This window comes from Shewanella frigidimarina NCIMB 400 (assembly GCF_000014705.1).
Classification (GTDB): Bacteria; Pseudomonadota; Gammaproteobacteria; order Enterobacterales; family Shewanellaceae; genus Shewanella; species Shewanella frigidimarina.
On sequence record NC_008345.1, the window covers coordinates 691,770 to 749,440 of the forward strand.

Consider the following 57,671-nt stretch of genomic DNA (forward strand, 5'->3'; position numbering starts at 1 on the left):
AATAACCACCTGCCGAGCCGAGTAACACTGGCTAACTTATGGCGTAGTTACCTGTTAATTCAGGCTTGGACTCAGTAGTACCAATGACGAAATATTGTCATTGGTACTACTGGGATATTGCTGGTTTATTACCGGAGTTTTATTGTCAATCTGATGGATATTATTGTGGTTATTTAACGCTTCAGCGTTAATCACAATAATGAGTTAAGAGTTAAGAGTAGAGTTAAGGGCTGAGTTAAGAACCAAATTCAGGACTAAATACAGACTACGTATTAACCTTGTGTCTGGTAAGTAAAATGTTCTTAGTTAATAGAAAGGTAGTCTAGGCTACCTTTCTATGATTACTTCTCCAGTGAGATAATTATCTATTATCCGTAGCAGAGGTTATTTATTATCTGAACGTATCACTAACTCAACGCGGCGGTTTTGTTTCTGGCCCGCTTCATCAAGATTATTGGCAATAGGCGAGTACTCACCAACCCCTTTGGCTTCAACTTGTTGTGCAGAAATAGAGAACTGTTTAATCAAACGGGTTTTAATTGCAGTCGCGCGTTTTTCTGACAAGGTTTGGTTATAAGCTTGCGAGCCCTGGTCGTCTGAGTGTCCTACAACATAAAACAGCTGTTTAGGGTGTGTTTGTAGGTATTGAGCTACCACTTCAACAATCGGATAAGCTTCTGGCAGTAATTCATCGCTATCATATTTAAACAACAAACCGTCTAGTGCCACATGGCCCGTTTTGGCTATCTCGTCAGTTAAGCCCTGCAAATCAATTCCCACACGGTTATTGTTTAATGTGGTTTCTTCAATGATCCTGATTTCAGCGGATAATCGCCCTGAAAACCCAATAACGTAAACCATAGCGTAAACATTACCTTCAGCTCTTTCTAACTTACAGAGTCTATAAAATTGGTTTTCTTCGCGACCAATTGCTGAATGTAATGCTATCTTAGTTTCTAATGTATCTTCGTTTCCGCACTCCTTCCCTAAACAGGTATAAACTTCCGTAAAACCAAGTTTGGTTAATGCGTTATGGTAGTTTGCATCAATCTCAAATTCTGAGTAAGTACGTGGCAATATGTATGTAATATCGGTAACTTTCCCTTCCAGTTCCAACGTTTTATAGTTATCTCCAGCAAGTACCATGGTTTGGTTAAAGCCATGAGTCATATATTCCTGTATGTAAGCTCCAGCGACTCTGCTAAGCATTGGGTGGTCAGCCGAGTTTTTAGTATCTTTATCGCTATTGTCTTTAACCGTTATTTCACTCACAGCTTGTGATAAATAACTTTGATTAGTGGCCACCAAATCTAATGGCTCAGCGATGACTTCTATAATATCCAATTCTAAATTGGTAGCATTCTGCCAGCTAATCGCATATATCGACACATAAACTTGTTTTTTAGGCAGGGTAATATGTGCTGTTATTAATGATGGCAAGCTACTGGAAATATTTGTCAAAGGCGAGATAAATGAAGATAGCTTACGTTCATCACCACAACTTGCTTGTTCACATTCAAAAATGATCTCGGCATTGAGCGCGTTAAGCTGTTTTTTATAGTTATTGATTAAATGAGCCGGCGTATAAGACGGCGATAGCTCATAGTTGGTTCTAGTCAGTTTACCTCTTACTTCTTTTGACTGAATGTTTTTGTCATCAATTGCCGTGATCAATTGCACCGGCGTGAAGTGTCTAAGTTCACTTTTTGTGTCTTTTACCTCTTTGGGCTCAGAAAATAATTCTTGTGATGTTGCCGAATAGGCATTCATCGCTGGCATCGCCGCAATGATAATGGCTAATGACATTAGCGCGGGTTTTAACATATCAACTCCCTGTTGAAATAAAGTATCCAGTAATATTGAGAAAAAACATTAAGTCCCCATAAGATATTCAAACATCACTAGGGTGTAAATGAATTGCTATTAGAATTACAGAGTGATTATTACTTTTGATGTTTTTTGTCCTCGCGATACACCTAAAGGTATGTGGTTGTTGGTAGGCAATAGATCTGTATGAATATTTGGGTGGCAGCGGGAAATACATTATGAATGATAACGACGTGATCAAATACTTGTTTAGGTAATAACAATTGTTAATTAGTGATGAATAGGGTTAAGAAAATTGAATTAGATAATAAATTTTGTTTTTTAATCAGTACATAAAAATAGTGCGTGATTTTAACGCACAAAATGACATGGGTTTATATGCCGCGAATTTAGGTCCTCCTATCTTTAAGTATTTCACTGTTATTTTACTGCCTCGCACGAACAGATCGACATGCTAGGCAGGAATGGGCTTAACGTTGTATCTCATCGCGATAAACTTACATTCCCAGCAATCAGATGAATAACAGGCCTCTAAGATGACATCATAATGGGATTGTTACAGCATAGACTCGGTCTGTTGAGTGCGATTTTAACGCTTATTGAAGACTAGCTTTACATGGCAATTCATTCCAAGGATTTGAAATACATTTTTATCAAATCAATCGCAATAGTGATAATTTTCATGGTGAACGCTCCTTAAGTAACGGTATGGTTCAACATCAGTTTGGTGCATTGACACCGTATTCGAGATTGTCCATCTCATCATTAGTTATTTTCCAGTCAAGCCGCTATAAAGAGGTATTACTGATTTTATAAATTATTAAAACTATTCATTAATTTTCAAAAGCTCCTAAATCAAATGAGTTACAGTCAAAAAATAATAATATATACATTAGATTAATTAATGTGATAAATAATATTTATCGCTGTATTTTATGTTGAGATACGGGCAGAATCAGCTTCCTTTTGGTTAGCTAGAATTATCTTATGTTAGAAGTAAAAGTAATCAGTATTTTGTGGTTCATCGGTGTATTAGCTGAAGCGATGACAGGCGCCCTGGCCGCAGGCAAAAAACAGATGGACCTTTTTGGTGTGGTGATTATTGGTTGTGTGACCGCGATTGGTGGTGGCACTCTGCGTGACATGCTTTTGGGTAACTATCCCCTAATATGGGTTGAAAATGCACATTATTTGTTAGCTGTTGCGGCGGCATCACTCCTAACAGTGATGATTGCACCGTTAATGCGTTACTTATCACGATTATTTCTGGCTATTGACGCTCTTGGTCTGGCGGTATTTTCTGTTGTTGGAGCGCAGAAAACCTTAATGCTGGGTTATAGCATTGAGATAGCCATTGCCATGGGGGTCGTGACTGGTGTTTTTGGCGGCGTTATTCGTGATGTTTTATGCAATCAAGTGCCACTGATTTTTAAGAAAGAGCTATATGCGTTAGTTGCTTTGCTAACGTCAGCTTTATATGTGGTGATGAAGCTAAATGGTGTTGTTGAATGGATAAACCTTTCTGTTGCGCTGACCTTTGGTTTTAGCTTTAGAATGCTCGCAATTCGCTACCATTGGTCAATGCCCAAGTTTGACTACCAATGTCAGTCAGACAATATCCATTAACAGCCACTAAATTAGCGATTCATATAAAATTAACATCGCCACTCATCGCAGTTGGATATCAAACTTATAAAATAATGTGTTTTAGAATTTTTATAGTCACAAAAGGCTATCGTAATTCAAGTGAAAAGGCAGTAAGTTATTTCATTATTAAATTGGGTGGCATTATTGTTTTGGCTAAGAAAATTGAGTTAGATGATAAATCGTTATTTTTTAATCTGCATATTAAAGGGATGCGTGACTTTAACGCGCAAAGTGACGTGGGTTTATATGTCGCTAATATAGGTTACCCTCTGTCTTTAGGTGTTTCATTGTTACTGCTTATTTTGATGGTCGGTTTAGCTGTGCTACCTCTTAGTGTTCCTAATACTGAGCTTGCTCGTGCATTAGTATTAATCAATGTGGGGTTATTACCTGTCTACTTAATAGGGCGGTATTGGCTGGTTAGGCGACGTTACGGTATTACCGGGACATTACGTTGCTTTGTTAGCCAGCAGCGTATTGCCATTCCTGCGAATGCAATAATTAATAAGCCTGTGGGGCAGTTGGAGTTACAACGTGGTGACATTGAGCGCATCACGGTAAAATATAAATCACAAATGCATCGTTTACATGTGCGCAATCATATTACCGCGTGTGATATTAAGCTAAAAAGCGGTGAAGTCATTATCCTTAATGCGATGTATTTCCCGCTTAAACACATTGTTTACATGCTGTGTTTTTTCGACTATCCATTAACAACGCTGCACGGCAATTGGTCATGGGCTTTTTTGCCTAATATTATAGCCGTAATATTCCCTGTTTTAGTCAATGTGGTTGTCACAGGCATGCTAGTGAAACACTATTTTTTGTAGTGTATATTCAATTGATTGCATACATGATTGATTGTGAGTTTTTAAGCGTTAGTAAAGCAAAAACGTAAATTAAAAGGATGTTTTCATGTACAAATTAATCGCTATTATTTTATTACTATTTATATCGACGCCTTCAATGGGGTCTTCTGATGAAGAAAATCTAACTCAGTGGTTGGCAGCTGCTAAAAAAATTGATCGATCAGAGCCGAATGCACTGTGTAAAGCGTCAGTCGATGTCGTTAGACATCAAGATGTGAACTTATTCAGAAAGGTGTTTGCTGCAATACCAGCAACGGATGAGCAAGTAAAAGTATATCTATCTGAGCTACATGATAAATATTTTAAAACATCATATTTAGGTATCGATAATTATCAAATAGATGAAAATGAGGCGTTAGCGTTTGAAGATGCTAAAAATTCTAGCAGCAGTTTAGTTAGTGACAACGCTAAGCAGCGTGGGCATGACTTAGAGTTGTGGGTTCCATACCGTTTCGACACGATATCACCAAAGACTAATGAAGCGATTCAAGGCTATGGGACTTGCAAGCTGGCCTATTTAGAAAACCAGTGGAAGGTTGTTACGTTATTGTAGGCCATTATATGGTACCTGCTTATCCTTTTTGTTCATTACCGGCATGTTAATGACGTAATAGAATGATATGGCTAAAAATAGTCGATAACGAGGCTCTTTATATAGTTGGTAGACACTGACAACTATCTTAAAAGTGTAAGTCGATTAAGGAGCAGGATGTTTAACAAGTTAACAGGGACGCTGCTGAATACCGCTTCATCATTTTCAATAGTGTCAGCCGTTGAAAAAATAAAGTGGATTTTTATATGCTTTAATTTGGTTTATGTGGTGTTGGAAGTAAGTGTTTTTTCTTTTTTGGCTGAAGCTGTCGGGCGTTTAATGCTCAGTATGTTGTTGATGTTGATAGCGTTTAGTTATCAATGTCGATGGTGTTTTGATGCCTCACGCAATGTGTTAATACAGTTTCATGGTTTCAAGTTAGGGGGGGGATCCATTTATTCCCTTCAACAACAAGATGTTGATTACTCGATAATAAAAAATATTGAGTTAAAAGAAGTGCATAATACTTATAAAGTGATTTTGCATGTTAAAGATAGTCAACAAGCTCAATTTCCTGAACCGATATCGATATCGTTAAAAGTGAAGCAACATAAGTTGCCCGCATTGGTGCAACAATGTCGAAAAGAGTTAATGTCGCAGGGGATTAATGTTGTCGGTCAATTTGATAGCGTTAGCCGTAAAGATTGGCCAACCTTTAGTTCAGTTCCGCTCGACCAAGATACCGTAAAAGCCTTTATCGGGATTAAGTTATTTAACGACCCGATAAAATTACAATACCCCGTCACACTGTTTATGCTGCCTTTACCTCGGCAATACTTTCATCAAGTCTGGGCTTCAAGTTATATCAGTTTTATGGCTGCCTTGTTTATCCTTTATTCTAGCCAAAATATCGTAGCGGCCACCGTGGTTGCACTATTTGGGGTAGCTGTGTCTGCTGTAAGGCGAAAGCTCATTTGCGATAAGCATTATACACAGGGGATAACGAATCCTAATGAGATTGTTATCAGCGAGAATTCACTTGTTATTCCAAGAGTGTATTTTGAGGATAAGCAAGTTAGACAGATAGAAAAGTCTGCGATTAAATCAATTAATATTGAGTGGAATTGGTATAAAGCTGGCGATGGTGACAGTGCCCTGAGGCAATACAGGCGACCTTTTGTATTTAGAGTAAACATTGATGTGAGTAACGGTGAAAGCATTACGTTAGCCGGGCAAACATTTGATAGTAATAAATTTGTTATTGCACTGTCTCAACTCGGCTACAGTGCAACGTTGACGCAAATCCCAAAAATAGCAGCGGTATGGCGTTTTTACATACTCATACCGATGGCTATAGCGCTACTAGGTATGACAGGCTTTGGCTTGTACTCGCTGTATATTCGTTATTTGGTTTAAGAATTAACATGGCCATATATGGCTTGATTGTTTTCAAGTGCTCAACTAACAGGATGTTATCGATGAATATTTTTAAAAAAGCCAGCTTGCTGGTGGCCATGACTACTGCCATTACCACAATGAGTTTTGCAGTATTGGCTAGCAACCAAGCTGCTATTGATGCATTTGAAGCTAAAACGAAACCCATAGCACAAGATGCAAAAGTGCTATCCGATAAGCAGCTAGTCTTGATGCAAGAGTTTAATCAGCTCATGGATTCTGGCAATGCGTCGGCTGTATTCCAAAGTGGCAAGGTGCAAGAATTACAAGCACTCGGTGAGCAGACGTTGGTGCAAGCTAGGTTGTTTGTAAAAAAATATGAGCAGTTTTTGTCACAATTACCTGAAACATCTACCTGTTATATGCCTGAAAACGTCACAGAATATAACAATCTCATTGATGAGGTATCAGCTAATAACCAGTCGTTATCTGAATTGAGCGCTACAGTATCGCCCGGCGATGAAGCTGGTGTCACTATGGCGTTATTAAATGTACAAATGCACGCGGGGCGGGTTAGCTCTTTTGTGCAAATGTTTCAGCTGGTGAAGATGTGCTATATAACCGAAGCCATGGGTTACACCAAGCAAGATGTTGAGCGCATGGAAGCTGAAGAGGGTGGTGATGAGCTGTAACGCCAGTATCTAATATGTCACTTTACATATTGGCAGTGTTTACTTTGTTGATTGTTAATAAGTAACAGGTTATTGAGTTGGATGGGGAGTATGCTATAGCAGTCATTCTAGCTGGCATATCTAGTGCATTAGGGATTCATCATTTTTATGGCAGCAGAACGGTCCTTTGTCTATGGTGCGTTTGATTTAGTCTTAGCGATTGTTGGTCGTTTTATTGATAAATAAAACGATATGATTAAAGCAGGCTAATATTTGTGGCTTGATGATAAAAAACCATTAGCTTTTGCTAATGGTTTTTTATATTGCGAGTAAGCTATAAGCCTCTTATGGCGTTGTTTTTAGTGATAATAGATGATTGTATAATATTTGGGTAAAGCGTTCTGAATTGTCATAAGTCATCATTAGTTGATTGTTTGCGTCTTTCGTGTCGAAAGCTTTATTTAAATTGACTTCAATTAACTGTTGATCTGCAACTAAATAATATGTCGGAAGAATGTGCTCAGCAACTTTGTCATTTATAGCGTCCTCAGTTGTAATAATTAATGGCTGATTACTTGGGCTAATGCTGCGTTCTACTGTAAATGTCGTTTCTGGTTGCAGGTTAATATCAAGCAGAGTGATCTTACTTTGTTGCTCATCGACGATGATAAACTCTGGATATAAACTATCAAATTGTGCTCTAGCGATATCATCAACTGTGATCATATCAGCCGTCTCGTAATCAGGAAGGTCGTAGATTTCATAATTATTGACTTCACGACACATGACATCAGCTTCTTGAGATACGTTTATAGAATATAATGTTTGTGGCCAATTTAGCGTGTTGAATTTAAGACTATCAGGAATAATGTTAAGTATTGAGCTCCAGCTATCACTTGGTGTGAGTATTTTTTCTACATTAATAGTGACATTAACATCTGTTGATTCATACACTGTTTTGTAACTATTACCTTCTATAAACGGTTCAGTCGTCGGCAATGGTGCAATGGTATACCAACCGTTATGGGTTGTGTTCCAGCATTCAATTTCTATTTCTTGCTCATCTATATCTTTAGGGAATTCGGTAACATACCCAATTCCCTCAATAGAGGCTGATCCTATAACTGTCTTTCCTGTCTCATCATTGTCTAGTGAGAATGTGCTGAACTGTGACAGCAACGCTAGCGATAAGGTATTAGCAAAGCCGCTATCATTAATGATATTACCTAACACAACATCCCAATCGTTTTGTGACAAAATACGAGAATCGATTGGTAATTCTGTAAATCCTAATGCGATAGCTGAATCACTAAAGAGTATATTTGCGGCTAAAGTAAATATGTCGTCTGAGAAGAACTCTTCGATAGAAAGGCCGCTATCAATTAATATTTGCCAAAGTTGAGCATAAGTAGCTGCAAGAATTTTTTCTGCTGCGATTAAGTTTGGGATTTGAGTCGCGATGACTTGCTGTAAATAAGCAATGGCATAGTCTATGCGCATAAAGTTAGCTGAGGCTGATGTTTCCGCTGAAATAGAATACAAGGTGTCTGCATCTAATTGATACAAAATAGCCAATAGAGTGTCTAACTCAGCCGATAGCTGACTAATATCACTGTTAGACAGACTTTGACTCTTCATCTCAATCACCCGAGAGAGTTTAATATGGGTCAGGTTATTAATCGCGCCATTGTACTGTGGGCTAGCGATTAACGTGCCTTTTCCTGCGTCACTAACGATAGATCTTGGCGCAGAGCGGGTGGTTGGATTTTTAACCTTAAGTGCTAAAGAGCGGGCTTGGATTGCTTGTGTTGCTGTCGCCGCCTGCCAGTTAGCCACTAAATAATAGTCTGGGGTTTCGACTTCGCTCTTCCAATCAATTTGGTAGTTACCGTCAATATCTGTAATAGTAAAAGGTTCATCGCTATCACAGGCTAAGTTTTGGTTTAAATCGGCGCAAACAGTCGCACCAGATAATGCACCTTGATATACCGCTAAACCGGTTACCCGGTGAGTATATTCTGATGCTACTGGAGGCGTTGTAATCGGGGGCGGTGTGCCAGAATCAGGTTGCGTGATTTCGGTATTAGAATCGTCGTCAGATGAACCGCAACCGACTAAGAGTGCGCCAGAGATTAATATGGCTAATATGCTTTTATGGTGCATTAATGTGTCCTTACATTATGAGGTGAAATGTCTTCACCTGTTATAAAAAATTCTAACGAGTGAATATTAAGTCAGCCTAAAAATGTATCGTTTAATGGATACATTACTAAGTTCACTTTTAAGTGTTAACTGGAGTATTTATAAAAAGTTAACCGGCAGCAAAAGCAAATAATTGGCCGCGATTTTTAATTTTGGTTTTTTTATAAATATTTTGTACGTGCATTTTGACGGTATTAACAGAAATGTTGAGCTCTTTGGCCATTTCTTCGTTGGTTAATCCATGCAGTATGAGTGACAAGACTTGTTGTTCTTTTTTTGTGGTGACGGCAAGTATTTTGGCGCGATTACCTGATGATGGAATACGCTTTCTTTGGAGGATGTATTTAGAAACGGCTTTAGGGTTAAAGCTAATGTCGCCATCTTGCACTTGTTTAATGCTTTGTATTTGATGAGCGATAGAGTCATCGACACTGATGGCACCATGAAATCCAGATGAAATAAGAATAACCTCTAGTTCTACATTCAGTGCAGGACAAAATGCAATGTGCAGGTCGCTTTTAAATAACTCTGCAGATAAGTAACCAATTTCTTGTAATGGATTTTCAAGATAATGAACCATAATGGCGCTGCCATTTTCGGAATTTGATGCGGCTGATAATTCTGATAACGCGCAGCTCGCATTGGTTGGAATTAAGTTAAATTCAATCAAATTAGCGAGGTTTTGAAATTGCCCATGAAGATGAACAGGGAAATCTACGATTAAAAGGTTATTGCTGAACATGTCACATTCCTTGTTTAAAAAACCAGCGTCCGATTGCTGTTGTTTTATACTTTTACGATGTTTTTTTGTACTATTTATTGAAAGATTACAACAACTTTAGCATGCATTAGATCAATAAAAATGCATTATGTGTAATCTTTTAGCGTGAGTGATTATACAATATTTAATGTAAACCGATGTTTTATTTACATTTGTATAATATTGGCTGTTTGAATAATACTCAGTGCAGTATCCTACAACATAAAAAGACTATTGCATACGGTAAAATGATTATTTTTAATACTCACTCTTATCCTAAGCGGTATATCACTTATGCTGTTTTTTGGATCAACGTTTAGGTTTTCTTGAATGACTTGGCTTACCTTTATTCGCTGCCGGCTTTTTAGGTTTAGCACCTCGACCTTGCATAAAGTGTTCTGGGCCTTCAATTTTATCTCGTAAGCTTTGGGTTGGCTTTTTCTTAGCTTTTTTGGGCGCGTTTTTAACCTCTGAAGATGAATGTTCAATTAACTTCATTAGCGTGCTGAGTTCTTGTTCATCCAAATCACGCCACTCTCCTACAGGCAGTCCTTTAAGCGACACATTCATAATTGATTGACGTTCCAGCTTGGTCACTTCAAAGTTGAAATGTTCACACATTCGACGAATTTGACGATTAAGCCCTTGAACTAGAATTATTTTAAATACGAACGTTGAAACTTGTTCCACTTTACATTTTTTAGTGATGACACCTAACATCGGCACGCCGGCGCGCATACCTTGTAAAAATGCTTCAGTGATCGGCTTGTTAACCGTAACCACATATTCTTTGTCGTGATTGTTGCCTGCGCGGAGGATTTTATTGACTAAGTCACCATTGCTGGTAAGAAAGATTAACCCTTGTGAATCTTTGTCTAAACGACCAATTGGAAATACTCGTTCGCTGTGATTAACAAAATCAACAATATTATCGCGTTCGGTATTTTCGGTGGTACTAACAATACCTACCGGTTTATTAAGGGCAATAAAAACCAGATCGGCTTCGTCTCGGGGGGCTATATCATGACCATTCACTTTGACTTTATCGCCAAATTCGACGCTATCACCAATTTTGGCGCGTTTACCATTGATAAAAACATTACCTTGCTCAATATAGCGATCTGCTTCACGACGTGAGCAAATACCACTCTCACTGATGTACTTATTTAGACGGGTTGCAGATTCACTCATGGTGGTTCCTTTATCAACATAAACGCGCTGCGAAGGCAGGCTGGATCGGCGCAGATAATATCATAAAATTGTAGGACCGAGAGCGGTTTGATAAACGTTTATTATCAGTCCTTGAGGTTACCTATGCATATAGGTGGGTATCACAAATCAAAACCCATTTGAGTTGTGGTGTGCTGTTGTTGAGGTAATAGATTAATGTCGGTCAATGCAGATGTACTTTGTGCCAACTGCTGTTGCAGTAAACGATACAAATCGACCGCTAATTGCGGTGCATTGTGATTGTCTGGAGTGTGGATAAATAAATAGGGTTGTTTATTTTGCGCGATCCATAAAGGCAGTTGTTTTAGCCAGTTTTGGAAAAAATGTATATTGGCTTCCGCTTGCGGATGACCAATAAAGCGCACCACAGGATTGTGTGCGGTTGCAATGGCGTGTACTGGCACTTTTGGCTTTTTCTGGTGGGCATCTATCACTGCTGCGGTTGTTGGCGCTGCTGCAAAAACAGGCCTCGTGTCCATAATGATACGATTGCAGTTATTGTCGATTAATAAGCGGTTTAATGCTTGTTCTGCTTCACCTTTAGCAAAAAAGGCACTGTTACGAACTTCTACACCATAGGTTAGGCCTTGTGGCACTTGAGTTAAAAACTGTGCTAATTGTGGCAAAGATTGTGGCCCAAAACTGGCGGGAAGTTGAATTTTCCACACTCCGGTTCGGTTAATAAGGGGCTCCATTATGCTAAAGAATTGTTGTAGCGCTGGGCCTGCATGTTGGAGCTGTAATTCATGGGTGATGTGTTTGGGCAGTTTAAAGGTAAATTTAAACTCGTCATGCGTTGCAGCGTACCAATTTTGTACATTCTGTAACGACGGCGTGGCATAGAAAGTAGTGTTGCCCTCGACGGTATTAAATATTTCGGCATAACGTGCCAGTCGATGTGCCTGGCTATTGCCATAAACGGTTTGTTGCCATTGGTTTTGTGACCACATGGCTAAACCTAATCTTAATGGCGGATCAATAGTCGCTGTTGAAGTGCTGTTGTCCAAAACAATCCTTAAACTTGGGTAAGTGTTTCATATAAAAATATCGATATTGTGGCAATAAGGTCTTTAATAGGCTAAAAAACAACATTTAGTTATTTTGTCTATATCTAATGGCTTTACCCATCTGATAAAATTATCACAATTAGTTACGCGATGTATTGAACATCTCAACCAAAAGTTAAATGGTGCGTTATTGTGATTTTATGCGTTAGATGGAGAGTTTGTGTCTAGTCCACATACAGACAGTCAGTTTGATAATTATCGACCTAATGCATCTTCCGCCAAACCGGCTCCGGTTCGTCGCAGTAAAGCGGGTTGGTTATTGATCGTATTATTGTTAGCAACAGCTTATCTGATCGAGTTTGAGGTGCGGACATCGTATTATCAATCTTATTTTTTACATCAATATGCCACTAAATTAACCTATAAAGTACGTGATTATCGCAGCGATGCGGTGATTTATCCTAAGTATGGTCCCTTTGATGACCGCCATGGTTATAGCCAATTACCGCAGAAAATAGCGCGTCTTATTGAGCGTAATTATCAAATCACTCAGCAGGTGGCATTTTCACCAATGTTGATGGATTATACCAATATTGGTTTTTTCCCGCCGTATCATGAAAAAGCCCAATCTGGTTTAGCAATTAAAGATTGCCGCGACATGACGGTATTCGATTTCTCCTATCCTAAACGTGTGTATCAAGACCAAGATAAAATCCCAGATCAAATCATCAATACCTTATTATTTATCGAAAATCGTGAAATGTTGAGTCCAGAAGCTAACTACAACCCCGTTGTTGACTGGCCACGATTTGTGCTGGCTGCCGCCAGTCAGGTAGCGGGTATTTTTGGGGCTGATATGTCTAAAGCGGGTGGCAGTACTTTGGCCACCCAAATTGAAAAATTCAGGCATTCTAACCACGGCTTAACCTTGAGTATTAAAGATAAGTTATTACAAATTGGTTCGGCCATTGTACGAGTGTATCAGCAAGGTGAAAGCACCGTTGGCGCTCGCCAACGCATCGTACAAGATTATCTCAACACAGTGCCATTATCATCGGCTCCGGGTTTTGGTGAAGTCCACGGTATTGGTGATGGTTTATGGGCCTGGTTTAAAACAGATTTTAATCAAGCTAACCAATTGCTTTTGAGTCGTCATACTCAACAAAATGCTGCTGAGCGTGGCAAGGTGTTTCGTCAAATCGTAGCTTTAATGATTGCTCAGCGTCGGCCATCGTATTACTTACGCCAAGGTCATGATGATTTAGAATCGTTAGTAGACAGCTATTTACGTTTACTGGGCGGTGATGGGTTAATTGAAACGCAATTGATGGTGTCGGCACTTGAGCAAACATTACAATTTAACGCCAGTAAGTTAGCGACGACTAACCTCGCTAACAATAAAGGGGTTAATGCGGTACGTATTCGCACTGCGGGTATGTTGGGACTAAGTTTGTTTGATCTTGATCGCTATGATTTATCGATTAACAGTACCTTCCATGGTGACTTGCAACAACAAGTTAGCGATTACTTACGTAGTTTAGCTCAGCCCAGTTCGGCTGAACGTATCGGACTACTGGGTGAGCGTTTACTGTCGGTGCAGCAGTTAGATAAAGTGTTGTACAGCTTTACCTTGTATGAAAGTACCGACAGTGCCAATAGGGTGCGGATTCAAACCGACAGTATTGATCAGCCGTTTGATATTAATGAAGGCAGTAAGCTGGAGTTAGGTTCAACGGCTAAGTTACGTGTATTAGCGACATATTTAGACATTATTGCCGAATTACAACAGCGTTTTTCTGCAATGACGGTGGCTGATTTACGCCAAGTGGATGTGGAACGTAAAGACCATATTACGCGCTGGGTGGTCGATTATTTGATTACCACCCGTGACCGTAATTTAACCCGAATGTTGGATGCTGCACTGCAGCGCGAATATTCGGCTTCACCAGAAGAACGTTTCTTCACCGGTGGTGGTTTGCATGTATTTAACAATTTTAATAAAAAAGAAAACAGTCGCGTACCAACATTATATCAAGCATTGCAAGAGTCGATAAACTTGCCTTTTGTGCGCTTAATGCAAGACATTGTTAATTACAGTAGTAGTTATAACAGTGAAGGCAGTGTGTCGCAGCTATTGCGTAACGACAAAGATCCGCGCCGTGAAGAATACCTAAAAGCATTTGCTAAGCGTGAGGGCAGTTCGTTTGTAAAACGTTTTTATCGCAAGTATCGTCAGCTTGCACCAGAGCAGCGTCTTGAGGTGTTATTTGATGGTATTCAACAACAAGAACACAAGTTAACGGCCGTTTATCGTTATTTAAAACCTTACGATGGCGCCCGTGAGTTAACAGCTTTTTTAACTCAGCGATTACCAGCAAAAACCTTTACCGATAAACAAATTAATGTGCTGTACAACAAATATGGCGAAGAAAAATTTAATTTAGCTGATCAAGGCTATATTGCACGGGTGCATCCGTTAGAGTTGTGGGTATTACGCTATTTAAATGACTATCCGGAAACTGGCCTTACTCAAGTATTAGAAGACGCACAACCGCAGTTACAAGAAGTGTATCGCTGGCTGTTTAGAACGCGTCATCAAAATGCTCGTGATGTGCGTATTCAGGTGATGTTAGAAGTGGAAGCATTTTTAAGTATTCATCAACGTTGGGTGAGAATGGGTTATCCGTTTGAATACATGGTGCCTTCATTAGGCTCTGCTTTAGGCAGCTCGGGCGACAGACCTGCAGCATTGGCTGAGTTAATGGGTATTATTCAAAATGATGGCTATCGTTTCCCTACCGTGAGAATTGATGAGCTGCAGTTTGCCAAAGACACACCTTATGAGGTGACATTGGCCAATAATAAACAAACTGTTATGCGAGTAATGCACCAAGAAGTTGCACGAGCGTTGAAAAAAGCACTGGCAAATGTGGTCGAAAATGGCACAGCAAGAAGGCTCAAAGGCAGTTTAGTGGATAGCAATGGCCAAATGATTGTTATGGGAGGAAAAACCGGTACCGGCGATAACCGTATTGCGACTGAAATTCGTAATGGCCGTAAAGTGTCTTCAACTGCTATAAACCGTACTGCCACATTTGTGTTTTACTTAGGCGATCGTCATTTTGGTACCCTAACTGCATTTGTACCAGGGGAGAAAGCCGACGACTTTAGCTTTACTTCAGCACTGCCATTACAAGTACTTAAAGGCATGATGCCGATTTTATCACCGATGATAAATCAGCAAGAACAGTGTCAAACCGGTTTATAGATGATGAAGCCAGTCAGCTTGCTGCAATAAACAAAAAGCCCATGCTGTAAAGCATGGGCTTTTTGTTCGAGTTAACATGTTGTTAAACGCTAAAAAGACTGAGCATGACAATAATGTGGCATACTACAGCAGCACTGGTTAGTATTGTGCGTAATGTGAGGTAGCTGGTGGTGGTTGATAATTGTTTGGCTTTAAACTCAATATACAATAAATACAGATAACCACTGGCGAGTAGGATTAGCGCGGATAATGCAAAGGGCGTTAACAGTGCAATCCAACAGGCGAGTGCGATGATATTACTAATGATGAGTAACTTAGCAATATTATCGTCTAAGGTTAATATAACCGCTTTGCCCCACAGAGTACCGGCAATAAAACTTAAAATCACTGCGCTATAGCTAACAAACCCTAACATAGTATGTTCGGGTGCTAATAGGCTATGATTGAAGGCTAATACACTGAGAATAATAAAAGGTAAAAGGCCAGCAAAGCCCAACCATTGCCATGTTTTAATGCTTTTCATCCTGTAGTCCTTTAATGCATGTTGATACGGTTACTCATCGTCAAGCGTGTCGATGAATGAGAGTATATAACCTCAATTATGGATAATAAACGGTCATCAAACAGGCATTTCCGCTATCAGTGTTTAATCGACTTACAATAGGCTAGCTATTGATACGTCCAATATGCCTTGTTAGCAAAACACATGGCAAGTTTGATATTGCAGACTTGAATTAAACCCATTTTTAACGATTTATCCCATCTCTTATTAGAGCTGAGGTTATCTATAATATAAATGATCTTGGTGACACAACATAGAAAAGGCGAACCCGAAATGAATATTTCTCTTCATCCCATTACTGAAGCAGATTTAGATATATTGTTTGAATTTGAAAACGACCCTATTGCTAATAAAATGGCAGACTTTGTGCCGCGTAAACGTAAAGCTTTTAACCTGCATTGGCAGCAAAAAGTATTAGCAAATGAAAAGGCGATAGCACAAGGGATTTGGATAGATGATGTTTTAGTGGGTAATGTATTATCGTGGATTAATACCGACGCAGCCGCAAAGTCAGATCCGCAAATGCGTTTAGTTGGCTATTGGATTGGACGTGAACATTGGGGCAAAGGCATTGCCACCAAAGCTGTGGAAATGTTTTTAAAGCAATTTATTTCGAGCCCTGTTTTTGCTTATATCAATAAACAGAACGAAGGCTCAGTAGCAGTAGCGTATGCCAATGGATTTTTCGACGTTACAGCGCAGTATCCGCAACTAATCAGTAAAGACAGTTTACGTTTATTCAGACGTGGTAACGTTTAGTATTCTAGTGGATTAATGATTACCGCCACCACATCCACCGCAACAACTGCCGCCATTAGCTTGTTTTTTGGCAGTATTTTCAGCCTGAGATACTTCATTTTCTGTTACAGCTTTCATTTCTGTTGCAGTAGTATCTTGGGCTGTAGGTGCCACATTGCTAATCTGTTCAGCTTGCTTGGCTGGCTTGAAAATACCGCTAATTGAAAAACTCATGGTGATACCTCGTTATGGGATCTGATTGTGTAATATTGTGATGCAATCTAGTGGTTAAATTTAAACATGTTTTTTATTTGCATGTTTAAGTTGTATAAGGCTTACTTTTTTAGTCAAGTGTTATCTGCCGCAAAAAGCACGACCTGCTTAAGATGTGTTGAGCATCACATTTACCAGCCATTTTAATGAACGATAATTCAAGCAAGCATTACCTAGAGCCTTTGTTTTAATCTGAATGAGCGTGATAAACTGCGCATCCACATGTTTGGAGTTTTTATGTCTTTTGCAGATTTATCGTTACATCCCATATTGATTAATCGCCTAGCTGAATTAAAATATCAGCAACCTACGCCTATCCAATTACAAGCAATTCCGGTTATTTTAAGCGGTAAAGACGTGATGGCGGGGGCGCAAACGGGCACTGGGAAAACGGCTGCATTTGCATTACCGTTACTGCATCAATTATTGACTCATCAAGATAATCTAGCTGCTCAGCCAGACACTCAACATATTAATTCGACCCCGATAACGGCGCTTGTATTAGTCCCAACTCGAGAGTTAGCCCAACAAGTGCACAGTAGTATTGAGCAATATGCTTATGGCAGTTCAGTCACTAGCGTGATGGTTTATGGCGGGGTTAGCATTGGCGAACAAATCCGTCAGTTAGCCAATGGCACCCATATTTTGGTGGCGACTCCAGGGCGGTTATTAGACTTGCTGCGTAAGCGTGCGTTGTCATTATCACAATTAACTCATTTGGTATTTGATGAAGCCGATCGCATGCTGGACATGGGCTTTAAAGATGAAATTGTCGAAGTACTTAAGCGCTTGCCAAGTACACGGCAAACGTTATTATTTTCAGCCACCTTAGATGACCGAATGCTCAGTTTTAGTCGGCGCTTATTACGCTCACCACAGGTGATTGAAGTGGCTCAGCGAAATACCACCGCCAGCAGTATTGTTGAGCGAGTGTTTAATGTCGACGCTAATCGAAAGTGCGCCATGCTGTGCCATTTAATTACCCAAGAAAGTTGGCTGCAAAGCTTGATATTTAGCCGCACCAAACAAGGTGCTGATGCACTGGTAAAGCAAATGAAACAAGCTGGCGTGGCAGCTGAAGCATTTCATGCTGACTTATCTCAAGCAGTACGTGAACAAGTGTTAGCAGCATTTAAAGCCGGTGAGGTGACCGCGTTAGTCGCAACGGATGTGGCTGCAAGAGGTTTAGATATTAACGAGTTAAATTATGTCGTTAATATGGAGTTACCGTTTCAAGTTGAAGACTACGTGCATCGAATTGGCCGCACAGGCCGAGCAGGTAAAGCAGGGCAAGCGATCACGTTATTAAGCATCGATGACGAGCCGTTATTAACTAAACTAGAAGCCTTTTTAGACCGACGTTTACCACAGCAATGGCTGGCAGGTTTTGAGCCAGATCTGGATTTAATTGCTCCAGTTACCCGTAAAACAACTAAATCGGCATTAAAACAACAAGCACGTAAAAAGGCATTAGCGGCATCTTCACGCGGTAAAAAACGCTAACACGAGTTTTATATCGATTCCACTACATGTGACAGTGTGGTGAGTGTCTTTTTACTGCCACATTAATGTCATCTAGTTTGAACCGAGTTGTCACATTAGACGCTTATCTTAACGGACAAATAATTATACCTATATTTGATCCGTTATTTTCAGAGCATATCTAAGGACAATTTATGAGCAAGGCGACATTTGATCCAACTCGTTTTAACAACAGTAAAAATACCCCCTTCAATGAAGTGATGGAGAATCATCTATCACGTCGTAATTTTGTTAAGCGTGGTTTAGGCCTTAGTGCGATGACAGCGTTTGGTGGCTTCGGATTAAGTGCTTGTGGCTCTGACAATGATACCGTTGCAGAAACGCCAACAACGCCGACCACGCCAACAGCACCAACGAAGAGTTCTGCAGTACTAGGTTTTGAGTCGATTGTCGGTTCTAAAACCGATGCCGTGGCGGTAGCTGCTGGCTATTCAGCTTATGTATTAGCACCCTGGGGAACTCCCTTAAATTCGAAAGCTGCAGCGTGGAAAGCCGATGGCAGTAATACTGCTATCGATCAGGAAAACTCAGTCGGTATGCATCATGATGGTATGCATTTCTTCCCGTTGAATGATTCGGCAGATGACGGTTTATTGTGTATTAACCACGAATACATTGACCAGGATGCTTTACATCCAACAGGCCCAACGTTTGATGCTGATGGTAAGCGCACTGTAATTGATGAAATCCGCAAAGAAATCAACGCCCATGGTATTTCAGTTGTCCGTATTAAATTAGTTTCTGGACGATGGCAAGTGGTCGAAAACGACAGCCATAACCGTCGTTTTACCGGTGCAACCGTGATGGATATTGCTGGCCCACTAGCGTACAGCTCACACCTTGAAACGCGTTATTCGCCAGATGGCAGCCAAGCGCGCGGTACTTTAAATAACTGCGGTAATGGTTATACGCCTTGGGGCACTTATCTAACATGTGAAGAAAACTGGCCGGGTTATTTTGTTAATAAAGGCACCTTAACGCAAGAGCAAACGCGCATTGGTATTTCGACTTCTGACACTCGTTATGGCTGGAGCCACTTAGCCGGTAATGACGATGAGCGTTTAGACGAATTTGCTCGTTTTGATGTGACGCCAACGGGCTCAAGTGCGACTAACGATTACCGTAACGAAGCCAATGGCCACGGTTATATTGTTGAAATTGATCCATACAATCCTAACTCGCGCGCCATTAAGCGTACTGCATTAGGTCGCTTCCGCCACGAGGGTTGTGCCTTTGGTAAACTTGAAGAAGGCAAACCAATCACATTCTATTCAGGCCACGATTCTCGTTTTGAATATCTGTATAAGTTTGTTTCTGACGCAGCGTGGGATCCAGCAGATGCTAACAGCACTAACCGCTTAACAGTAGGCGATAAGTACATGAATGCCGGAACCTTATATGCAGCTAAGTTTACCGAAGACGGCGTCGGTGAATGGTTACCGCTGACGTTAGATGGGGTGACTGCCGACGGAAGCACGCTTGCGAGCAGCTTTGACTCACAAGCCGCGATTATATTAAATACTGCTGGCGCTGCTGACTTAGTGGGTGCTACACCAATGGATCGCCCAGAATGGACAACCGTTGATCCATTTACCGGTACGGTATACCTAACGTTAACCAACAACAGTAAACGTACCGACAGCACCAACCCTGCTAACCCACGTTTAAATAATAACTTTGGTCATATTATCCGTTGGGATGAAGGTGATGCAGCAACTGAATTTAGTTGGGATATCTTTATATTTGGTTCACCTGCAGATGGTGATGCTGAAACAAACTTATCTGGCTTAACTGACTTAAACCAGTTTGCTAGCCCAGACGGCTTGGCGTTCGATCAACGTGGTATTTTGTGGGTGCAAACCGATAACGGTGCCTCTGAAGTTACCGAAGAAACCAACGATCAAATGTTAGCGATTGTGCCATCAACGATGGTAGATGCAGATGGTAACCAACAAGTGGTAACTGCTGAAAACCAAACTCAGCTTAAGCGTTTCTTTGTTGGCCCTAACGGCTGTGAAGTGACAGGTTTTGCCATGTCGCCAGACTACACCGCAATGTTTGCCAATATTCAGCATCCTGGCAACTGGCCATACTCTGATAGAGCAGATGAAGAAACGCCCGCAGGCACAACGGTTCGTCCACGTGCAGCCACAGTGATGTTTATTAAAGATGACGGCGGTGAAATCGGCGTTTAATTTAAGCCACTTTCTCTGGAAGTCATTAACCTTGCTTTAGCCTTGTTTATGACTTTAAAAGCGTATATCAACCCTGATAGACTTGTTCTATCAGGGTTTTATTTTTTTGTTTAAATTAGTTTAATTATTAATAGTCTATTTACAAGGACAGCCATGCTAAATGGAATTCATCACGTCGCGATTATCTGTGCCGATTACCCACGTTCAAAAGCATTTTATACGCAAATATTAGGGCTAAAAATTGTTGCCGAGCATTACCGTCAAGCACGCGATTCTTACAAACTGGATTTAGCTTTGCCCGATGGTAGCCAAATTGAGTTATTTTCATTTAATGATGCACCGCCAAGACCCAGTTATCCAGAAGCCCAGGGTTTGCGTCACTTAGCGTTCAAAGTCGATGATATCGAGGTGGTCGTGGCGCATTTGCAGCTGAGCAATATCTCTGTCGAGCCCGTTCGCATTGACGAATATACCGGTAAACAATATACCTTTTTTAGCGATCCAGACGGTTTACCGTTAGAGCTTTATCAAGTCAGTTAATCTATGTCGACCAGGCCGCTGTTTCTGAGCGGTATTCAAACGGTTATCAATGACGTTTATCAATAACGATTGTTATTAATAACGGCTACCTATCAGCTTATTTCGTCCTTTTGTTAGTTTAATTTCATATTTAATGAATCTTTACATAAATGATAATGATTTGTATTTGCGATCCTTGTTTCATTTATGTAAAGTGCATCACATAAATGAAATTTAGTTAACGCTTATTAATAACAGGATGATGTTAAGCATGAAGTCGAGTAATTACAGTAAGTTATCATTAGGTGCTCAAGCTGTTGCTGCAGCATTAGTATTCAGTAGCCCAGCGCTATATGCCGCAGACACCAAAAATGAAACTTGTGATAAGGATATATTGGCAAAATGTAAACCAGCGCAAACAGACGAATCTATTGAGCGAATTCGTGTTCATGGTGTGCAAAACTCGGTTTACATGTTTAATAACTCAGCCGACAAACGCCGTATGGCTGCACTTGTCGATACGCCGCAAGTGATTACCGTGTTAACTCAAGACCAAATTCAAGAGTCAGGAAATACGGACTTAAAAGACATTTTGTCAGCTCAAGCGGGTGTTACTCTTGGTACTGGTGAAAACGGTAATGCATTCGGTGATCGTTATATTATCCGTGGCCACGAAGCACGTAGTGACGTGTTTGTTGATGGACTTCGCGACCCTGGCATGACCACTCGCGAAAGTTTTGCTACCGAGCGAGTTGAAATTACCAAAGGTCCAAGTTCAACATTTGCTGGCCGTGGTTCATCAGGTGGTGCCATTAATAGTGTGACTAAAAAAGCCTCAGTAGCTTACGATTTTGGTCGCGTCGATTTGGGTATTGGTACTGACGATCACACTCGTCTAACGGTGGACTATAACTTACCGATATCAGACAAAGTGGCAGTACGCCTTAACGGATTAACGGCTGAAGAAGACAAACCGGGCCGCGAAGGTATTACGAGTGAACGCCAAGGTGTTCAGTTATCGGGTGTGTATGAAGCCACCGATGCATTGTCGTTTACTGCCGATGGTTACTACCTAGACGCGAAAGATGTGCCAGATTTAGGCAGTTATTTTGATCGAGATACTCGTAAGCCGCTAGAAGATATTCCTGTTTATGCTCAAGATGGTGATTTTCTAAATTCTAAGGTCACCACGTTCACTTTACGTACCGAATATGAGTTAAATGACAGCATTACGTTGTACAACGCCACACGCGTTGGACATACCGAAAATGGCTATATTACAACAGGGATGGGCGGCACAACGCGCGCAGATACCGACCCAACAGCGCCTGGAGCAAGCACGTTAACGCTTAGTACTCACCAAGGTAACCAAGATGTTGATTATGTCAGCACTCAATTCAATTTATTTTGGAACACCCAAGCACTTGGTTTTGATCACAAGTTAGTGTTTGGCCTTGAATACACAGATGAAAATGTTGATAACGGCGTATATAGCATCACCAACAATAATGATGGTAATTGTTTGACCGAGGGTCGCCGTGGTGTATCAGAGGCTTATTGTATTATTGATGGTAACGGCAATACTGTCGACAATATCGGCCAGTTAATGAATCGCAGCTATGTTGATGGTGGATCTGATGCTATATACGACATCGAAACCGTGTCGGCATACATGATGGATACGGTTGAATTGACCGATCAGTTAGCACTATTCTTTGGTTTTAGACAAGACAGCTTTGATTACAGTAACAACACAACAGGTCGCGATGGTGAAGTGGATTATGCCTATTCCGATACCATGTATAACGGTAATATTGGCTTAGTTTATGACTTGTCTGAAGATGCCAATATCTACGCCAACTACAGTACTGCAACCAACATCAACGGCGGAGAGTCTGATTTAGGTGCTAACTGTGGTTACGGTGGTATTTGTGGTACGCAAGAGCAAGCTGCTGAAGCTGATGCCGAAATTGTTGAAAACCTAGAGCTCGGTACCAAGTGGATGTTGTTTGATGACAAAATGATGTTTTCGGCATCGATTTTCCAAATCACTAAAAGTGATGTAATGGAAAGTGTTGGCGACAGTTACTCAACGCTAGGTACACTTAACACGGGTAAAAACCGCGTTAAAGGCATTGAGTTTGGCATGGTCGGCAATATTACTGACAAGCTCAGCATACAATTCTCGGCTGCCAAAATGGATTCAGAAATTTTAGAGTCTTACAATCCAGCTAACATTGGTTTAGTACTAAGTAACTTTGCTGACGAAAGTGCTTATTTGCAACTGCGTTATGAGCTAACCGAATCATTTGTATTTGGTGGTAGCTACACTTATCAAAGTGAAATGTATGGCGGACAACCAGACACTGCAGCAGGTTATGATAGCGACAATAGCCGTTACAGCATTGTGGTGCCTAACTATCAAGTAGTTGATTTATTTGCCAGTTACAATGCCACTGAGGATTTAACTTTCCGCATAAACGTAGGTAACATATTGAACGAAGAATATTGGACTGCAGCTTATCGTTCTGGCTCATTTATGTACTTAGGTGACGCCCGTAATGCTAAATTGTCGATGACATATGAGTTTTAATTAAAGGTATTTGCATGATTGTTATTGAACAAATTCTCTCGAAACAGGATGTCGGTGCTTATCGTCAGCAACTGGCTGAATGTCCGTGGGGAGACGGTCGTAAAACCGCAATGGGAATGGCGGCGTCGGTTAAAAATAACAATCAAGCAGATGCACAACACGCTAATGTGCGCCAACTAGCTAATCAACTATTGGCGCGTATTGGCGAAACGCCTAAAATTGTATCAGCGGCGTTACCGCATAAAATATTTCCGCCGTGCTTTAATCGTTATAACGAAACTGAAGAGTATGGTTACCATGTTGATGCAGCCATCATGCGGATCCCTAATACCTCAGAAGTGATCCGTAGTGATGTATCAATGACGGTATTTTTGAGTGAACCCGAAGAGTATGACGGTGGTGAGTTAGTTATTGCCACCGAATTTGGCCAGCAGCAAATTAAGTTACCTGCAGGATACGCCGTAGTATACCCGTCGAGTAGTTTGCATAAAGTGACTGCAGTAACTCGAGGGCAACGCATTGCAGCTATTACGTGGATGCAAAGTATGGTGGCCGATGTGACTTTACGCCAAACCTTGTATCAGCTCGATCAAAGTATTCAAAATTTGATCAAAGCCAACAACACTGACCGCGCTGAGCTAGATAATCTACATAATGTGTATCACAATTTAATTAGACAGTTTACCCAGCTGTAAACGCAATCACTGGCTTTTAATTGCTCGCATGTTGGGAGCATTTAGCATAATTAGCCAGGCGAGGATGTGATTAAATAAGGTGGGAACGCAAACGGAATATTCTCTGTTGAATATACGGTGATAGTGCGGTTGTTAACACATGCTATCACCGTTTATCGCGCTAACTTACCACCATTTGGCCAGTATAAAGTACAAAGTTACGTAGCATGATAACGCCCAATAAGCTCAGGCACGCAGTTCCGGCAACATAGGAAAACTTGCGTTTTGAAGTGGCGTTCATAAATAAATTCATCGCTAATGGGGCGGACAATCCTAATCCCATAATCCCGAACCAAAATATTAAACCCCAAAATCCTTCTCCAATCGCGTTTAATGCCGCGACTTTACTTTGACCACCACTGAGAACTAAACCCATAAAGAAGGTAAAAATAAGGAAAATTTCTCCTAAAATCAAAGGGATTTCTACTCTATGGATAAAACGCACTTCCTGACCATTAGGGCTACCTTTGAGTAACACCCCGCCTAATAACGACGCCGCGGCACCTGAAGATAAACCCGATGCTAAAAATAACAAAGGTAACACAGGGTTATTTAGCATAGGAAAGCGTGGCTGAGCCGATAATAAAAATCCGGTATAGGCACCTAGCGACACAGAAAAGATGATCAACAATCCCGTTATTCCAGCTTCATACTTCGCGAGCATTGTGGTTATTTTACACACTATCGGGAAGCGAGGTTGGCACCATTCTTCAATAGGTTTACGGAATACAACAGCAATCCAAGCGTACATGAATACTTGATAAATCAACAAGATCAATACACCCATCGACATCACTGAGGTGGGATTGTAGAACACAAGTATTTTCCAAAAATCCCATGGTTTGGTTAAATCTAATACCAAAATCCCCAAACCTGCTAAAACGGAAACTGCTGCAACAATACACGCTGCTTGAACAAAGCCTGAACGGTATGCTTGTTCTTTAAGGCATACATGTTTCAGCAATACGGCAAAGAACATCGCACCGGCAGAAACCCCTGCTAGGAATAGATATATGGCAATGGGCCAATGCCAGACCAAAGAGTCAAAATGCAAAGCGTTCATAATATAATCTCCCCTTGTTTGGCTGTAATACGAAACAGTTTGGGCCGGGTACCTAAATCTAACTTGGTCCGTTGTGTTGGATTAGCTTTTAACAGCATAACCAGTTCAGACTCAGGATCTTTAAGATTACCAAACACCAATGCTTTGGTTGGACAAGCTTCTACACAGGCAGGTTGTTTATCTTGTTTGAGATTAGTTTCCCTGCAAAAGTCACATTTGTCGGCTGCCTTAGTCACAGGATTAATAAAACGTACATCGTAAGGGCAGGCTAAAATACAGTATTGGCAACCAACACATTTATCTGCATTAACCGAGACAATGCCGCTTTCTTTATCGATAAAGGCGGCTCCAGTCGGGCATACATTAACGCAAGGCGCATCTTCACAATGTTGGCAGGAGTGGCGGCTAAAGTGGTAATACTGATTTGGATACTTGCCATAAGGGCCCGACTGTTCAATGCTCAGCCTGGTGACACCTTCGGGAACATGATTCACTTCTCGACACGCTTCAACACAAGCGTTACAACCAATACATTTGGTTTCGTCATGTAGCATGGCGTATTTTAAATTGTTTATTCTTATGCCCGTATCGGCATTGGCTTGATCGCGACTGAGTGGATATACCGACACGCCGGCAACCAATGCACAGGTGCTTTTAAGGAAATGTCTTCTTGAGTTTTCCATGATTAGTTACCTCTGCACTGTGTGGCAATTTCGGCACACATTACTGCGATCTTTTGCTCCTAAGCCCATTATTGGGTCTGATTCAGGATGCAGTTTATGACAAGATGTACAACTCACTTTTTGTGCATGTACGTTGTGAGTCCACTCCGCTTGAGCTATCTTTTTAGGCGAATGGCATTTCAAACACACGCCATTTTTAGTATCGATTGTCATGTCGTTTTCCGCAGAGAATACCATCAGGTCATTGGGTTTCTTAGGGTGATTGCCTTGTTCACCATGGCATGAACTACAACTCATTTTTAACTGTTCTTGAGCATGGTGACCTTGCATTGCCCCATTGCGTTTATGGCATTTCATACATGAGTCATTGTTAATTTGCTCAGTAGAGTCAGCGCTATTTGCTCCCTGACTCATAAGGGCAAACGACAATACGCCTACACTTAACATCAGTAGCCAGTTATTCCGGGACATAATCAGTCCTCTCTACAATAATGGATTATCAAAAAATAGCGGGTGAAAACAGATTGCCTTCACCCGACAGGGTCTTCATACCGGTAGGGATAGCTTTAACATTTGCATGTCGTAAGGTTTGCCTCGAACAATTTCAACTAATTTAATGTTGAATTTTTCGAACAAACTTTTTGCGTTAGCATCATCTTGTTGACTGAAATCAGAGATAACCAATTTCACTTCCGACGAGTCATGATCAATTACAACATAATCGAGTCGTGTATGATTTTCTGCTGCGGTTTGGGCATCCATTTCAAACACGGTGTCGATTGGAACGTTGCAACAAACGTCATATTTGACGCCCACCATCGCTTTTAGCGATTTTAAAAAGTTAAAGCTCTGAGTATCAAAAAGCATTTTTTTGAACTTAATTGCGTGCTCTTCAGTATCGGTTTTGAAGAACTTTATACAAGTCATAATGAAAATAACTAATATAAAAGGAACAACAATAAACAACACAGAGTACACAAACGCATAACTTAAAAAGACTGAAGTAATCATATTATCCTCCAAAGAATCATTTTTAATTTATTGTTTTATGAATTAAAAATACGTCGTTGACGTACGATTAATATTATCCTTATATTTTGGTTTTAAATTGATCGTAATCAATTAATTGAGGTGGTTTTAATTTATTTGATCGTAGTTATGATTCAGATCTGATTGCTTTTTTTTGCATTTTTAATTGGTGTATATATAGAGTGAATAAAGTGAGAGTGACAATTTAAAGTTGTAATTTGGTTGTTTTTAATATTGATTTATTAAAAGTTAATAAATCAATATGTGAATATCTACTTTATCCAAATTCTAGTTGTTTAATTTGATATTACAATATATGAAATCAGCTTTTACCAAGCTGAGCATCAATCGCTTCAAGCATTCTATGCGAAATATGCAGTGTTAAAAAATTCATTTTTATGATCTGGAATAAGTAATCATTGAATACTTAAAATAACGTTATGAACTCGTTTTAAAAGCGTTAGAATACTAGGCTGCATACCTAAAAGGGAGTATCTAAGATGAAGCCAATTGACTTAGATAAATTAGATTTATTAACATTATCTATATTAGTGAGTCTTTATGAAAATAAATCAGCGACACATGTTTCTAGAATATTAGACGTGCCAGCTTCAAAGATTAGCCGTTGTTTGCACACTGCAAGACTAATATTCGGCGATGAGTTGTTTATTAGACGGAAATACGGATTAGTACCAAATGATTATGCAGGGAAAATTTATCCCATTGCTAAGGAGATAGTGGAGTGCGCTAAGCATTTCAATCGACTTAATAGTGCTGAGCAGTCGCATAATCGATACTTTGAATTGGTTATCCCTGGCATGATTGCTTATGCTTATCCGCGAGCATTGATGAAAGCGATTAAAGAGCATAATAAAAATATTCATATTAATGTGAGCAGTTGGAGTAGCCATTCTTTGGAGAGTGTCACTAGCGATCCACACTGCATTGTGATGTGTTGTTGTAAAGGTCCTGAAGAAATTCTTTGTTTTGACCAAAAACTACAGGTTGAAGTGCTTGCGACAATGAACCGACAATACTTGCTCAGTTGCAGAAAACATCCCATATTAAAGCAGGACATCTCTCTAGAAACTATTGCTAAATATCCATATATCAATACGTTTATTGGTACCCAAGCTCCCATACTTAACCCATTCCAGGAGTATTGCCAGGCTAAGGATTTATCTCTTAATACCGAAATGACCATTACCAGCGTGTCTTCTTTATTTGATTACCTTTCAGACTGTCAATCACTAGCTATAACGCCCTACAAGGCGGTGTATGACATGTTAGATGATGACTCAGGTTTACATGCTTGCCAGTTATCTGAATATGAATGTAATCGTCTTTTTGAGGTTGTAGAGCCATTAAAGTTGGTCTTAGTCACTCATCCTAGTGCTGATAATGAAGATACTGCATGGTTAAAACAACAAATTCGTGAGTTAACCCATGAGCTTATTTAAGATAAAACTAGCTAATATGAAGATTCGCATTATTGCCTAATAATACAAAGTTATACTGATTTTTGTATTTTCAATATAACAGAGGATATTTAGTTTTTTGATATTTAGTTATTGCTTATTCTTAAAAATGTAAAAGGTAATTTTTGCATCTTGAGGCAAGGATGTTGATATCAGTATTGTTGAATTACAATGCTGCTGATGTAATTTACAAGGTTAACTTTATCATTATCTGTGCTTGTAATTTATTAATATTAAGTCAATGTTACAATCGAATTTGATATATTTCACTGATAGGTTTGCTGACAAACACGTTCAAAGAGAATTACAGGAATACTTACCTACTCGATATTTATAAGATGCATTTTTTTATCACCTTAGTTTATCACCTTAGTGTAGTGATATCGTTAGGCTCAAGATATCATTTTATATTATCGGTTCTTAAGAGAGTTACAGTTTCATTAGAACATTACAGATACACAAAACTCAGCGCCGCAATTGATGTATGTACAATAAAGGTCTTCTAAAGGTTGCATAAAAATCCGATAACTAAGATTATCGGATTGTTGTAGGTTAAAAAGAACGGTCAAGTTAACGGTTGAGTTTCTTAATTTTAACGGCTAACTTATCGGTATTATGCTTCAGTGTCCTTTTGTCCTTCCTAATGCTAGGTTATTTCTGCACTTGGTTGACCGTGCGAAAAGGTCATTGTCACTCACAGCCTTATTCATTTAGATAATCGCCTAGTTCTAGACTACAAGTATTATATAGCCTAGCAATGACCATCATGCATAGTATTAATTCTAGTGGCGGATTATAGCCATTTCAAACGGTAGAATAAGTACATCTGCAAGCCAATCAGTGCAAACAATCCGCCACAGAATGCGGCAAAAGCCCAGTTGGATTCAGCACCCGGTATCCCGCCAATATTGACGCCCAATAAGCCTGTTAAAAAACCTAATGGTAAAAATACCGCTGAAATTAGCGATAAGAAATACAATCGTTGATTCACTTGTTCTGACTGTTGTGATTGGAGTTCTTCTTGTGTGACGCTGGCACGATCGCGTATCGCATCAAGATCTTCTATCACTCGAATAAGGGTTTCATGTATTTCACGTAAGCGGACTTTATCGTTATCGTCAAACAGTTCGCTGGCTTCTTGTAACATACGAGAAAATGCTTCTCGTTGTGGCGCGAGATAACGGCGTAATACCACGGTTTGTCTGCGCAGTTCGGCAATGTCGGTACGCAAGGTTTTGTTTACTTGAGTGACTACGCGTTCTTCTAACTCATCGAGCTGCTCTTCAAGCTTGCCAATAAACTCCACTTTACGTTGTGTAAGACGCTCACAAATGGCCATGATAAAGGCTGCACTATCAACTGGGCCTTTGCCTTGCTTTATCGCATCAGCAACATCGATCACCGATTGTAGTTGGCGCTCGCAAGTTGAAATGATTTTGTGCTCTTCAGCGTAGATCCGCACTGCGACCATGTCTTCTGGATCTGAATTGGGGTTTAAATTAACCCCTCGTAACGCCAGTAAAATTCCTTTGTCGGAACTTAATACTCGTGGGCGAGTATCGGTGGCCAACAGTGTATCCATCTCAACCCTTTGTAAACCAGAGTTGAGGATCCATTTACGTGCTTTAGGTTCACGATAGCGAAGATGTAGCCATAAAAGTCCATCAGCAGGCTGCCATAGTGCTATTTGTTCAGCGGTAAGTGACTGGCCTGCATTTGGTCCAGTAAGCAACAAGCTGTATATAAAACCATTATTCATTATCAGAAATTCCATGTGATCACTATTGCAATAATTTACGCTACTTTTTAATCTTGCCCAAGTTTAAAACGACCTTATAAAATGAAATTCTTTATTTATCGAGCATTTAACCATCAAGCGCAAAATTTGATGAACTAACCAACTGCAGAGTCGCCATTCATCGGTTAAAATAGAAAAAATGCTAAAAAAAGAGTACTAGTATGGAATATCAATTTCGTCGAAACCGCCTCGAAGGCTCAGTCTTTGCTGAATTTAGCATGGGTCATGAAGTATTAGGCAGATGGTTTGCTGAAGAGCTTGGTGACGACAAGAGCAAAGCGAATCATATTCTCACCCAGATAGTGTTAATCAAATCTGGGGCGCTTAACCATTTGCGTGATGTTGGTGGAGATTTAACCATCGATATCGACTCTGAGCAAGTGAGAGTGTTTGCCAGCGTGATTGACTCAGAGGAAGAACATTTATTAGAAGACTCTATGAGCCTCTATGATGCGGAATCTGAGTCTTATTGTGGACTAGAAGACTTTGAGTCGGTGCTGCAAAGCTGGTTAGCATTTATTAACGATAAATAGCCATTTCTTATTTCTAGCGGGAGTTAAATAACAACAAAACCACGTTTATGTGGCCTTGTTGTTAAGTGTGGTTTGAACTTTTGCGTGGGGCTAATTGTTAAGGTAGCGTACCGCCATTTCAGTGCGAGATTTAGCATTTGCTTTACGCAGTAAATTCTTCACATGAACTTTAACAGTGCCTTCGCTGATGTGTAAATCTTCGGCGATCATTCGATTACTTTTGCCTTCAGCTAGCTCTTGCAATATTTGCAATTCACGCGGGGTTAAATTCTCTATCCAGCTGTTGTCGTCAATCGTGTTTTTCAACTCATAAAGATAAGCTTCTACCTCATCACTAATCACTCGGTGACCCAGCATGGCTTTTTTGAGTTGTTCTAACAATAGATCAGGCTCAGTGTCTTTGAGTAAATAGCCGTCAGCACCAGCCCGCAGTAGTCTAACGACATCTTGTTTAGCGTCTGAAACGGTTAAAATCACAATTCTTGCTGTTACTCCCTCTTGACGCATAGCGTTAAGAGTATCAAGCCCAGACATGCCTTTCATATTCAAATCGAGCAGAATAATATCGGGTTCATCTTCGGCTACCGCGGTAAGAGCTTCTAGTCCCGTGCCCGTTTCACCAAAAAGCGAAAAGTCACCGTCGGAGGTGATTAATTGGCAAATACCACGACGTAATAATGGATGATCATCGACAACAAGTACGGAATACGGCTTACCCATTTAAAGGCTCCTGTTGAGGTGGAAAACTCAGCGTTACTGTAGTGCCGCCGAGGTGATTACTATTGAACGAGACGGTACCATTAAGTTTGTTGGCACGCTCATGCATGATGCCAATGCCGAAATGTTGGTCTCGTTCAGCTATATGTGTCACACCAATGCCATCATCACAAATTGAAATAGTAATCATGCCATTGCCAGTTAACTGACAATTTACCACTATATGGGCAGGGTTAGCGTGTTTAATTGCATTTATTGTCGCTTCACGAATTAATTGTAAAATATGAATGTGTTGTTTAGCTTCCAGTAAATGTGCTGAAAGTTTGTAGTTTAATTGGATATCGATATTGGTTTGATGACGTAATTGATCCAACATGACTTCGATAGCTTGACTTAAATTAGGCTCTTTTATGGTTAATCTAAATGTAGATAACAGTTCACGTAATTGTACATAAGCAGTACTCACACCTTCATTGATCTCGGTCAATTGACCTTCCACTTCAGGACTACGGCAACTGTGATCAAGGCTTTTACGTAATAAACTGACTTGAATTTTTAGAAAGGATAATAACTGCCCAATTGAATCATGTAATTCTCTAGCGATGACGGCACGCTCTTCCAGTAACGCCAGCTGTTGACGTTGTTCCGAGGCATTATGGATGGTAATAGAACGGGTTAACATCATGGCAAAATTTTCAAACAATTGTTTATTCAATGGCTTATTGGATATTACTTCTAAATAGCCCATTTGAGTCATTTCTATCAATAGCGGAAACTGTACCGATTCAGTGGATAAATCGTCAGGCCAACCGCCTTCAGCCTTAATGACGTCTTTAGAGCCATCCTCATGCTCAACAACTAATCGAAGAAAGGTTAAGTCTTCATAATATTTCAGCTGATTGATTGCAGATTGCAGTGCTTTATAGTCGAGTTTATCAGCATGTAACATAACTAGGTTGTCGTATAAAAATTTTAGCTCGTTGTTTGCTCGTGTTAATGCCAAGGTTTTTTCGTTTACTTGGTTTTCTAAATCTTCATATAAATTGGCTAATTCTGCTGCCGTTTTTTGCAATGCATTACCCAGAGCGGTCAGTTCAATATAACCCGTTTTAGGCATTTCAACTTTGAAGTTACCTTTGGAGATTGTTGCTGCACTATCCATCAATAATTGTAATGGTTTAACAACTCGTTTACGTGTGAATACTACGGCAAAGAAGGCGATAACAAGTAAAATTGATAAACCGATAATCTGTCCAATAACCAATAGTTTTAGTTTAAAGGCCGCGAACAATTCCATCTTTAATACCAAGGTATCAATGGTGTCGACAAAATCAGTTAACGAGGCTGAGTACAGTCGCGTATTCCCTTCTCCAATATACACTCTCATCACTTGCCATTTGTCGATAACCAATAAATATTGGTCACGCAACTCTTTGGGGCTGTACCATTGAAGAGAACGTTTAAGCGCTTCTGAATTAAGCGTATTTTCGAATTCAATAATTTTTTTATCGGTATTGTTACTACCGGCATTGGTATACAGCAACAATCTATAACTTTGCATCCGCAGTGAACCAGAGGCGTTGATGCCTTTGGCATCGCCTAAGCTGAAGGTTAAATTGACGATAGAAAATACCGCTAAGCTTGATGACAACAAAATTAGAATGAGCATTAAACTTAAAATGGTGGAAGTAAGGCTGCCACGAGTAAACATAAGATCCTGCAGTTGATATCGATTAGTGATTAAAAATAAGTCAAAAGTACTGTTTTATATGATGTCTAATAGTGTGTTCTACATTAGGTATGTGTTGATAACATTAACAAGTTTACAAAACTGTGAGATACATCCTGTTTACATGTTGATCTGGCGCAAACTTTCATCGCTATACCCCATAAGGGGTATATTTAAAGCGGTGTTAAATCGCTAACTTTGACGATGGAGATGTCGTGATTATTAAATTAAATATAATGTAACACGGAGATAAAGGGTGATGAAGATGAATGTAAAATCAATTGCACTGAGTGCAGTGATTGCAACCAGTTTTTTAGCCGCTGGCGCAATGGCGAGTGAGAAAACCGAACCTCGTAATGAAGTTTATAAGGATAAATTCTCTAAACAGTACGACAGCTGGCATGCTACTGATGAAAGCAAAGAAGTTGTCGATATGTTAGAAAAAGTACCTAGCCTAGTTGTTTTATGGGCTGGTTACGGTTTTGCTAAAGATTACAATGCTCCACGTGGTCATATGTATGCGGTAACTGACGTAACGAATACATTGCGTACTGGTGCACCAAAAAATGCTGAAGACGGTCCAATGCCTATGGCATGTTGGAGCTGTAAAAGCCCTGACGTACCTCGCGTGATTGAAGAGCAAGGTGAAGATGGTTACTTTAGCGGTAAGTGGGCTAAAGGCGGACCTGAAATCGTTAATGTTCTTGGTTGTGCCGATTGTCATGAAAAAGGCTCATCTAAGTTACGTATGTCACGTCCGTTTGCTGAACGCGCCATGACAACATTGAATACTCCATTTGATAAAGCTTCTCGTAAAGACAAGCAGTCAATGGTGTGTGCTCAATGTCACGTTGAATACTATTTCGAGAAAACAGCAGAACGTCCTGGTTTTGTTAAATTCCCTTGGGATATGGGTACCACTGTTGAGCAAATGGAAGTGTATTACGACAGCATGGAGTTCTCTGATTGGACTCACGCAGTGTCTAAAACACCTATGCTAAAAGCACAACACCCTGGTTATGAAACTTGGAAGTTGGGTGTTCACGGTCAAAATAACGTGAGCTGTGTTGATTGTCATATGCCTAAAGTGACTAACGACAAAGGCCGTAAATTTACTGATCATAAAGTGGGTAACCCGTTTGATCGCTTTGAAGAAACCTGTGCAACTTGTCACAGCCAAAGCAAAGAGTTTATGGTTAAGCAAGTTGAAGAAAGCAAGCAGAAAGCACAAGACTTAAAAGCACGTGTTGAAACTCAATTAGTTAAAGCTCACTTTGAAGCTAAAGCTGCGTGGGATGCTGGCGCAACTGAAGTTGAAATGAAGCCAATCTTAATGGATATTCGTCACTCACAATGGCGTTGGGATTATGCGACTGCATCTCATGGTGCATCATCACATGCTCCTGCTGAAGTATTACGTATTCTAGGAACTTCATTGGATAAAGCTGCTGATGCCCGTGTTAAATTGGCTCAGCTATTAGGTGCTAAGGGTGTTAAGCAACCAATTGCATATCCTGACACTTCAACTAAAGCAAAAGCACAAGCCGCTTTAGGCATGAACATGAAAACCATGAATGCTGAAAAAGCTGAGTTTAAGAAAACACTTGTACCTAAGTGGAAAGAAGAAGCTAAAAAGCGTGAAGCGACTTACAAATAAGTTGTACTTAGTCGCATAAAAACTCTCCTCAGGTGTAAACCTGAAAAATCTAACAAACAGCCCTCATTTGAGGGCTGTTTTTTTTATGTGCGTTATACAGAAATAGTGACGTAACTTTTGGCTACTAGGTAACATAAAAGGTAGATGATTTACTGCACCAAAACGATGCACCCATGTTTCTCGTGCACTCGATTGGTGCCTTAATGTTAATGAATAAAAGGGTGGTTAAAATAAAGCCCATATATAACAGTGTGTTGAGAAAGTGGCCTAATGATTGAATTAACTCATTCAACAAATTAGTAACAACTACATTTTTTCACACTTTTGGAGGTCGGGATGAAACTCGTCAGCGCTATCATTAAGCCATTTAAATTGGATGATGTCCGTGAAGCCATTGCAGGCATGGGCATTGAAGGTATGACTGTTACTGAGGTAAAAGGCTTTGGACGTCAGAAAGGTCACACTGAACTTTATCGTGGGGCTGAGTATCAAGTGGACTTTCTTCCTAAAGTAAAATTAGAAATTGCCACCAAAGATGAAAATTTGGACATGCTTATTGAAGCGATTACCAGTGCGGCACATACCGGCAAAATAGGTGATGGAAAAATTTTTGTGACTGATTTAGAACAAGCTATCCGTATCCGTACGGGTGAACTTGATAACGAAGCATTATAAGGAGGCTGGCATGGAAGAATTAACTCAATTAGGCCTGACGGTAACTGAACTACGTTTTGCATTAGATACGTTCTATTTCCTCATTTCAGGTGCGTTAGTCATGTGGATGGCAGCTGGTTTTGCCATGTTAGAAGCTGGCTTAGTTCGCTCAAAAAACACCACTGAAATTTTAACCAAAAACGTGTGTTTATACTCAATTGCATGTGTCATGTTTTTGCTTGTCGGTTACAACATTATGTATGTCGATAATGTTGAAGGTGGTTTCATCCCTTCTTTTGGTTCGTTAATCGGTTCGCAAGCTGATGGTGCAGACCATGCTTTGGAATCAGACTTTTTCTTCCAAGTCGTGTTTGTTGCTACGGCAATGTCGATAGTATCTGGTGCTGTGGCTGAGCGAATGAAGTTATGGTCTTTCTTAGCTTTTTCAGTAGTAATGACCGCTGTCATTTATCCTATTGAAGGCTACTGGACTTGGGGCGGCGGATTCCTCTCTGAAGCTGGTTTTGTTGACTTTGCTGGTAGTGGCATTGTACACATGGCTGGTGCTGCTGCTGCAATATCTGGTGTGCTGCTTCTTGGTGCTCGTAAAGGTAAATATGGTGAAAATGGCCAAGTTCATCCTATTCCTGGCTCTAACTTACCAATGGCTACCTTAGGTATGTTCATTTTATGGATGGGTTGGTTTGGCTTCAACGGTGGTTCACAACTGTTGGTTTCTGATGCTGAAAACGCCAGTGCTGTCGCTAAAATCTTTGTAAACACTAACTCTGCCGCCGCATTTGGGGCAATCTCAGCGCTTATTGTGTGTAAAGTTGTTTGGGGTAAAGCAGATTTAACCATGATTTTAAACGGTGCGTTAGCGGGGTTAGTCGCCATTACTGCTGATCCATTATCGCCATCAATATTAATGGCCGGTGTGATTGGTTTGGTTGCTGGTGCAGTTGTTATTTTTTCTGTGATTGCATTTGACCGAATTAAAATTGATGACCCAGTAGGTGCCATTTCAGTGCACGGTGTTGCAGGGTTCCTTGGACTAATGTTAGTGCCATTATCAAATGCTGATGCTAGTTTTGGTAGTCAGTTATACGGTGCAGCAGTAATCTTCATTTGGGTATTTACCACATCGTTATTGGTATGGTTTGTATTAAAAATGACTATGGGTATCCGTGTGACCGAAGAAGAAGAGTACAACGGTATGGATGCTTCTGACTGTGGAGTAGATGCTTACCCTGAGTTTGTGAGTGTTAAAACCGCGGGTTAATGAGTTAATTAGCTAACATTGAAAACAGAACCTTTAGGTTCTGTTTTTTTATGGATTAATAACATTATTATCGACTTACTTGAGGTAAATAATGAAGGATGTGCTAGCTTAACGGTATACACTATAAGATGAAATTTGTGACGAGGTAATGATGAAACCAGCACTGATAAATTTATTAATGGGATCTTTGTTATTGAGTGCGACGAGCCATGCTGGCACCGTTGTGGTGCGCCAGTCATCAACGCCTTTTGATGCTTTTGCTGTACGCGATCTTGTATTACAACAGCACCAATGGCAAGAGTTGTTAAGGCAGCAACAGCAGATAACGATTTTACAATCATTGCCTATCGGTTGCTTAGCCGTGACGTCACCATTTGATTATTTTAGCTGTGGCCATCAATTTTATCGTCCCTATGAATATCAAGACAGACAACTTTTTATCCAAATAGATCCTCCAGTTAGTGATAATCCACCTCAGTAGCAAATAAGTCGTTACAACCTTACCGTTGTAGTTTTGGCCTAATGGGTAACTATTGACTATGCTTTTAGATAGCGTATTCCTATCTGAGGGCTGAATAATGTTAACTCATCACTCAAAAAAGACAGAGATTAATCCCCTTACTCATGATGACCAATTAAAACCTAAATGGACTCATCTACTGTTTACTGTTTTACTTTTCAGTATGAGTGCTTGTCAATCAACTCAACCCCAAAACAAAGCTGTAAAGATTGCTGACCTATTTCATGATGAAATGTTCATGCCTGTTGAGACTGTGTCTATTGATGATATTTATCGTTTACCTGAAAAGTTTGTCGCACAATTTAGACGACAGTTTCAAGCCGATAGTACTCTTCGTAATCAAAATGTTATGGCTAATGAATGGTTGGCGCAATATATAGGCGCACAAGATGGTGGTTTTGAATACCGTGATAATGTGACTCGCTCTGCCAGTGAAACCGTGCTTAATCGTCAAGGTAATTGTATGTCTTTGGTTGTGTTGTCGGCAGCACTGGCTGATGCGTTAAATGTGCCCGTGGAGTTTAATGACATCGATGTTGAACCCGTGTGGGATAGACGAGGTGGTTTTTATTTAGTTAATGGTCACGTTAATTTACGTTTATTACCTCCGAGGTCAAATAACACAGTGTTATTTAGAGGTACAGATGTTCTAGTGGACTTTTTACCTGAACGTTCTGTGCGTGCTTATCATAAAAAAACAGTTAATAAGCGCCAGTTAACCTCGATGTTTTATAACAATATTGCAGCAGAAGCGTTGATTAACACCGATTATGATACAGCTTATGCATTGGTTAAAAAAAGCATTCAACTGGATCCGCAACATGTTGCAGCAATCAATACCCTAGCGGTTATTTATCGACATAAGGGCTACGAAGATGAGGCTGAATATGCATATCGTTTAGCGCTACAAATTGACTCTCAAGATTTAACCACATTATACAATTTGGCGTTGATTTTAGGTCAACAAGGGCGTTTAGATGAATGGGCACAAATACATAAGGTGCTTGAGCTGGCGAGAATAAATAATCCGTTTTATTATTTTGACATGGCTCAACAAGCGTATTTTGATAAGCAATATCAAGATGCACTCATATGGTATAAACGAGCTGTTGATAAAGCGGATTATCGCCATGAGTTTTATTTTGGTTTGTCTAGGGCTTATTGGGCAACAGGTGAAGAGCGGTTGGCTGAGAAAAATCTTAAACGTGCGTTGGCCTTAAGTGATAATAGTAATAAGCAACGCTACCAAATTAAGCTGCAAGCGTTGAAACAGGATTAGTACCTTTAAGGCATTTGATGCTGTGGTTGATAATTGTTTTGTTCAGCTAGGTCGAGTATCTCTTGGTAGCGATATGACTGTTTGAGTGTAGTAATAGCACTATCTACTCGGTTAGCTATTATTTGATCATGACAAGCAATTTTTCGTTGTGCAGGGTCAAACAATACCACTTCTGTTACTGGGATACTGGTATCGAGTTTTGATTTGAGTAAATGACGATAATATTCAAATATCCGTCTTTCTAAAACAATGACTTCAACATATCCATTAAATAACATCACCACTTGGCTTTTTTGATTGGTTATTTCACTGTAGTGAGGGTTAGCATTCGCGATGTCTTTAAACTCATCACCTAAGTATTGTTTTGAGTTTTGAAATCCTAAAATAGACAATGCGCTAAGATCGTTAAATTGTTCAATTTGAAGGTTGTTTCTTGATAAGTAAAACACGCTATTTTTATATTCAAGTAAGCTTTGCGTATAAAACAGTCCTTCCACATTATCAGGGGCATTGATCATGCAGTCTATTTTATTGGTTTTAACTAGACGCTGTGCACGTAAATTAGGCGCATGAACAATTTCTTTTATGTCTATATTTTCACTGTTCAGAGCTGCCTTCAAAAGGTCATACTGCACGCCAGCATTTTCATCGGTAAAGAAATAAGGTGCAATACTGTTACTGGTAGAAAAACTAATACTATCAATGACTGGAATCAATTTTTCATGGTAAGTTTGCGAGTGGAATTCGACTAATTCGTGTACATCATCGATTGGATCAACGGACGTGGCAATGGCGGGATAGCAAAGAGTTAATAATAAGCTTAATAAAAAAATTGACCGATATTTCAATGTGTTATCCTCCTCTTGATAGCTTGCCAAGTATTAAGTCGCTCATCTTCCTTGCGTTGAATTAATGATGTTAATCACTAAAGTAAAGCATATTAATATCATTAGAGTGTCTTTTTGATAAGACAGTTTGTTTTAGTGATATTAGGTGCTAAACAATCAATGTATAAGTGTATTCCATACTCGTTTTACGCAGCCGTTAACTTAGCTGAGTTGCTATTGCTTCTTATTACGTATTCCCAATCACTTACGTATAGTCTCTGTTATCGGCACTGATGAATAATACTTGATTGATTTGTCGATAGATACTGGTTAAATTGATGATTCATGTTCATTTTTTCGATGGTTTTTTATCATTTTTAATGAATCGTATCAGCTGATTTATTTTTACTGAATCAGACACATAAGACGTTTTGCCGGAGTTGTAACCACTATGCATTATCAAAATGACGATATTCGTATCGATGAAATAAAAGAATTGCTGCCACCCATTGCGATTCTAGAACGATTTCCGGCAACCGAACATGCATCATCAACTGTTTTTAATGCGCGTAACAGTATTCATCAAATTTTAGCCCGTAAAGATGATCGCTTATTAGTGGTGATTGGCCCTTGCTCAATTCACGATCCTGTTGCCGCCTTAGAGTATGGTCAACGCTTAGTTAAATTGCGGGAACAGTATAAAAATCAGCTTGAAATTGTCATGCGAGTGTATTTTGAAAAGCCGAGAACGACAGTCGGTTGGAAAGGGTTAATTAATGATCCTTATATGGATAACAGTTTTCAATTAAATGATGGTTTACGGACCGCTCGTAAATTACTTGTCGATTTAAATGACTCAGGAATGCCAACAGCAGGTGAGTTTTTAGATATGATCACACCTCAATATGTTGCTGACATGATGTGTTGGGGCGCCATCGGCGCACGTACTACCGAATCTCAAGTACACCGTGAATTATCATCGGGGCTGTCTTGTCCTGTAGGATTTAAAAATGGTACCGACGGAACCATTAAAGTGGCTATTGATGCCATTGGAGCCGCGAGTGCGCCACATCATTTCTTGTCGGTTACTAAGTTTGGTCATTCGGCCATAGTGTCAACTAAAGGGAATCCAGATTGCCATATCATTTTACGTGGCGGTCGAGCACCTAACTATAGTGCCGAACATGTGTCTGATATCGCCAAACAGCTTGCTAAGTCAGGCTTAACTGACAATATTATGATTGATTTTAGCCATGCTAATAGTAGTAAAGATTATAAAAAGCAGATGCTGGTTGCCGATGATGTCGCTGGGCAAATATCTCAAGGTAATCATGCTATTTTTGGTGTGATGGTTGAAAGTCATTTAGTTGAAGGACGCCAAGACCTCATTGAAGGTAGTGAATTGTGCTACGGACAGAGCGTAACGGATGCTTGTATTGGTTGGGATGACACAGAGTCACTTTTAGCAACACTGAATAAGAGTGTACTTGACCGACGTCAAGCCTGATATTTGAGTTAGTCACACCTAAAAAATAAGGCGCTCAATGCGCCTTATTTTTTTATATGTTGTACTAAGTATTCATTGGCCTTTGCTAAACTGCCAAAAGCAGAGATAAGATTATCACGACCTTTATCTTGCAGTTCAGGGTTACCTGATTCAATCATCATCCATACCCATGTTTGTATTAGTTGTAATGGTGGGTATTGAATTTTCGAGCTATCCAACATAAAGCATCCTTTAAACTAGTAAATCGTTATTTGTTTATTATCAAATAGGCGTTTATCTGTACTTGAAGAGTAACAAATTCTGCTTACAGAAATAACTCTATTTAGCTTAAAAAAGCACAAAATGGCTAAAAAAAATTAAAAAGTAGTATTTTAGTCTGTGTAATTTCATTCTTTGGTAGTTCTAAAGTAGTACTTGCGTGACATTAAAATAGCCATTTTATGATAAAAATGAGTGCGGACTTAATCCATCGTAATGTGACCGATGTCTGATTAGAAAATGACATATAATAAGACAATCAATATTAGATCGTGGTGAACTGCCTATAGCAGTAGTAATTAACTGGAGCATAAATGAGACCTTCTGCGTACTTCGAAGGCCCGGTAGGGAAGTTAAATTGGCATGTTTTAAGATTATTATGGCCATATTTATTAGAATTTAAAGCACGAGTCTTGTTAGCCATGATTTGCTTAATCGTTGCTAAAATCGCGAGTGTTGGGCTGCCATTCATTCTGAAAGAATTAGTCGACACGCTGGATAAACAATCCGCAGCCCAGATCATCGCCGTACCTATCGGATTGGTGCTAGCTTATGGTATGGTCCGTTTGCTCAATGTCATTATTGGCGAGATACGGGATACGTTATTTGGCCGCGTTACTGAACGAGCAATTCGCCGCCTTGGAAGGGCTGTTTTTGAACATTTACATCGGCTCGATCTTGATTTTCATTTAGATCGCCGTACCGGTGGCCTGTCTCGCGATATTGAACGTGGCACCAGTGGCGTCAGTTTTTTAATGCGCTTTATGGTATTTAATATTGTGCCAACACTGCTTGAGATTGCCTTAGTGATTGGTATTTTCTTTTATAACTATGGCGTCAGTTTTGCATTGATCACCTTGTTTTCTGTGGTTGCCTATATTGGTTATTCAATTGTGGCAACAGAGTGGCGCACCGGTTATGTGCGTGATGCTGCAAGAGCTGACTCGCTAGCTAATACTCGTTCAATCGATAGTTTGTTAAATTATGAAACTGTAAAATATTTTAACAATGAAGAATTTGAGTCACAACGATATGATTCTGCACTTGAACAATGGGAAGTGGCAAAGCGGAAAAACCGCTTATCATTGTTTGCTCTTAACGGTGGTCAGGCATTAATTATTGCTGTTGCTATGACGGCGATGATGGGGCTGGCTGCTTATGAAGTGAGCCAAGGCTCGATGACAATTGGTGACTTTGTCCTCATTAATGCTTTTATGATGCAGCTGTTTATTCCATTAAATTTTTTAGGCTTTGTTTACCGCGAAATCCGTGGAGCATTAGCTAACATTGAACGTATGTTTGATATTTTAGCCAAACAACCACAAGTGTTAGACCATGTCGATGCAATTGAAGCCAGTCCCACTGTCGGAGCGATAAAATTCACCGATGTAAGCTTTCATTACGATCAACGCGCTATTTTAAACAGTGTCAGTTTTGATGTGCCAGCAGGGAAAAAAATTGCCGTAGTGGGCGACAGTGGCGCAGGTAAATCAACAATCATTAAATTGTTATTTCGCTTTTATGATGTTGACCGTGGGTCTATCACTATTGATGGTATTGATGTGCGTCAGCTTAGCCAACAGGCCTTAAGAAGATCTATCGCAGTGGTACCGCAAGATACCGTCTTATTTAATGATTCTATATATGAAAATATTAGGTATGGTCGCTCAGATGCGACTCACGATGAGATTATCGCGGCGATTAAGTTGGCTCATTTGAGCGACTTTATTGAATCATTGCCAGATAAAGGTAATACCAAGGTCGGTGAGCGAGGATTAAAGCTCTCTGGCGGCGAAAAGCAACGTGTTGCTATTGCTAGAGCGGTGTTGAAAGGTGCACCTATTTTAGTGTTTGATGAAGCCACATCGTCATTAGATTCACGCTCTGAGCAAGCCATTTTGAGTGCTTTGCGAGATGCAGCAAAAGGTCATACAAGTTTAGTGGTAGCCCATCGTTTATCGACCATTATTGATGCAGACCAAATAGTCGTATTGAGTAAAGGTAAGATTGTTGAGCATGGAACACATGCCAGTTTGTTAGCTCAACAAGGGCTTTATGCTCGGCTTTGGCATATTCAACATGAACAGAAAGATTTGGCGAATGGGTAAGGGTTAAACAATGAATATTGCTACCTGATGTTGTCGGATAAAATACCGTCATCGGTACAAATAAGAACCTATTTATAGCGTAAAAGTTCAATATCTGACTACTTTAACAGCGCTGAATGGTGTTTAAATCGTCTGGTTATATTTAAGGCTAATGAATTTTTTGACGACAGTGATCAACGCAGTTAATCTATAGCCTAACTTGTGGGTTATTTATTCCGGATAACTATATTTTTCAATCAATTGGATTTTATTAAAGGTGCGAATTCGTGTATGGAGGTGACTTGTGCATAATATTGCGTTAATTGCGGCGCTAGAAGGCACCCGACATCAAGTGACAACTGATTGGTTTGCTATTATGGCAATGCTTAAAACACGTAGCATGTCTGATGATGCTATTAACATTGTTTATAACGACTTGTGTGCTGGCTTAAGGGTAACAACTCGTGGGCTCACTTTAGCTAAGTCTATGAACAACGACCTCGATAAAAATATTATTAAATAAAGTGATGGTCCGCAGAACATTCTTTTCTAGTTTAAATCGGTTTAATTAACTCATGCTGGGTCATAGATTTGCATAATTTGTAGATAAAGTGATATCAACGGATTATTTTGAAATGTTCAATTGATTTTAACCGCTATTATTTGGCTGGTTTATGTTATCAAATACTTGGAAGAAGATAGGAATTATATTGAGTTGATTCAGTTGTGACGAGTGCTGCTACTAATTATCAAAAGCTTACTTTTTCTGCCAACCAATACACACCATTTTTATGAGTGCTGCTGGAGACGGATCTAGTGTTAAGCGCTTAATTCTACCTTGTTCAAAACACACAAATTCACCTTCGATTTCTGTCATTCGATTACAGTTTTTACAGCTTAAACTTAAGCTTTTGACATTTAGATCTACTGCATTCGTTTTTATGTTCAACGCGAAATCCTCTGAATTGGTGCCTCTTTAAAATCACATTAAGGCTACTTACTGTGATCGATATCAAAGTATATTGTACACGTTTTCTTAACTTCGGCAAAGTAATCCGCTAGGGGCCCCTGTTATTTACTGTGATTGATGGTCTACTTTATTGCATGTGTCGGTAATGTTTATCGAGAGTTACAGCTACACCTGTGGATTGTACTATTCGGGCATGATGGCGGGTTAAGTATCTCGGGTCGGTTACACCACATGAATGTGCGATCATGGTTAAATCGTAATGTAAGAAATGATTGTAGTTTGCGACTCGTGCAGATTTATCTTTTGGATCTAAGCCTTTTTGCAATCGTATATTATGAGTGGTTATACCGGTTGGGCAGGTGTCTCGGTTGCACTGTAGCGATTGAATACAACCTAAGGCAAACATGTTTCCGCGAGCTGAGGCGATAAAGTCGGCGCCAGTGGCTAATGCCCATGCCACGTATGACGGCATGATCATTTTACCGGTCGCAATAACCTTAATGCGTTGTTTAAAGCTGCGTTCATTCAGTAAATCAACCAGTAACGGTAAACTTTGGCGCAGTGGTAAGCCGACATTATCCATTAAAGCTTGGGGGGCTGCGCCCGTACCACCATCGGAACTGTCTAAGGTAAAAAAGTCTGGCGCATATTCAATACCACGACGTTCAATTTCATCGAGGAATTCAGTAACCCAAGACATATCACCTAATACCGCTTTAATACCGGTTGGTTTTCCGGTGATATCTCTTACTTGATTGATCATATCGATAATGTCAGCAACATTATGTAATTCAATATGGCCATTGGGGCTTATGGAGTCTTGCCCTGCTGGAATACCGCGAATGGTTGCTATTTCTTCGGTGACTTTTATCGCCGGTAAAATGCCTCCTTTTCCAGGCTTCGCACCTTGGCTTAATTTAATTTCAAACATTTTTACTTCAGAATGAGCGGCAATATCGGTCAGCTTTTGTGGATCTAAATGACCATGCTCGTTACGCACTCCGTATTTAGCGGTACCTATCTGAAAAACTAAATCACAATGTCCTTTGAGATGATAAGGGCTTAACCCACCCTCACCAGTATTGAGCCAACAACCTGCTTTTGCTGCGCCATGGGATAGTGCTGTAACGGCTGGACGAGACAAGGCTCCAAAGCTCATTGCCGAGATATGGCAAATTTTATCAGTTGTGTAAGGGTGTTTACATTCAGGACCAATGGTTACTGCGATGGTTTGGTGAGTGTCATGATCACTGACGGGGAATGCTGAGTTCATGAACATTACCGCGCCCGGTTTATCCAGAACTTGTGTCGACCCAAACGCAATTGTTCGGTCAACATTTTTAGCTGCGCGATATACCCAACTGCGTTCGGCTCGATTAAACGGCAGTTCTTCGCGATCTTGAGAAAAAAAGTATTGTCTAAAAAACTCACCTTGTTTTTCAAATATATATCGAAAACGACCGATAACAGGATAGTTGTGTCGTATGGCTTGTTTTGTTTGCAGTTTGTCAGCGATAAACATGTAAATTACAGCGATCAATAATAACCAAAATAACACTAAGAAAAGACCGGAAAAAATATCTATTCCCCACATAAACCAATGTTGTTGCGGCATGTTGTTATTCCTATCTGGCTTTTAATCTGATTACCATATTAGCAGATGTTCATTTGGGCAAGTTAAATTGATGATGTTAATCAACAAGCTATTCTTTAGTAAACGTAATATAAATAAATTTTTCTTAATTGTTTTAATGTATGGCTTTAGAAATGTGTATTTTGGTCGATAATTAAGCTATCGGTCATTGTATGTGAGCTAATATCATGGAAATTAAACAATCAAATAGCAGTAATGCGAGTCCACTGCGTGACAATAAAACAGTCAATACACCGCAAACTTCATCAACCCACCAAGCTGAAAAAAATACGCCGGTTGAGTCTAAGTTAACCAGCAATCAGCTAAGTCGACAAATGATGAATAATTCGATTTTAGCGGCGCAAGAAGAGGTCAGTATTGCTGCGGGTGATAAGTCTATGGCATTACTTTATCGTGCCGCGATTGAAGCCATTAATGAAGAGCTTGCGCCAACGCTAGGGGAGAACTCAGTCCAAAAGAGTATTGAAAGTGGAGTGGATTACTCTCCTGAAGCGACTGCCGATCGTATTGTCAGCTTTGCCACAAATTTTTTCTCGACACATCAGCAACAAAATAAATCCATGGGATTTGATGAGCAAGTTAGCAGTTTTATGGTGAAAATTGGCGATGCTATTGATCAAGGTTTTAAAGAGGCTAGCGATATCTTATCTGGGCTAAAAGTCTTAGACGGTGATATTGCTGCTGGTGTTGATCAAACCTATGAACTCATACAACAAAAACTTGCTCAGTTTCAGCAAGACCGCCTAGATGCTAATTCAGCAAAGCAAGATTCATCAACTACGTAAACTTAGCTCTGTTCTTTTTAAGCGAATTAATAGCGTTAGATTATTCGCTATAGATATAAATCTGGAAGGCTTTTAATTAAGCAAATATCTGTATAGATTGGTATTATAGTAGATACATAGGCCAGTCTAAAAGGAACAAAGTCATGTGGATTACCGGTACCGTGCTAAAACGCATTGATTGGAATGATAAATTATTCTCGTTGCGTATCAAAGCCGATGTCGAACCTTTTATCGCAGGTCAGTTTATTAAGCTTAGCCAAATGCGTGATGATAAACGTGTCGCGCGGGCGTATTCGCTTGTCAATCCACCAGGGACTGATTATGTCGAAGTGCTGGCTGTTGCGGTAGAGGATGGTCAGTTATCGCCAGATCTAAAAGCATTAAGCCCTGGTGATACCATTCAAGTCACGCCTAAAGCGACCGGTTTTATGACTTTAGATGAAGTGCCTAAAGGGGCATTGCAAGGCAAGCACTTATGGCTGTTAGCGACAGGCACTGCAGTGGGTCCATTTATCTCTATGCTTGCAACCGATGAGCCATGGCAACGCTTTGAAAAAGTCGTGTTAGTTTATGGTGTAAGGCTTGGTGAAGATTTAGCTTATTTAGAAACGATTAAACAGTTTATTAGCCAACATCCTCTTCAGTTTGTGTTTATTCCAATTGTGACCCGTGAAGATTATCCCGAAGGCTTATCATGTCGCATTCCTGATGGTATTAGCAGCGGATTAATTGAACAGAAAGCAGGCTTAGGGATTAATGCAGAACATTCTCAAGTGATGATTTGTGGTAACCCTGGAATGATAAGTGATGCGCAAACCGCTTTGGTTGAAAAAGGCTTAGCAAAAAATCTTCGACGAGCGCCAGGGCAAATTACGGTCGAAAAATACTGGTAACACTTTGGTCAATCTATAGTTCCATGATAGTGGCTTAAGCTTGCCATATTGCCATACAGCATGACGATTTGATGTTTTAGCTTTGGCAACTTAACTGTTGAGAGTGAAACAGCGCTTGCTCCTTTTGGTATGATCACTTACTCTATTGCAATTGATAACCATTATCAATTACGCCGGTTGTGGCGGAATATTGATTCAGTTAGGGAGAGTTGATTAATGAAATTGTTAAAAAGTGTCGCATTATTAGGGTTGGCTTGTGTTGCTTCTTCTGTGAGTGCCGCAGAGGCATTAACGGTTTATTCTTACCGCCAAGCTTTCCTGATTGAGCCTATTCTAGAAAAGTTTACCGAACAAAGTGGTGTCGACGTAAATGTTGTTTTTGCTAAAGATGGTATCGCAGAACGTATGGTGCGCGAAGGCCGCCTATCTCCCGCAGACGTGGTATTAACATCTGATTTCTCTCGCTTAATGGAATTAGTGGAAAAGGATCTTATTTCTCCCGTCGACAGTGCGGTGATTGATAGTAATATTCCAGCTCAATATCGGTCACAACAGAACAATTGGTATGCGCTGACAATGCGCGTTCGTAACCTGTATTCTTCTAAAGATCGTAGCGGTAAAATTGACATCGATTACGAAGACTTAGCCTCAGCAGAATACAAAGGTAAAATTTGTACTCGCAGTGGCAAACACCCTTATAACGTCGCATTAGTGGCGTCGATGATTGCTCATGACGGTGAGGCGAAAACTAAAACCTGGTTAGAAGGGGTAAAAGCCAATCTAGCCCGTAAGCCTCAAGGTAATGATCGTGATCAAGTGTTAGCAGTTAAAGAGGGCATGTGTGACATTGCTATCGGTAACAGCTACTACTATGGCAACATGCTGATGGATAAAAATCAGAAAAGCTGGGCAGAAGCGGTTGAAATTAACTTCCCTAATCAACATAACCGTGGTGCTCATGTAAACGTATCAGGTATGGCATTAGCCAAACATTCACCGCATAAAGATAACGCGATTAAGCTCATGGAATTTCTTACTTCAAACGTTGCGCAGAAAATGTATGCTGAAGTTAATATGGAATATCCGGTAAAAGCTGATGTAGCACCGTCTGAATTAGTGGCGTCATGGGGTGATTTTAAAGCCGATAGTTTGCCTATCTATAAGTTGGCTGAACACCATCAAGCTGCTGTAAAATTGCTTGATGAAGTGAAATTTGATCTTTAACTGAAGCTCGTTTAAATATTATCAGCGCATTATCGATATGATTTACAGATTTATCGATAGTGCGTTGAGTTAACTCGGTATTATTTATGATTTTAGGTTTAACCAGAAGCTGGTCGCTTGCTGGTTATATTATTACGGCAATATTAATCTTGCCACTGATTGCCTTAATTGTGCAGTCCACTCTTCCTGATCAAGCTGTATTTAGCCATTTATTCAATACAGTATTACCGACATACATCGCCAATAGTTTATTGCTCATGTTGTTGGTTGGACTTGGAACACTGGTTTTAGCGATTCCAGCTGCTTGGTTAATTGCCCGTTGTGATTTTCCCTTTCGCCGTTATTTTCAATGGTTACTCCTTCTTCCATTAGCGATGCCAGCCTACATTGTGGCGTATGTTTATACCGATATGCTTGATTATGCAGGTCCAGTGCAACGTGTATTAAGGGCTTGGTTTGGCTGGCAATCTCCCCACGATTATTATTTCCCCGCGATACGTAGTCTTGGCGGGGCAGCGATAATATTGTCGTTAGTATTATTTCCTTATATTTATTTATTAGCGCGTACTGCGTTTATGGAACAGTCTTCCAGTTTATTATACGCATCGCGTGTAATGGGATGCAGTCCGTGGCGCAGTTTTTGGCGTCTTGCACTGCCAATGGCAAGACCTGCTTTGGCTGTCGGCGTGGCACTTGTTGCAATGGAAACCGCAGCAGACTTTGCCACCGTGAGTTATTTTGCCGTACCAACATTAACGACAGCAGTTTACGACACGTGGCTTGGCTATGGCAGTTTAACGGCGGCAGCAAAGCTGTCAGCCATTATGCTGTTGGTGGTATTTTCTATGATTGGCGTTGAGCGGTTTGCTCGTCGTAAACAGCAATTATTTCAAAAACAATCCTCCCTCAACGAAGCTGACAGATATGTGTTGTCATCGAAAATGGCTTGGGTCGCACTAGGATATTGCGCATTATTGTTGTTTATTGCCTTTTTGCTGCCCTTTATGGTGTTGTGTGCCTATGCTATTGATTATTTCAATGAGAGTTGGGATGTTCGTTTTTGGCAATACAGTCTAAACAGTTTATATATTGCCGCTATTGTTAGTGGTGTGTGCGTGGTTTTATCATTGATACTGATGTTTGTGCGCCGTGTGAGTCCGCGAAAAAGTGATCAGATTCCCGCAAGATTGAGCAGCACTGGTTATGCTTTACCGGGTACAGTATTGGCGATTGGTGTTTTGGTACCGCTGACGTTTATCGACTTTGCAATTAACGATATTTACGATTGGTTTGGCGCCCGAGGCCCAGGTTTATTACTGACTGGCAGTGTTTTCGCATTGATTTTTGCTTTTTGTGTTCGTTTTATTGCAATATCCATCGGCAGTTTAGAAAACAGTTATAAGCGTATTTCCCCTTCTTTAGACATGGCTTGCATTACCCTCGGGCGAACGCCTACTCAGTTACTATGGCGAGTACATTTACCTTTATTGCGCAAAGGGATATTTGCTGGTGCTTTGTTAGTGTTTATTGAAAGTATGAAAGAATTACCCGCAGCGTTATTATTGCGTCCTATAGGATTTGAAAACTTAGCGACTTATGTTTTCCAATTTGTGTCAGATGAAAAACTAGAACATGGCGCATTGGCTGCTATTGTTATTGTGTTAGTTGGGCTTGTTCCCTTGATTTATCTTAATCGCTCATTGGAGCAACAAGGCTAATTATGTCAACCTTAACCATTGAAAATGTGTGTAGTGATTATGACGGTCAAGTGGTGTTGCGCCATTTAGATCTTACCCTGGCGCAAGGTGAAATTGTCGCATTATTAGGCCCCAGCGGTTGCGGCAAGACCACACTACTGCGTGCGATTGCGGGTTTACAAGCCATTAGCCAAGGTAGCATCAGCATCAATGGGCAAACGTTGAGTGGTGATGGTGTGTTTGTTGCGAGTGAGCAGCGTGGTGTTGGAATGATATTTCAAGATTATGCCTTATTTCCGCACTTAACCGTGGCAGACAATATCTTATTTGGGGTTAATGAAATCAATCGTACTGTGCGGTTAGCTCGATTAGAAGAAATGCTCGAGCTGGTTAAATTAACCGGGTTGGCGTCTCGTTACCCACATGAATTATCTGGTGGTCAACAGCAACGAGTGTCGATTGCGCGTGCATTGGCATATCAGCCAGAATTATTATTGTTAGACGAACCGTTTTCTAATATCGATGCGCAAGTCCGTAACGATATGATGTTAGAAATTCGCGCCATATTAAAACAACGTAATGTTAGTGCCGTGTTTGTGACTCACAGTAAAGATGAAGCATTTGTGTTTGCAGATAAACTGGCTTTATTTAAAGATGGCGCCATTATTCAACATGGTAAAGCCGAAACCTTATACAGTGAACCAACTGATCGCTACGTTGCCGATTTTTTAGGGGCGGGTAATTACTTACCTGTTACGGTTACCTCCAGCCATCAAGTGCACTATTCCTTGGGCGATCTTAGCAGCACAGAAGCATTGTCTTTGCCTATTGGCAGCCAAGGGCAATTATTATTGAGACCACAGCAAATTGAATTACATCCTAGCATCAATGGCCGAGGGTGCATTGTAGAAAGGCATTTTCTTGGTACGGTATGCCATTATCAAGTCCAAATTGGCGCTGATATTTTGAATGTTAGTAGTCAATTAACAACATTAATGGCAGGTCAACGAGTGGATATAAATATTACAGCGCATCCACTGGTGATTTTTAATTAACTATCAATGCTGTAATCTTAATCGTTCTGCTTATTCTTATTCTTATTCTTAATCTTAGTTCGGGGCAAAGTGGTGGTAAAATAAGCTAAATAGCTGGTTAGGTTTTATTTTTTGATCTCTAACTCTAGTGAGCTAGTCAATAATTGCAATGAATGATCAAGCTGTTATCTGCACGAATATGAGTACAATAGATATTACAAGCTGGCTAAATGTGAGTACACTTCAAGTAATTTACATTTGATTAAGTTAAGCTAATGATCAGCTTAACTGATGAGAGATGTTAATCGTTCTCTAGTCGTATCAAAGCGTTAAATTATCACCGTTTAGGCCGAAATATAGTATTAAGGTGGATGAAGTTAATATGGGTAACCAAGTTATGCCTCGTGAACAGTTAGGGATTTGCGCAGAAGGGAATTTACACAGTGTGTACTTGATGTTTAATGCCAACGACGGTGTTGAAGATCAGTTACGCCCATCTATTGCTAATGTAGCCCAATATATTTATGAACTCACGGATCAATATGCCGACAGTGCTTTTAATGGCTTTGTGGGGATTGGGGCTAATTTTTGGGATACCTTTTATCCAGAAGCTCGCCCAGCATTATTAAAACCTTTTCCTGCCATGAGTGAAGGTAACCGTGATGCACCAGCAATGGAATATGATTTGTTTATTCATATCCGTTGTGATCGCTATGATATTTTGCACCTCGTCGCCAATGAAATTAACCAAATGTTTGAAGATTTGGTCGAGTTAGTCGATGAAGAACGCGGCTTTCGCTTTATGGACAGCCGTGACTTAACTGGTTTTGTTGATGGTACAGAAAACCCTAAAGGACGTCATCGTCAACAAGTTGCGCTTGTCGGTGATGAAGATGAAGAATTTGTCTCAGGTAGTTATGTTCATGTTCAAAAATACATGCATAACTTAAGTAAGTGGCATCGTTTACCGCTTAAAAAACAAGAAGATATTTTTGGTCGTACCAAAGTTGATGATATTGAGTATGAATCAGAAGATAAACCATTAACCAGCCACACAAAACGAGTTAACTTAAAAGATCCACACGGTAACTCATTAGAAATTTTACGTCAAAGCATGCCATATGGTTCGATTAGAGAACAAGGTTTGATGTTTATTTCAGTATGCCGTACACCTGATCACTTCGAACAAATGCTGCGCAGTATGGTGCACGGTGATGGTCATGGGAATCATGATCATTTGATGTTGTTTACTAAAGCGCTGACAGGGTCGTCTTTCTTTGTGCCATCATTGGATTTTTTAACTCAATTTGACGATGCGTAAAAGCCCGTTTTAGGCAATAAAAAAGCAATGCCATGGCATTGCTTTTTTATTTTAATGAGTTTTTATTCACTATAGTTGAATAAAGATCTAACTGTTTCTAATGTCTCATCAATCGTTTTAATACTTGCTGGACAGATGAAAATTGTGTCATCACCAGCAATAGTACCTAATATCCCTTCTGGTTTGCCTATTGAATCGAGCAAACGGGCGATTAATTGCGCTGCACCTGGGCTAGTTCTGACCACGATCATGGCTTGGTTATGATCAACATCCAGTACTAAATTTTTAACTGGGCTACCCGCAGTAGGTACACCTAGCTCGGCAGGGAGGCAATACACCATCTCTTGCTTAGCATTGCGAGTGCGAACAGCACCAAATTTGCTGAGCATGCGTGATACTTTAGATTGATTAATATTACCGAATCCTTCGGCTTGAAGCGCATTAACAATCTCGCTTTGGCTTCCAAAACGTTCTTCTTTGAGAATCGCTTTAAAAGTTCGTACGAGCTCATCCTGATTTCTTGTCGCTGGCATAGTGATAATTCATCTTATAGTTGTTATTCAAAAATCTAGCACATTTTGAATAGATTGACTTATTAAGTCAAGAAAGAATCAGATTTATTGAATAAAAATTCATTTTGTAGTGGAACTTTAAACTGACACTAATAACTCATCCGGCGACTCATCTGAACCATAAGCTTTAGGATACGGGTAACGATTGTTTTGTCAGCACTAATAGCGTATCACCATTTAAAGACAATAGATTGAGTTTTCCTTTAGAGAAATCAACTTGTTGTACCAATGAAATCGCTTGCATCAGTTCGGCTTCTTGGGTGATTAAGCTATCAATGCAGGCTTTCATGGTTGAACCTGATGGCGCAAGTTGAAGCAGATGACCTTGTTGGGTGTAACGACCAAAAAATTGATTACAACTATTATTACCTGTTAATTCACCGTTTGGAGCAAACACTAAAGTTGCTGGGCTATTATTAATGGTAGGAGTGTCGAGGACGACTTCTACATGCCAAGTACCAATTAATTGTTCATTTGAGACAATTTGAGTATGGCTTTGACAAGCACTAAGGCCTAAAAATATAACAGTGGCGCCGAGAATATGCTTTATCATGTTGAGAGAGTTCCATATACGAAAAAATTGCCACTATTCTACTACTTGAGTGTGAATAAGAGCGTAAATAATTGTAATGTTTTGGATTAATGAACATTATTTAACGTATCAAAGAGTCGCAAATGATCAAATTAGTTAAAGTGTTGCATTTCGTCGGTTTAATTATGTTGCTGGTGGGCATCGGCTTATATTGGCAAAGTGATATAGGTCAACAAGTCAGTGGAATGTTGGTCATTGCGTTACTCATTGGCGTGGGAACATTAATTATGTCTCCGCTGCCTGTTGCGCTAGTGATAGAATGGGCTAAGAAACAATCTCCCAATTCAGGGTCAAAGGAATAATCATTGTCATTTATTATCCGTAAGGCGTTATTAACCGATGTTGCTGCTATTGTGCAGCTAGAGCGTGCTCATGTTGATGATGAGTTGTTAGGTTCAAACAGCCAACTTCATGCTCATTCATTTACCAAATCAGAGGTGAGCCAGTTGATAAATCAACATTGGTTTATCGTAGCTGAAGAGCAAGGGGTGATCATTGGGTATGTGATGGCAGCGAAATGGTCATTTTTTTCCGCGCAACCATTGTACCGACATATTATTCAAAAACTTAAGTTTGCCGATTTACAAGGGCAAGCTTTATCGACGACTAACACTTGTCAATATGGACCCGTTTGGATACAAGAATCAAAACGTGGCCAGGGAGTGTTTTCTGCATTGGTTACAGAATTAAAGAAACAAGTAGCGGATACCTTTCCATTTATGGTGACGTATGTTGCCGCTGATAATGCGCGTTCGTTGGCAGCCCATCAACAAAAAGCCGCAATGACAGAGATTGATCAATTCAGTTTCGAGCAACGTGATTATTGTTTGTTGGCTACGACTAATATTACGTAAGTGCCATTTATGGGAGTTGTTAAAGTGATTATTTATGAGGAACGTGATGAGTACTAACTTTGACACACTCTTTTCGCCTTACTTGGATTTAAGGCTGTCTGCATTTGACAATCTGAAGCTGATAGCCGCGGTGTTGGCAGACGCAACAGAGTTGTATGAGTGTGTTGAAGCGGATGTACAAAATCCAGATAATCCGCAATTGCAGCAATCGGGGTATTTTGTCCGCTGGCAAGACATGTGGCTATTTTGTGGCGTAACCAATAATTATCAAGCAGGGATTACACTATTTACCGATGTCGAGCGGATTAACTTAGCGACTATCAGTGTCAAAGTAGTGCCAGTAATGACAATGCAACAAGTGTCGTTTATGTGTATAGAAAGTTCGCATTTCGATCATTGTTAACGGGTTAAATAACCTCGTACTCAACACTACCAGTGCTGCGTTTCTTGCTGCTTAATAGACTTTAAGTGTCTCCAAAATCATTTGATTTTGTCTGAACTTTGCTTATATATTTCATTGGATTAGGCTATTGAACTGGATTATTGAGCTAGATTATTTATCGGGTTCATTAAGCTGCATCAACACGAGTGGCCGTTGTTCGCTGTGATAGCGGCGATACAACTGAATGATGTCTGCTGGTATTGCTGATAAATCATGTTGATCTATAACGATAAAGTGCAGCTGTTGATATAAGTCGATTAACCACGGATGAGCAAACAAGAAGCAATTTTTAGTGATTAATTGAGGCGCTATAAATTTCAATAACTGAGTTGAAAGCTGTTGTCCACGGTAGTCAGGATGAACCAACAATCCATTGATTAATTGATATTGGCCAATAGGTTTAACTCTTATCGCCGCGATTATTTTTTGCTGACTTATATCAACTTCATCAGTTCCATCAATAGTGGATGAGCTAAGATGATGAATAACAGCCACAGACTCTTTCTGAGCTAACCGAGCATAAGGCATATGCTGACGATAGAATAACTTGATTGCAGACCACTGTTTAATGGCTGGCAAGTTAATGGCTGGAATGTTAGTCACAGGGCTGTTTATCGCACTGGCGTTAGTTGCCGGTGACGGCTGGTGGTTTGCTGTTATCTTTGTGTTTAGCCAAGTGGGTTGATACATAATCTGAGCCATTCTTGATATAAAATGTTGAGATCAAATATTGAGATTGAATTATTGTGTCGCCAATTAGATAAAATAAAACCGCCAGTTGGCGGTTTTATTTTTTATCGTTTTAGCTTAATACAGATACTCGCTTAAGACGATAATTATGCTAGCTGATTATAAACCTGCATCCGCACGAAGTGCTTCAGCTTTATCAGTCGCTTCCCAAGGGAAGATATCACGGCCAAAGTGACCATAAGCAGCAGTTTGCTGATAGATTGGACGCGCCAAATCTAACATTGCCGTTAAGCCGTATGGACGTAATTCGAAGTGTTGACGTACTAATTTAATCAATACTTCTTCCGATACTTTACCGGTACCGAATGTTTCAATACTAATAGACGTTGGCTCTGCAACACCAATAGCATAAGACACTTGTAGTTCACAACGGTCAGCAAGACCAGCTGCAACAATATTCTTAGCGACATAACGTGCAGCATAAGCCGCGCTACGGTCTACTTTAGATGGGTCTTTACCAGAGAAAGCACCACCACCGTGACGAGCCATACCGCCGTAAGTATCTACAATAATCTTACGACCTGTTAAACCACAGTCACCAACTGGGCCACCAATCACAAAGCGACCAGTAGGGTTGATAAAGTATTTAGTGTCTTTGTTTAACCATTGTGCTGGTAATACCGGCTTGATGATGGTTTCCATTACCGCTTCAATCAGATCAGCTTGTGTCACATCTTCACGATGTTGAGTTGATAATACAATCGCATCGATACCGATGATTTTGCCATCATCATAAGCAAACGTGACCTGGCTTTTAGCATCTGGGCGTAACCAAGGTAGTGTGCCGTCTTTACGGACTTCAGACTGACGCTTAACTAATTTGTGGGCGTAAGTAATCGGTGCAGGCATTAATACGTCGGTTTCATTGCTGGCATAACCAAACATTAGCCCTTGATCACCAGCACCTTGCTCTGCAGGATCTGAACGATCAACACCTTGATTGATGTCTGGTGACTGTTTGCCTATGGCATTAAGTACCGCACATGAATCAGCATCAAAACCCATATCTGAATTGGTATAACCGATTTCGCGTACCGTTTTACGGGTAATTTCTTCTATGTCGACCCAAGCAGAAGTGGTGACTTCACCGCCCACTAATACCATACCGGTTTTGACATACGTTTCGCACGCAACACGAGCTTTTGGATCTTGCTCAAGTATTGCGTCTAATACCGCATCAGAAATCTGATCGGCGATTTTATCTGGATGACCTTCTGA

The 57,671-nt window shown here is 40.1% G+C and carries 54 protein-coding genes and 1 pseudogene (2 of these 55 cut by a window edge); 32 read left to right on the forward strand and 23 right to left on the reverse strand.

Features of this window, described 5'->3' with window-relative positions; translation table 11 throughout:
* Positions 1 to 25, forward strand: partial view of a hypothetical protein gene (locus SFRI_RS03045; RefSeq protein ID WP_011636081.1) — the final stretch only. 368 nt of this gene lie to the left of the window's left edge; only the last 25 of its 393 coding nucleotides appear in the window; its start codon lies off the left edge, out of view; the stop codon is at positions 23 to 25.
* A 359-nt stretch (positions 26 to 384) separates the two neighbouring features.
* On the opposite strand, the gene SFRI_RS03050 is transcribed toward SFRI_RS03045, so the two are convergent.
* The gene (locus SFRI_RS03050) at positions 385 to 1,824 is read right to left on the reverse strand and encodes an OmpA family protein (RefSeq protein WP_011636082.1); all 1,440 of its coding nucleotides are present in this window, start codon (positions 1,822 to 1,824) and stop codon (positions 385 to 387) included.
* Between the two features lie 460 nt (positions 1,825 to 2,284).
* A pseudogene (locus tag SFRI_RS21750) lies at positions 2,285 to 2,511 on the reverse strand (IS110 family transposase); the annotation flags it as partial.
* A gap of 303 nt (positions 2,512 to 2,814) precedes the next feature.
* On the opposite strand from SFRI_RS21750, the gene SFRI_RS03055 reads away from it, so the two are divergent.
* The 5 genes from SFRI_RS03055 to SFRI_RS03075 all read left to right on the forward strand — a co-directional run bounded on the left by SFRI_RS03055 (position 2,815) and on the right by SFRI_RS03075 (position 6,962).
* A complete protein-coding gene (locus SFRI_RS03055) occupies positions 2,815 to 3,453 on the forward strand; it encodes a trimeric intracellular cation channel family protein (RefSeq protein ID WP_011636083.1) in 639 nt (212 codons plus the stop codon).
* Between the two features lie 170 nt (positions 3,454 to 3,623).
* Positions 3,624 to 4,304: a hypothetical protein gene (locus tag SFRI_RS03060; RefSeq protein WP_123884157.1), complete on the forward strand. Its 681-nt coding sequence runs from the start codon at positions 3,624 to 3,626 to the stop codon at positions 4,302 to 4,304.
* Positions 4,305 to 4,389: 85 nt separating this feature from the next.
* Positions 4,390 to 4,896, forward strand: coding sequence for a hypothetical protein (locus tag SFRI_RS03065; protein WP_011636085.1), 507 nt, complete (start codon positions 4,390 to 4,392; stop codon positions 4,894 to 4,896).
* Between the two features lie 156 nt (positions 4,897 to 5,052).
* Positions 5,053 to 6,291: a hypothetical protein gene (locus SFRI_RS03070; RefSeq protein ID WP_011636086.1), complete on the forward strand. Its 1,239-nt coding sequence runs from the start codon at positions 5,053 to 5,055 to the stop codon at positions 6,289 to 6,291.
* 62 nt (positions 6,292 to 6,353) lie between these two features.
* Entirely contained in the window at positions 6,354 to 6,962 is a 609-nt protein-coding gene (locus SFRI_RS03075) for a hypothetical protein (RefSeq protein WP_011636087.1), read from the forward strand.
* 324 nt (positions 6,963 to 7,286) lie between these two features.
* Here the strand turns inward: SFRI_RS03075 and SFRI_RS03080 are convergent, their stop codons facing one another.
* From SFRI_RS03080 to SFRI_RS03095, 4 genes are all read right to left on the reverse strand, one after another.
* Positions 7,287 to 9,104 (reverse strand): hypothetical protein, encoded by a 1,818-nt coding sequence (locus SFRI_RS03080; protein WP_011636088.1) that lies wholly within the window; start codon positions 9,102 to 9,104, stop codon positions 7,287 to 7,289.
* Between the two features lie 148 nt (positions 9,105 to 9,252).
* Positions 9,253 to 9,885 carry a response regulator transcription factor gene (locus tag SFRI_RS03085; RefSeq protein WP_011636089.1) on the reverse strand — a complete coding sequence of 211 codons (633 nt, stop codon included), beginning with the start codon at positions 9,883 to 9,885 and terminating at the stop codon, positions 9,253 to 9,255.
* A gap of 327 nt (positions 9,886 to 10,212) precedes the next feature.
* Positions 10,213 to 11,094 (reverse strand): 23S rRNA pseudouridine(2604) synthase RluF, encoded by an 882-nt coding sequence (rluF, locus tag SFRI_RS03090; RefSeq protein WP_011636090.1) that lies wholly within the window; start codon positions 11,092 to 11,094, stop codon positions 10,213 to 10,215.
* 140 nt (positions 11,095 to 11,234) lie between these two features.
* The gene (locus SFRI_RS03095) at positions 11,235 to 12,140 is read right to left on the reverse strand and encodes a DUF72 domain-containing protein (protein ID WP_011636091.1); all 906 of its coding nucleotides are present in this window, start codon (positions 12,138 to 12,140) and stop codon (positions 11,235 to 11,237) included.
* A 220-nt stretch (positions 12,141 to 12,360) separates the two neighbouring features.
* Here SFRI_RS03095 and SFRI_RS03100 point away from each other — a divergent pair, with 220 nt between their 5' ends.
* The gene (locus SFRI_RS03100; RefSeq protein WP_011636092.1) at positions 12,361 to 15,408 is read left to right on the forward strand and encodes a transglycosylase domain-containing protein; all 3,048 of its coding nucleotides are present in this window, start codon (positions 12,361 to 12,363) and stop codon (positions 15,406 to 15,408) included.
* An 82-nt stretch (positions 15,409 to 15,490) separates the two neighbouring features.
* Here the strand turns inward: SFRI_RS03100 and SFRI_RS03105 are convergent, their stop codons facing one another.
* Entirely contained in the window at positions 15,491 to 15,931 is a 441-nt protein-coding gene (locus tag SFRI_RS03105; protein WP_011636093.1) for a DUF3429 domain-containing protein, read from the reverse strand.
* A 312-nt stretch (positions 15,932 to 16,243) separates the two neighbouring features.
* Here SFRI_RS03105 and SFRI_RS03110 point away from each other — a divergent pair, with 312 nt between their 5' ends.
* Positions 16,244 to 16,729 carry a GNAT family N-acetyltransferase gene (locus SFRI_RS03110; RefSeq protein WP_049763510.1) on the forward strand — a complete coding sequence of 162 codons (486 nt, stop codon included), beginning with the start codon at positions 16,244 to 16,246 and terminating at the stop codon, positions 16,727 to 16,729.
* A 12-nt stretch (positions 16,730 to 16,741) separates the two neighbouring features.
* Here SFRI_RS03110 and SFRI_RS03115 read toward each other — a convergent pair whose 3' ends face one another.
* The gene (locus SFRI_RS03115; protein WP_041412753.1) at positions 16,742 to 16,942 is read right to left on the reverse strand and encodes a hypothetical protein; all 201 of its coding nucleotides are present in this window, start codon (positions 16,940 to 16,942) and stop codon (positions 16,742 to 16,744) included.
* Positions 16,943 to 17,218: 276 nt separating this feature from the next.
* Here SFRI_RS03115 and SFRI_RS03120 point away from each other — a divergent pair, with 276 nt between their 5' ends.
* The 5 genes from SFRI_RS03120 to SFRI_RS03140 all read left to right on the forward strand — a co-directional run bounded on the left by SFRI_RS03120 (position 17,219) and on the right by SFRI_RS03140 (position 24,525).
* Positions 17,219 to 18,484, forward strand: a complete 1,266-nt coding sequence (locus tag SFRI_RS03120; RefSeq protein ID WP_011636095.1) for a DEAD/DEAH box helicase — start codon at positions 17,219 to 17,221, stop codon at positions 18,482 to 18,484.
* A 173-nt stretch (positions 18,485 to 18,657) separates the two neighbouring features.
* Positions 18,658 to 20,718: a PhoX family protein gene (locus tag SFRI_RS03125; protein ID WP_011636096.1), complete on the forward strand. Its 2,061-nt coding sequence runs from the start codon at positions 18,658 to 18,660 to the stop codon at positions 20,716 to 20,718.
* 153 nt (positions 20,719 to 20,871) lie between these two features.
* Positions 20,872 to 21,258, forward strand: coding sequence for an SMU1112c/YaeR family gloxylase I-like metalloprotein (gloA2, locus tag SFRI_RS03130; RefSeq protein WP_011636097.1), 387 nt, complete (start codon positions 20,872 to 20,874; stop codon positions 21,256 to 21,258).
* A gap of 241 nt (positions 21,259 to 21,499) precedes the next feature.
* Entirely contained in the window at positions 21,500 to 23,830 is a 2,331-nt protein-coding gene (locus SFRI_RS03135; protein WP_425271580.1) for a TonB-dependent receptor, read from the forward strand.
* Positions 23,831 to 23,844: 14 nt separating this feature from the next.
* Complete coding sequence (locus SFRI_RS03140; RefSeq protein WP_011636099.1) at positions 23,845 to 24,525, forward strand: Fe2+-dependent dioxygenase; 681 nt, start codon at positions 23,845 to 23,847, stop codon at positions 24,523 to 24,525.
* Between the two features lie 160 nt (positions 24,526 to 24,685).
* Here SFRI_RS03140 and nrfD read toward each other — a convergent pair whose 3' ends face one another.
* The 4 genes from nrfD to SFRI_RS03160 all read right to left on the reverse strand — a co-directional run bounded on the left by nrfD (position 24,686) and on the right by SFRI_RS03160 (position 27,321).
* Positions 24,686 to 25,627: a cytochrome c nitrite reductase subunit NrfD gene (gene nrfD / locus SFRI_RS03145; RefSeq protein WP_011636100.1), complete on the reverse strand. Its 942-nt coding sequence runs from the start codon at positions 25,625 to 25,627 to the stop codon at positions 24,686 to 24,688.
* Complete coding sequence (locus tag SFRI_RS03150) at positions 25,624 to 26,310, reverse strand: 4Fe-4S dicluster domain-containing protein (protein WP_011636101.1); 687 nt, start codon at positions 26,308 to 26,310, stop codon at positions 25,624 to 25,626. The genes nrfD and SFRI_RS03150 overlap by 4 nt, the downstream gene beginning before the upstream one ends.
* A 6-nt stretch (positions 26,311 to 26,316) precedes the next feature.
* Positions 26,317 to 26,781, reverse strand: a complete 465-nt coding sequence (locus SFRI_RS03155) for a cytochrome c3 family protein (protein ID WP_011636102.1) — start codon at positions 26,779 to 26,781, stop codon at positions 26,317 to 26,319.
* Positions 26,782 to 26,856: 75 nt separating this feature from the next.
* Positions 26,857 to 27,321, reverse strand: coding sequence for a hypothetical protein (locus SFRI_RS03160; RefSeq protein ID WP_011636103.1), 465 nt, complete (start codon positions 27,319 to 27,321; stop codon positions 26,857 to 26,859).
* 518 nt (positions 27,322 to 27,839) lie between these two features.
* Here SFRI_RS03160 and SFRI_RS03165 point away from each other — a divergent pair.
* Positions 27,840 to 28,799 carry a LysR family transcriptional regulator gene (locus SFRI_RS03165; protein WP_011636104.1) on the forward strand — a complete coding sequence of 320 codons (960 nt, stop codon included), beginning with the start codon at positions 27,840 to 27,842 and terminating at the stop codon, positions 28,797 to 28,799.
* An 811-nt stretch (positions 28,800 to 29,610) separates the two neighbouring features.
* Here SFRI_RS03165 and SFRI_RS03170 read toward each other — a convergent pair.
* On the reverse strand, positions 29,611 to 30,576 hold the full coding sequence (locus SFRI_RS03170) for a zinc transporter ZntB (protein ID WP_041412754.1): 966 nt from the start codon (positions 30,574 to 30,576) through the stop codon (positions 29,611 to 29,613).
* A 200-nt stretch (positions 30,577 to 30,776) separates the two neighbouring features.
* Here SFRI_RS03170 and SFRI_RS03175 point away from each other — a divergent pair, with 200 nt between their 5' ends.
* A complete protein-coding gene (locus SFRI_RS03175; RefSeq protein WP_011636106.1) occupies positions 30,777 to 31,148 on the forward strand; it encodes a YacL family protein in 372 nt (123 codons plus the stop codon).
* 90 nt (positions 31,149 to 31,238) lie between these two features.
* Here the strand turns inward: SFRI_RS03175 and SFRI_RS03180 are convergent, their stop codons facing one another.
* Positions 31,239 to 31,868 (reverse strand): response regulator, encoded by a 630-nt coding sequence (locus SFRI_RS03180; RefSeq protein WP_011636107.1) that lies wholly within the window; start codon positions 31,866 to 31,868, stop codon positions 31,239 to 31,241.
* Positions 31,861 to 33,576: a nitrate/nitrite two-component system sensor histidine kinase NarQ gene (narQ, locus tag SFRI_RS03185; protein WP_011636108.1), complete on the reverse strand. Its 1,716-nt coding sequence runs from the start codon at positions 33,574 to 33,576 to the stop codon at positions 31,861 to 31,863. The genes SFRI_RS03180 and narQ overlap by 8 nt, the downstream gene beginning before the upstream one ends.
* 283 nt (positions 33,577 to 33,859) lie before the next feature.
* Here narQ and nrfA point away from each other — a divergent pair, with 283 nt between their 5' ends.
* The 5 genes from nrfA (at position 33,860) to SFRI_RS03210 (ending at position 38,986) form a co-directional block, all read left to right on the forward strand.
* Entirely contained in the window at positions 33,860 to 35,251 is a 1,392-nt protein-coding gene (nrfA, locus tag SFRI_RS03190; protein ID WP_011636109.1) for an ammonia-forming nitrite reductase cytochrome c552 subunit, read from the forward strand.
* A gap of 336 nt (positions 35,252 to 35,587) precedes the next feature.
* Positions 35,588 to 35,926 (forward strand): P-II family nitrogen regulator, encoded by a 339-nt coding sequence (glnK, locus tag SFRI_RS03195; RefSeq protein ID WP_011636110.1) that lies wholly within the window; start codon positions 35,588 to 35,590, stop codon positions 35,924 to 35,926.
* A gap of 10 nt (positions 35,927 to 35,936) precedes the next feature.
* Positions 35,937 to 37,187 (forward strand): ammonium transporter, encoded by a 1,251-nt coding sequence (locus SFRI_RS03200; protein WP_011636111.1) that lies wholly within the window; start codon positions 35,937 to 35,939, stop codon positions 37,185 to 37,187.
* Between the two features lie 151 nt (positions 37,188 to 37,338).
* Positions 37,339 to 37,668, forward strand: a complete 330-nt coding sequence (locus SFRI_RS03205; protein ID WP_086019736.1) for a hypothetical protein — start codon at positions 37,339 to 37,341, stop codon at positions 37,666 to 37,668.
* Between the two features lie 97 nt (positions 37,669 to 37,765).
* On the forward strand, positions 37,766 to 38,986 hold the full coding sequence (locus SFRI_RS03210) for a tetratricopeptide repeat protein (protein ID WP_011636113.1): 1,221 nt from the start codon (positions 37,766 to 37,768) through the stop codon (positions 38,984 to 38,986).
* Between the two features lie 5 nt (positions 38,987 to 38,991).
* Here the strand turns inward: SFRI_RS03210 and SFRI_RS03215 are convergent, their stop codons facing one another.
* Entirely contained in the window at positions 38,992 to 39,834 is an 843-nt protein-coding gene (locus SFRI_RS03215; RefSeq protein WP_011636114.1) for a substrate-binding periplasmic protein, read from the reverse strand.
* Positions 39,835 to 40,264: 430 nt separating this feature from the next.
* Here SFRI_RS03215 and aroG point away from each other — a divergent pair, with 430 nt between their 5' ends.
* Entirely contained in the window at positions 40,265 to 41,320 is a 1,056-nt protein-coding gene (gene aroG / locus SFRI_RS03220) for a 3-deoxy-7-phosphoheptulonate synthase AroG (RefSeq protein ID WP_011636115.1), read from the forward strand.
* A 44-nt stretch (positions 41,321 to 41,364) separates the two neighbouring features.
* Here aroG and SFRI_RS21430 read toward each other — a convergent pair whose 3' ends face one another.
* A complete protein-coding gene (locus SFRI_RS21430; RefSeq protein ID WP_011636116.1) occupies positions 41,365 to 41,541 on the reverse strand; it encodes a hypothetical protein in 177 nt (58 codons plus the stop codon).
* Positions 41,542 to 41,892: 351 nt separating this feature from the next.
* Between SFRI_RS21430 and SFRI_RS03225 the strand changes: the two genes are divergently transcribed.
* Positions 41,893 to 43,686, forward strand: coding sequence for an ABCB family ABC transporter ATP-binding protein/permease (locus tag SFRI_RS03225; protein ID WP_011636117.1), 1,794 nt, complete (start codon positions 41,893 to 41,895; stop codon positions 43,684 to 43,686).
* Between the two features lie 283 nt (positions 43,687 to 43,969).
* Positions 43,970 to 44,188, forward strand: coding sequence for a hypothetical protein (locus SFRI_RS03230; RefSeq protein WP_011636118.1), 219 nt, complete (start codon positions 43,970 to 43,972; stop codon positions 44,186 to 44,188).
* Between the two features lie 234 nt (positions 44,189 to 44,422).
* Here the strand turns inward: SFRI_RS03230 and SFRI_RS03235 are convergent, their stop codons facing one another.
* Positions 44,423 to 44,614, reverse strand: a complete 192-nt coding sequence (locus SFRI_RS03235) for a hypothetical protein (RefSeq protein ID WP_011636119.1) — start codon at positions 44,612 to 44,614, stop codon at positions 44,423 to 44,425.
* A gap of 148 nt (positions 44,615 to 44,762) precedes the next feature.
* Positions 44,763 to 46,250 (reverse strand): FMN-binding glutamate synthase family protein, encoded by a 1,488-nt coding sequence (locus SFRI_RS03240; RefSeq protein WP_011636120.1) that lies wholly within the window; start codon positions 46,248 to 46,250, stop codon positions 44,763 to 44,765.
* Between the two features lie 206 nt (positions 46,251 to 46,456).
* Between SFRI_RS03240 and SFRI_RS03245 the strand changes: the two genes are divergently transcribed.
* The 6 genes from SFRI_RS03245 (at position 46,457) to SFRI_RS03270 (ending at position 53,243) form a co-directional block, all read left to right on the forward strand.
* Positions 46,457 to 47,074: a DUF5610 domain-containing protein gene (locus SFRI_RS03245; protein ID WP_011636121.1), complete on the forward strand. Its 618-nt coding sequence runs from the start codon at positions 46,457 to 46,459 to the stop codon at positions 47,072 to 47,074.
* A gap of 143 nt (positions 47,075 to 47,217) precedes the next feature.
* Entirely contained in the window at positions 47,218 to 47,967 is a 750-nt protein-coding gene (locus SFRI_RS03250; protein ID WP_011636122.1) for a ferredoxin--NADP reductase, read from the forward strand.
* Positions 47,968 to 48,183: 216 nt separating this feature from the next.
* A complete protein-coding gene (locus tag SFRI_RS03255; protein WP_011636123.1) occupies positions 48,184 to 49,191 on the forward strand; it encodes a Fe(3+) ABC transporter substrate-binding protein in 1,008 nt (335 codons plus the stop codon).
* Positions 49,192 to 49,277: 86 nt separating this feature from the next.
* Entirely contained in the window at positions 49,278 to 50,909 is a 1,632-nt protein-coding gene (locus SFRI_RS03260; RefSeq protein WP_011636124.1) for an ABC transporter permease, read from the forward strand.
* Positions 50,910 to 50,911: 2 nt separating this feature from the next.
* The gene (locus SFRI_RS03265) at positions 50,912 to 51,943 is read left to right on the forward strand and encodes an ABC transporter ATP-binding protein (protein WP_011636125.1); all 1,032 of its coding nucleotides are present in this window, start codon (positions 50,912 to 50,914) and stop codon (positions 51,941 to 51,943) included.
* A gap of 361 nt (positions 51,944 to 52,304) precedes the next feature.
* The gene (locus tag SFRI_RS03270; protein ID WP_011636126.1) at positions 52,305 to 53,243 is read left to right on the forward strand and encodes a Dyp-type peroxidase; all 939 of its coding nucleotides are present in this window, start codon (positions 52,305 to 52,307) and stop codon (positions 53,241 to 53,243) included.
* A 62-nt stretch (positions 53,244 to 53,305) separates the two neighbouring features.
* Here SFRI_RS03270 and argR read toward each other — a convergent pair whose 3' ends face one another.
* Positions 53,306 to 53,776, reverse strand: coding sequence for a transcriptional regulator ArgR (gene argR, locus SFRI_RS03275; protein WP_011636127.1), 471 nt, complete (start codon positions 53,774 to 53,776; stop codon positions 53,306 to 53,308).
* A gap of 166 nt (positions 53,777 to 53,942) precedes the next feature.
* Positions 53,943 to 54,368, reverse strand: coding sequence for an META domain-containing protein (locus SFRI_RS03280; protein WP_011636128.1), 426 nt, complete (start codon positions 54,366 to 54,368; stop codon positions 53,943 to 53,945).
* A gap of 122 nt (positions 54,369 to 54,490) precedes the next feature.
* Here SFRI_RS03280 and SFRI_RS03285 point away from each other — a divergent pair, with 122 nt between their 5' ends.
* Genes SFRI_RS03285 through SFRI_RS03295 form a run of 3 tightly spaced genes read left to right on the forward strand, consistent with a single transcriptional unit; the run spans position 54,491 to position 55,664 of the window.
* Complete coding sequence (locus SFRI_RS03285; RefSeq protein ID WP_011636129.1) at positions 54,491 to 54,709, forward strand: hypothetical protein; 219 nt, start codon at positions 54,491 to 54,493, stop codon at positions 54,707 to 54,709.
* A gap of 3 nt (positions 54,710 to 54,712) precedes the next feature.
* On the forward strand, positions 54,713 to 55,261 hold the full coding sequence (locus tag SFRI_RS03290) for a GNAT family N-acetyltransferase (protein ID WP_011636130.1): 549 nt from the start codon (positions 54,713 to 54,715) through the stop codon (positions 55,259 to 55,261).
* A 46-nt stretch (positions 55,262 to 55,307) separates the two neighbouring features.
* The gene (locus SFRI_RS03295; RefSeq protein ID WP_011636131.1) at positions 55,308 to 55,664 is read left to right on the forward strand and encodes a hypothetical protein; all 357 of its coding nucleotides are present in this window, start codon (positions 55,308 to 55,310) and stop codon (positions 55,662 to 55,664) included.
* A gap of 150 nt (positions 55,665 to 55,814) precedes the next feature.
* Here SFRI_RS03295 and SFRI_RS03300 read toward each other — a convergent pair whose 3' ends face one another.
* Both SFRI_RS03300 and metK read right to left on the reverse strand, forming a co-directional pair.
* On the reverse strand, positions 55,815 to 56,393 hold the full coding sequence (locus SFRI_RS03300) for a GNAT family N-acetyltransferase (RefSeq protein WP_049763511.1): 579 nt from the start codon (positions 56,391 to 56,393) through the stop codon (positions 55,815 to 55,817).
* A gap of 159 nt (positions 56,394 to 56,552) precedes the next feature.
* A protein-coding gene (metK, locus tag SFRI_RS03305) for a methionine adenosyltransferase (RefSeq protein ID WP_011636133.1) crosses the window boundary here: on the reverse strand, positions 56,553 to 57,671 show its 3' portion. The gene runs 33 nt beyond the window's last position; the window shows 1,119 of its 1,152 coding nt (coding positions 34-1,152); the start codon falls outside the window, past its right edge; the stop codon is at positions 56,553 to 56,555.

Bases quoted from the DNA above. Each gene is read 5' to 3' on its own strand.
- SFRI_RS03225 (WP_011636117.1), top strand. From the start codon at position 41,893: ATGAGACCTTCTGCGTACTTCGAAGGCCCGGTAGGGAAGTTAAATTGG.
- SFRI_RS21430 (WP_011636116.1), bottom strand. From the start codon at position 41,541: ATGTTGGATAGCTCGAAAATTCAATACCCACCATTACAACTAATACAA.
- SFRI_RS03155 (WP_011636102.1), bottom strand. From the start codon at position 26,781: ATGTCCCGGAATAACTGGCTACTGATGTTAAGTGTAGGCGTATTGTCG.
- SFRI_RS03260 (WP_011636124.1), top strand. From the start codon at position 49,278: ATGATTTTAGGTTTAACCAGAAGCTGGTCGCTTGCTGGTTATATTATT.
- SFRI_RS03070 (WP_011636086.1), top strand. From the start codon at position 5,053: ATGTTTAACAAGTTAACAGGGACGCTGCTGAATACCGCTTCATCATTT.
- SFRI_RS03295 (WP_011636131.1), top strand. From the start codon at position 55,308: ATGAGTACTAACTTTGACACACTCTTTTCGCCTTACTTGGATTTAAGG.
- SFRI_RS03200 (WP_011636111.1), top strand. From the start codon at position 35,937: ATGGAAGAATTAACTCAATTAGGCCTGACGGTAACTGAACTACGTTTT.
- SFRI_RS03170 (WP_041412754.1), bottom strand. From the start codon at position 30,576: ATGAATAATGGTTTTATATACAGCTTGTTGCTTACTGGACCAAATGCA.
- SFRI_RS03085 (WP_011636089.1), bottom strand. From the start codon at position 9,885: ATGTTCAGCAATAACCTTTTAATCGTAGATTTCCCTGTTCATCTTCAT.
- rluF (WP_011636090.1), bottom strand. From the start codon at position 11,094: ATGAGTGAATCTGCAACCCGTCTAAATAAGTACATCAGTGAGAGTGGT.
- SFRI_RS03255 (WP_011636123.1), top strand. From the start codon at position 48,184: ATGAAATTGTTAAAAAGTGTCGCATTATTAGGGTTGGCTTGTGTTGCT.
- SFRI_RS03270 (WP_011636126.1), top strand. From the start codon at position 52,305: ATGGGTAACCAAGTTATGCCTCGTGAACAGTTAGGGATTTGCGCAGAA.
- SFRI_RS03110 (WP_049763510.1), top strand. From the start codon at position 16,244: ATGAATATTTCTCTTCATCCCATTACTGAAGCAGATTTAGATATATTG.
- narQ (WP_011636108.1), bottom strand. From the start codon at position 33,576: ATGTTTACTCGTGGCAGCCTTACTTCCACCATTTTAAGTTTAATGCTC.
- SFRI_RS03080 (WP_011636088.1), bottom strand. From the start codon at position 9,104: ATGCACCATAAAAGCATATTAGCCATATTAATCTCTGGCGCACTCTTA.
- SFRI_RS03125 (WP_011636096.1), top strand. From the start codon at position 18,658: ATGAGCAAGGCGACATTTGATCCAACTCGTTTTAACAACAGTAAAAAT.
- SFRI_RS03250 (WP_011636122.1), top strand. From the start codon at position 47,218: ATGTGGATTACCGGTACCGTGCTAAAACGCATTGATTGGAATGATAAA.
- SFRI_RS03065 (WP_011636085.1), top strand. From the start codon at position 4,390: ATGTACAAATTAATCGCTATTATTTTATTACTATTTATATCGACGCCT.
- SFRI_RS03105 (WP_011636093.1), bottom strand. From the start codon at position 15,931: ATGAAAAGCATTAAAACATGGCAATGGTTGGGCTTTGCTGGCCTTTTA.
- gloA2 (WP_011636097.1), top strand. From the start codon at position 20,872: ATGCTAAATGGAATTCATCACGTCGCGATTATCTGTGCCGATTACCCA.
- glnK (WP_011636110.1), top strand. From the start codon at position 35,588: ATGAAACTCGTCAGCGCTATCATTAAGCCATTTAAATTGGATGATGTC.
- SFRI_RS03300 (WP_049763511.1), bottom strand. From the start codon at position 56,393: ATGTATCAACCCACTTGGCTAAACACAAAGATAACAGCAAACCACCAG.
- SFRI_RS03205 (WP_086019736.1), top strand. From the start codon at position 37,339: ATGAAACCAGCACTGATAAATTTATTAATGGGATCTTTGTTATTGAGT.
- SFRI_RS03175 (WP_011636106.1), top strand. From the start codon at position 30,777: ATGGAATATCAATTTCGTCGAAACCGCCTCGAAGGCTCAGTCTTTGCT.
- SFRI_RS03120 (WP_011636095.1), top strand. From the start codon at position 17,219: ATGTCTTTTGCAGATTTATCGTTACATCCCATATTGATTAATCGCCTA.
- aroG (WP_011636115.1), top strand. From the start codon at position 40,265: ATGCATTATCAAAATGACGATATTCGTATCGATGAAATAAAAGAATTG.
- SFRI_RS03210 (WP_011636113.1), top strand. From the start codon at position 37,766: ATGTTAACTCATCACTCAAAAAAGACAGAGATTAATCCCCTTACTCAT.
- SFRI_RS03280 (WP_011636128.1), bottom strand. From the start codon at position 54,368: ATGATAAAGCATATTCTCGGCGCCACTGTTATATTTTTAGGCCTTAGT.
- SFRI_RS03265 (WP_011636125.1), top strand. From the start codon at position 50,912: ATGTCAACCTTAACCATTGAAAATGTGTGTAGTGATTATGACGGTCAA.
- SFRI_RS03245 (WP_011636121.1), top strand. From the start codon at position 46,457: ATGGAAATTAAACAATCAAATAGCAGTAATGCGAGTCCACTGCGTGAC.
- SFRI_RS03165 (WP_011636104.1), top strand. From the start codon at position 27,840: ATGAAGCCAATTGACTTAGATAAATTAGATTTATTAACATTATCTATA.
- SFRI_RS03055 (WP_011636083.1), top strand. From the start codon at position 2,815: ATGTTAGAAGTAAAAGTAATCAGTATTTTGTGGTTCATCGGTGTATTA.
- SFRI_RS03160 (WP_011636103.1), bottom strand. From the start codon at position 27,321: ATGATTACTTCAGTCTTTTTAAGTTATGCGTTTGTGTACTCTGTGTTG.
- SFRI_RS03140 (WP_011636099.1), top strand. From the start codon at position 23,845: ATGATTGTTATTGAACAAATTCTCTCGAAACAGGATGTCGGTGCTTAT.
- argR (WP_011636127.1), bottom strand. From the start codon at position 53,776: ATGCCAGCGACAAGAAATCAGGATGAGCTCGTACGAACTTTTAAAGCG.
- nrfA (WP_011636109.1), top strand. From the start codon at position 33,860: ATGAATGTAAAATCAATTGCACTGAGTGCAGTGATTGCAACCAGTTTT.
- nrfD (WP_011636100.1), bottom strand. From the start codon at position 25,627: ATGAACGCTTTGCATTTTGACTCTTTGGTCTGGCATTGGCCCATTGCC.
- SFRI_RS03135 (WP_425271580.1), top strand. From the start codon at position 21,500: ATGTTAAGCATGAAGTCGAGTAATTACAGTAAGTTATCATTAGGTGCT.
- SFRI_RS03150 (WP_011636101.1), bottom strand. From the start codon at position 26,310: ATGGAAAACTCAAGAAGACATTTCCTTAAAAGCACCTGTGCATTGGTT.
- SFRI_RS03240 (WP_011636120.1), bottom strand. From the start codon at position 46,250: ATGCCGCAACAACATTGGTTTATGTGGGGAATAGATATTTTTTCCGGT.
- SFRI_RS03180 (WP_011636107.1), bottom strand. From the start codon at position 31,868: ATGGGTAAGCCGTATTCCGTACTTGTTGTCGATGATCATCCATTATTA.
- SFRI_RS03050 (WP_011636082.1), bottom strand. From the start codon at position 1,824: ATGTTAAAACCCGCGCTAATGTCATTAGCCATTATCATTGCGGCGATG.
- SFRI_RS03075 (WP_011636087.1), top strand. From the start codon at position 6,354: ATGAATATTTTTAAAAAAGCCAGCTTGCTGGTGGCCATGACTACTGCC.
- SFRI_RS03115 (WP_041412753.1), bottom strand. From the start codon at position 16,942: ATGAGTTTTTCAATTAGCGGTATTTTCAAGCCAGCCAAGCAAGCTGAA.
- SFRI_RS03285 (WP_011636129.1), top strand. From the start codon at position 54,491: ATGATCAAATTAGTTAAAGTGTTGCATTTCGTCGGTTTAATTATGTTG.